The 56,400-nt window shown below is 70.3% G+C and carries 58 protein-coding genes (1 of these 58 only partly in view); 44 read left to right on the plus strand and 14 right to left on the minus strand.

Annotated elements, in window-relative coordinates; all coding sequences use genetic code 11:
• Positions 1–49 precede the first annotated feature (49 nt).
• Genes VKN16_23505 through arfB form a run of 13 tightly spaced genes read left to right on the plus strand, consistent with a single transcriptional unit; the run spans position 50 to position 12,751 of the window.
• Positions 50–2,293, plus strand: coding sequence for an aconitate hydratase (locus tag VKN16_23505; protein ID HME97180.1), 2,244 nt, complete (start codon positions 50–52; stop codon positions 2,291–2,293).
• Positions 2,294–2,316: 23 nt separating this feature from the next.
• Positions 2,317–3,582 (plus strand): NADP-dependent isocitrate dehydrogenase, encoded by a 1,266-nt coding sequence (icd, locus tag VKN16_23510; GenBank protein ID HME97181.1) that lies wholly within the window; start codon positions 2,317–2,319, stop codon positions 3,580–3,582.
• Positions 3,582–4,514, plus strand: coding sequence for a malate dehydrogenase (gene mdh / locus VKN16_23515; GenBank protein ID HME97182.1), 933 nt, complete (start codon positions 3,582–3,584; stop codon positions 4,512–4,514). The genes icd and mdh overlap by 1 nt, the downstream gene beginning before the upstream one ends.
• A 6-nt stretch (positions 4,515–4,520) precedes the next feature.
• A complete protein-coding gene (locus VKN16_23520) occupies positions 4,521–5,363 on the plus strand; it encodes a fumarate hydratase (protein ID HME97183.1) in 843 nt (280 codons plus the stop codon).
• A complete protein-coding gene (locus VKN16_23525; GenBank protein HME97184.1) occupies positions 5,360–5,941 on the plus strand; it encodes a Fe-S-containing hydro-lyase in 582 nt (193 codons plus the stop codon). The genes VKN16_23520 and VKN16_23525 overlap by 4 nt, the downstream gene beginning before the upstream one ends.
• Positions 5,938–6,759, plus strand: coding sequence for a hypothetical protein (locus VKN16_23530; protein HME97185.1), 822 nt, complete (start codon positions 5,938–5,940; stop codon positions 6,757–6,759). Before VKN16_23525 ends, VKN16_23530 begins: the two co-directional genes overlap by 4 nt.
• The gene (locus VKN16_23535) at positions 6,759–8,561 is read left to right on the plus strand and encodes a fumarate reductase/succinate dehydrogenase flavoprotein subunit (GenBank protein ID HME97186.1); all 1,803 of its coding nucleotides are present in this window, start codon (positions 6,759–6,761) and stop codon (positions 8,559–8,561) included. Before VKN16_23530 ends, VKN16_23535 begins: the two co-directional genes overlap by 1 nt.
• Complete coding sequence (locus VKN16_23540; protein HME97187.1) at positions 8,561–9,319, plus strand: succinate dehydrogenase/fumarate reductase iron-sulfur subunit; 759 nt, start codon at positions 8,561–8,563, stop codon at positions 9,317–9,319. The genes VKN16_23535 and VKN16_23540 overlap by 1 nt, the downstream gene beginning before the upstream one ends.
• Positions 9,320–9,323: 4 nt before the next feature.
• The gene (sucC, locus tag VKN16_23545) at positions 9,324–10,493 is read left to right on the plus strand and encodes an ADP-forming succinate--CoA ligase subunit beta (GenBank protein HME97188.1); all 1,170 of its coding nucleotides are present in this window, start codon (positions 9,324–9,326) and stop codon (positions 10,491–10,493) included.
• Positions 10,490–11,368 (plus strand): succinate--CoA ligase subunit alpha, encoded by an 879-nt coding sequence (sucD, locus tag VKN16_23550; protein ID HME97189.1) that lies wholly within the window; start codon positions 10,490–10,492, stop codon positions 11,366–11,368. The genes sucC and sucD overlap by 4 nt, the downstream gene beginning before the upstream one ends.
• A gap of 12 nt (positions 11,369–11,380) precedes the next feature.
• Positions 11,381–11,806 (plus strand): nucleoside-diphosphate kinase, encoded by a 426-nt coding sequence (gene ndk / locus VKN16_23555; GenBank protein HME97190.1) that lies wholly within the window; start codon positions 11,381–11,383, stop codon positions 11,804–11,806.
• 10 nt (positions 11,807–11,816) lie between these two features.
• The gene (locus tag VKN16_23560) at positions 11,817–12,341 is read left to right on the plus strand and encodes a PH domain-containing protein (protein HME97191.1); all 525 of its coding nucleotides are present in this window, start codon (positions 11,817–11,819) and stop codon (positions 12,339–12,341) included.
• A complete protein-coding gene (arfB, locus tag VKN16_23565; protein HME97192.1) occupies positions 12,320–12,751 on the plus strand; it encodes an alternative ribosome rescue aminoacyl-tRNA hydrolase ArfB in 432 nt (143 codons plus the stop codon). Before VKN16_23560 ends, arfB begins: the two co-directional genes overlap by 22 nt.
• Here the strand turns inward: arfB and VKN16_23570 are convergent.
• Together VKN16_23570 and VKN16_23575 are read right to left on the minus strand one after the other, a co-directional pair.
• Positions 12,748–13,152, minus strand: a complete 405-nt coding sequence (locus tag VKN16_23570) for a DUF1634 domain-containing protein (protein HME97193.1) — start codon at positions 13,150–13,152, stop codon at positions 12,748–12,750. The genes arfB and VKN16_23570 overlap by 4 nt on opposite strands.
• Positions 13,149–13,997, minus strand: coding sequence for a sulfite exporter TauE/SafE family protein (locus VKN16_23575; protein HME97194.1), 849 nt, complete (start codon positions 13,995–13,997; stop codon positions 13,149–13,151). The genes VKN16_23570 and VKN16_23575 overlap by 4 nt, the downstream gene beginning before the upstream one ends.
• A gap of 76 nt (positions 13,998–14,073) precedes the next feature.
• Between VKN16_23575 and VKN16_23580 the strand changes: the two genes are divergently transcribed.
• The 17 genes from VKN16_23580 to VKN16_23660 all read left to right on the plus strand — a co-directional run bounded on the left by VKN16_23580 (position 14,074) and on the right by VKN16_23660 (position 30,958).
• Positions 14,074–15,627 (plus strand): benzoate-CoA ligase family protein, encoded by a 1,554-nt coding sequence (locus VKN16_23580; GenBank protein HME97195.1) that lies wholly within the window; start codon positions 14,074–14,076, stop codon positions 15,625–15,627.
• Positions 15,628–16,425: an ABC transporter ATP-binding protein gene (locus VKN16_23585; GenBank protein ID HME97196.1), complete on the plus strand. Its 798-nt coding sequence runs from the start codon at positions 15,628–15,630 to the stop codon at positions 16,423–16,425.
• Entirely contained in the window at positions 16,425–17,222 is a 798-nt protein-coding gene (locus VKN16_23590) for an ABC transporter permease (protein HME97197.1), read from the plus strand. Before VKN16_23585 ends, VKN16_23590 begins: the two co-directional genes overlap by 1 nt.
• A 29-nt stretch (positions 17,223–17,251) precedes the next feature.
• On the plus strand, positions 17,252–18,292 hold the full coding sequence (locus tag VKN16_23595; GenBank protein HME97198.1) for an ABC transporter substrate-binding protein: 1,041 nt from the start codon (positions 17,252–17,254) through the stop codon (positions 18,290–18,292).
• A gap of 57 nt (positions 18,293–18,349) precedes the next feature.
• Positions 18,350–19,861 (plus strand): acetyl-CoA carboxylase biotin carboxylase subunit, encoded by a 1,512-nt coding sequence (gene accC / locus VKN16_23600; protein ID HME97199.1) that lies wholly within the window; start codon positions 18,350–18,352, stop codon positions 19,859–19,861.
• Positions 19,858–20,355, plus strand: coding sequence for a biotin/lipoyl-containing protein (locus tag VKN16_23605; GenBank protein ID HME97200.1), 498 nt, complete (start codon positions 19,858–19,860; stop codon positions 20,353–20,355). Before accC ends, VKN16_23605 begins: the two co-directional genes overlap by 4 nt.
• A 10-nt stretch (positions 20,356–20,365) precedes the next feature.
• Positions 20,366–21,103, plus strand: coding sequence for an amino acid ABC transporter ATP-binding protein (locus tag VKN16_23610; protein ID HME97201.1), 738 nt, complete (start codon positions 20,366–20,368; stop codon positions 21,101–21,103).
• Positions 21,104–21,129: 26 nt separating this feature from the next.
• Positions 21,130–21,993, plus strand: coding sequence for a transporter substrate-binding domain-containing protein (locus VKN16_23615; GenBank protein ID HME97202.1), 864 nt, complete (start codon positions 21,130–21,132; stop codon positions 21,991–21,993).
• Between the two features lie 111 nt (positions 21,994–22,104).
• Complete coding sequence (locus VKN16_23620) at positions 22,105–22,827, plus strand: amino acid ABC transporter permease (GenBank protein HME97203.1); 723 nt, start codon at positions 22,105–22,107, stop codon at positions 22,825–22,827.
• Positions 22,828–22,829: 2 nt separating this feature from the next.
• Positions 22,830–23,507 carry an amino acid ABC transporter permease gene (locus tag VKN16_23625; GenBank protein ID HME97204.1) on the plus strand — a complete coding sequence of 226 codons (678 nt, stop codon included), beginning with the start codon at positions 22,830–22,832 and terminating at the stop codon, positions 23,505–23,507.
• Between the two features lie 67 nt (positions 23,508–23,574).
• The gene (locus tag VKN16_23630) at positions 23,575–24,432 is read left to right on the plus strand and encodes an alpha/beta hydrolase (protein ID HME97205.1); all 858 of its coding nucleotides are present in this window, start codon (positions 23,575–23,577) and stop codon (positions 24,430–24,432) included.
• A gap of 11 nt (positions 24,433–24,443) precedes the next feature.
• Positions 24,444–24,968, plus strand: coding sequence for a DinB family protein (locus VKN16_23635; protein HME97206.1), 525 nt, complete (start codon positions 24,444–24,446; stop codon positions 24,966–24,968).
• Positions 24,968–26,002 (plus strand): LLM class F420-dependent oxidoreductase, encoded by a 1,035-nt coding sequence (locus VKN16_23640; protein HME97207.1) that lies wholly within the window; start codon positions 24,968–24,970, stop codon positions 26,000–26,002. Before VKN16_23635 ends, VKN16_23640 begins: the two co-directional genes overlap by 1 nt.
• A 51-nt stretch (positions 26,003–26,053) precedes the next feature.
• Entirely contained in the window at positions 26,054–27,235 is a 1,182-nt protein-coding gene (locus VKN16_23645) for an acyl-CoA dehydrogenase family protein (protein HME97208.1), read from the plus strand.
• Positions 27,236–27,467: 232 nt separating this feature from the next.
• Entirely contained in the window at positions 27,468–28,613 is a 1,146-nt protein-coding gene (locus VKN16_23650; protein HME97209.1) for an acyl-CoA dehydrogenase, read from the plus strand.
• A gap of 278 nt (positions 28,614–28,891) precedes the next feature.
• Positions 28,892–29,815, plus strand: a complete 924-nt coding sequence (locus tag VKN16_23655; GenBank protein ID HME97210.1) for a YjgN family protein — start codon at positions 28,892–28,894, stop codon at positions 29,813–29,815.
• Between the two features lie 48 nt (positions 29,816–29,863).
• Complete coding sequence (locus tag VKN16_23660) at positions 29,864–30,958, plus strand: M48 family metallopeptidase (GenBank protein ID HME97211.1); 1,095 nt, start codon at positions 29,864–29,866, stop codon at positions 30,956–30,958.
• Positions 30,959–30,964: 6 nt separating this feature from the next.
• Here VKN16_23660 and VKN16_23665 read toward each other — a convergent pair whose 3' ends face one another.
• Both VKN16_23665 and VKN16_23670 read right to left on the minus strand, forming a co-directional pair.
• Positions 30,965–32,596, minus strand: a complete 1,632-nt coding sequence (locus VKN16_23665; GenBank protein HME97212.1) for a long-chain fatty acid--CoA ligase — start codon at positions 32,594–32,596, stop codon at positions 30,965–30,967.
• A gap of 4 nt (positions 32,597–32,600) precedes the next feature.
• Entirely contained in the window at positions 32,601–33,437 is an 837-nt protein-coding gene (locus VKN16_23670; GenBank protein HME97213.1) for an SUMF1/EgtB/PvdO family nonheme iron enzyme, read from the minus strand.
• Between the two features lie 63 nt (positions 33,438–33,500).
• On the opposite strand from VKN16_23670, the gene rhaD reads away from it, so the two are divergent.
• Genes rhaD through VKN16_23700 form a run of 6 tightly spaced genes read left to right on the plus strand, consistent with a single transcriptional unit; the run spans position 33,501 to position 40,338 of the window.
• A complete protein-coding gene (rhaD, locus tag VKN16_23675; GenBank protein ID HME97214.1) occupies positions 33,501–35,561 on the plus strand; it encodes a bifunctional rhamnulose-1-phosphate aldolase/short-chain dehydrogenase in 2,061 nt (686 codons plus the stop codon).
• Positions 35,562–35,563: 2 nt separating this feature from the next.
• Complete coding sequence (locus VKN16_23680; protein HME97215.1) at positions 35,564–36,502, plus strand: LLM class flavin-dependent oxidoreductase; 939 nt, start codon at positions 35,564–35,566, stop codon at positions 36,500–36,502.
• Positions 36,503–36,545: 43 nt separating this feature from the next.
• Positions 36,546–37,247, plus strand: a complete 702-nt coding sequence (locus VKN16_23685) for an FAD-binding oxidoreductase (protein HME97216.1) — start codon at positions 36,546–36,548, stop codon at positions 37,245–37,247.
• Positions 37,244–37,663: a VOC family protein gene (locus tag VKN16_23690; GenBank protein HME97217.1), complete on the plus strand. Its 420-nt coding sequence runs from the start codon at positions 37,244–37,246 to the stop codon at positions 37,661–37,663. Before VKN16_23685 ends, VKN16_23690 begins: the two co-directional genes overlap by 4 nt.
• Positions 37,656–39,308 (plus strand): thiamine pyrophosphate-binding protein, encoded by a 1,653-nt coding sequence (locus tag VKN16_23695; protein HME97218.1) that lies wholly within the window; start codon positions 37,656–37,658, stop codon positions 39,306–39,308. Before VKN16_23690 ends, VKN16_23695 begins: the two co-directional genes overlap by 8 nt.
• A 10-nt stretch (positions 39,309–39,318) precedes the next feature.
• Entirely contained in the window at positions 39,319–40,338 is a 1,020-nt protein-coding gene (locus VKN16_23700; GenBank protein ID HME97219.1) for a glycosyltransferase family 4 protein, read from the plus strand.
• A gap of 14 nt (positions 40,339–40,352) precedes the next feature.
• Here VKN16_23700 and VKN16_23705 read toward each other — a convergent pair whose 3' ends face one another.
• The 8 genes from VKN16_23705 to VKN16_23740 form a co-directional block, all read right to left on the minus strand.
• A complete protein-coding gene (locus tag VKN16_23705; protein HME97220.1) occupies positions 40,353–40,676 on the minus strand; it encodes a hypothetical protein in 324 nt (107 codons plus the stop codon).
• A gap of 450 nt (positions 40,677–41,126) precedes the next feature.
• Positions 41,127–41,915, minus strand: coding sequence for a 5-oxoprolinase subunit PxpA (locus VKN16_23710; protein HME97221.1), 789 nt, complete (start codon positions 41,913–41,915; stop codon positions 41,127–41,129).
• Positions 41,912–42,847, minus strand: coding sequence for a TIGR03619 family F420-dependent LLM class oxidoreductase (locus tag VKN16_23715; protein HME97222.1), 936 nt, complete (start codon positions 42,845–42,847; stop codon positions 41,912–41,914). The genes VKN16_23710 and VKN16_23715 overlap by 4 nt, the downstream gene beginning before the upstream one ends.
• A 295-nt stretch (positions 42,848–43,142) precedes the next feature.
• A complete protein-coding gene (locus tag VKN16_23720; protein HME97223.1) occupies positions 43,143–43,904 on the minus strand; it encodes a CoA-transferase in 762 nt (253 codons plus the stop codon).
• Positions 43,901–44,863 carry a CoA-transferase gene (locus VKN16_23725; protein ID HME97224.1) on the minus strand — a complete coding sequence of 321 codons (963 nt, stop codon included), beginning with the start codon at positions 44,861–44,863 and terminating at the stop codon, positions 43,901–43,903. The genes VKN16_23720 and VKN16_23725 overlap by 4 nt, the downstream gene beginning before the upstream one ends.
• On the minus strand, positions 44,860–45,918 hold the full coding sequence (locus VKN16_23730; GenBank protein ID HME97225.1) for a PLP-dependent cysteine synthase family protein: 1,059 nt from the start codon (positions 45,916–45,918) through the stop codon (positions 44,860–44,862). Before VKN16_23730 ends, VKN16_23725 begins: the two co-directional genes overlap by 4 nt.
• A 5-nt stretch (positions 45,919–45,923) precedes the next feature.
• Complete coding sequence (locus VKN16_23735; GenBank protein ID HME97226.1) at positions 45,924–46,475, minus strand: 2-oxoglutarate and iron-dependent oxygenase domain-containing protein; 552 nt, start codon at positions 46,473–46,475, stop codon at positions 45,924–45,926.
• Positions 46,476–46,485: 10 nt separating this feature from the next.
• Positions 46,486–47,181, minus strand: coding sequence for a GntR family transcriptional regulator (locus VKN16_23740; protein HME97227.1), 696 nt, complete (start codon positions 47,179–47,181; stop codon positions 46,486–46,488).
• 145 nt (positions 47,182–47,326) lie between these two features.
• Here VKN16_23740 and VKN16_23745 point away from each other — a divergent pair, with 145 nt between their 5' ends.
• From VKN16_23745 to VKN16_23780, 8 genes are all read left to right on the plus strand, one after another.
• Positions 47,327–48,499, plus strand: a complete 1,173-nt coding sequence (locus VKN16_23745) for an ABC transporter substrate-binding protein (protein ID HME97228.1) — start codon at positions 47,327–47,329, stop codon at positions 48,497–48,499.
• 22 nt (positions 48,500–48,521) lie between these two features.
• Positions 48,522–49,394, plus strand: a complete 873-nt coding sequence (locus tag VKN16_23750) for a branched-chain amino acid ABC transporter permease (GenBank protein ID HME97229.1) — start codon at positions 48,522–48,524, stop codon at positions 49,392–49,394.
• On the plus strand, positions 49,391–50,344 hold the full coding sequence (locus VKN16_23755) for a branched-chain amino acid ABC transporter permease (protein ID HME97230.1): 954 nt from the start codon (positions 49,391–49,393) through the stop codon (positions 50,342–50,344). Before VKN16_23750 ends, VKN16_23755 begins: the two co-directional genes overlap by 4 nt.
• Entirely contained in the window at positions 50,341–51,114 is a 774-nt protein-coding gene (locus VKN16_23760; protein HME97231.1) for an ABC transporter ATP-binding protein, read from the plus strand. The genes VKN16_23755 and VKN16_23760 overlap by 4 nt, the downstream gene beginning before the upstream one ends.
• Entirely contained in the window at positions 51,101–51,805 is a 705-nt protein-coding gene (locus VKN16_23765; GenBank protein HME97232.1) for an ABC transporter ATP-binding protein, read from the plus strand. Before VKN16_23760 ends, VKN16_23765 begins: the two co-directional genes overlap by 14 nt.
• A gap of 105 nt (positions 51,806–51,910) precedes the next feature.
• Positions 51,911–54,262 (plus strand): xanthine dehydrogenase family protein molybdopterin-binding subunit, encoded by a 2,352-nt coding sequence (locus VKN16_23770; protein HME97233.1) that lies wholly within the window; start codon positions 51,911–51,913, stop codon positions 54,260–54,262.
• Positions 54,259–55,128, plus strand: a complete 870-nt coding sequence (locus VKN16_23775) for an FAD binding domain-containing protein (GenBank protein ID HME97234.1) — start codon at positions 54,259–54,261, stop codon at positions 55,126–55,128. The genes VKN16_23770 and VKN16_23775 overlap by 4 nt, the downstream gene beginning before the upstream one ends.
• Positions 55,125–55,604: a (2Fe-2S)-binding protein gene (locus VKN16_23780; GenBank protein HME97235.1), complete on the plus strand. Its 480-nt coding sequence runs from the start codon at positions 55,125–55,127 to the stop codon at positions 55,602–55,604. The genes VKN16_23775 and VKN16_23780 overlap by 4 nt, the downstream gene beginning before the upstream one ends.
• Before the next feature lie 24 nt (positions 55,605–55,628).
• On the opposite strand, the gene VKN16_23785 is transcribed toward VKN16_23780, so the two are convergent.
• On the minus strand, positions 55,629–56,240 hold the full coding sequence (locus VKN16_23785) for an HAD family phosphatase (GenBank protein HME97236.1): 612 nt from the start codon (positions 56,238–56,240) through the stop codon (positions 55,629–55,631).
• Positions 56,241–56,296: 56 nt separating this feature from the next.
• On the minus strand, positions 56,297–56,400 hold the 3' end of the coding sequence (locus VKN16_23790) for a hypothetical protein (protein HME97237.1). Its footprint extends 352 nt past the window's final position; 104 of the gene's 456 nt are visible here — the last part of the coding sequence; its start codon lies beyond the right edge, outside the window — the gene reads right to left on this strand; its stop codon occupies positions 56,297–56,299.

The following is a 56,400-nucleotide window of genomic DNA, read 5'->3' on the forward strand; positions in this document are numbered from 1 at the left end:
GGGTCGTAAGGTTGTCATTCCGGATACTTGGCGGTCAGGGAGGCCCACCATGGCGGTTGACCAGATCAAGCGGCTGTACGAATCCATGCCCGGCAAGCTGGAGGAGGCCCGCCGGCGCTTCGGCCGCCCGCTCACCCTGGCCGAGAAGATCCTGGTCGCCCACGCCGACGATTTCGCCAGGCAGGAGTGGAGCCGGGGCCGAGCCCAGCTGCGGCTGCGCGTGGACCGTGTCGCCCTGCAGGACGCGACCGGCCAGATGGCGCTGCTGCAGTTCATGCAGGCGGGCAAGAAGCAGGTGGCGGTGCCGAGCACGGTGCACTGCGACCATTTGATCCGCGCGGAGAGCGGCGCCGCCGCGGACATGCAGCGCGCGATCGACGAGAACCGCGAGGTCTACGACTTCCTCCACTCGACCTCGAGGAAGTACGGCATCGGCTTCTGGAAGCCCGGCGCCGGCATCATCCATCAGGTCGTGCTCGAGAACTACGCCTTCCCGGGCGGGCTCATGATCGGCGCGGATTCCCACACCCCGAACGCGGGCGGCCTCGGCATGGCCGCCATCGGCGTCGGCGGCGCCGACTGCGGCGAGGCGATGGCCGGGCTCGCCTGGGAGGTGCTCGATCCGAAGCTGATCGGCGTGCACCTCACCGGCAAGCTCTCGGGCTGGAGCTCGCCCAAGGACGTCATCACCTATCTGTGCGGGCTGCTGACCGTGAAGGGTGGCACCAACAAGATCATCGAGTACTTCGGACCGGGCGCCGAATCGATCAGCGCCACCGGCAAGGGCACCATCTGCAACATGGGCGCGGAGCTGGGGGCCACCACCTCGCTCTTCCACTTCGACGACCGCATGGCCGCCTACCTGCGCGCCACCGATCGGGCCGACATCGCGCGGCTGGCCGAGCAGCACCGCCAGCACCTGGTGGCCGATCCCGAGGCGATCCGCGATCCGCGGAAGTTCTACGACGAGGTAGTGGAGATCGATCTCTCCGAGCTCGAGCCCCACATCGTCGGTCCGCACTCGCCGGACCGGGCGCGGCCCGTCTCCAAGCTGGCCGCGGAAGTAAAGAAGGAAGGCTGGCCGGCCACCATCAAGCAGGCCCTGATCGGCTCGTGCACCAACTCCTCCTACGAGGACATGCGGCGGGCCGCCCACATCGCCATGCAGGCGTTGAAGGCGGGCATCAAGGCCAAGACCCCGTTCCTGGTCACGCCGGGCTCCGAGCGCATCTATCAGACGATCAAGCGCGACGGCATCATGGAGACCTTCCAGCGGATCGGGGGCACCGTGCTCGCCAACGCGTGCGGGCCCTGCATCGGCCAGTGGAAGCGGAGCGATGTGGGCAAGGAGGAGACCAACACCATCGTCTCCTCGTTCAACCGCAACTTCCCGGGGCGCAACGACGGCAGCGCGTCGACGCTGTCGTTCCTGACCAGCCCCGAGATCGTCACCGCGCTGGCCTTCGGGGGCACGCTCGAGTTCGATCCGGTGCACGGGACGATTCCCGGTCCCGACGGCAAGCCGTTCCGCTTCACCGCGCCGGAGGGCGAGGAGCTGCCCGCGCAGGGCTTCGTGAAGGGCGAGGAGGGCTTCGAGGCGCCCGCCACCGACGGCGACAAGATCCAGGTGGCCATCTCGCCGACGAGCGAGCGCCTGCAGCTCCTGCAGCCGTTCCCGCGCTGGGATCGCCGGGATTTCGGTGAACTTCCCATCTTAGTGAAGACTAAGGGCAAGACCACCACCGACCACATCTCGCCCGCCGGCGCCTGGCTCCGCTTCCGCGGCCACCTCGACCGGATCAGCGACAACATGTTCCTGGGCGCGGTCAACGCCTTCACCGGGGAAGCCGGCAAGGGCGCCAATCCGGTCACCGGCCAGGTGGCCACCTTCACCGCCAACGCGCGGGACCTGAAAGCGCGCGGCGTCAGCTGGGTCGTGATCGGCGACGAGAACTACGGCGAAGGATCGAGCCGCGAGCACGCCGCCATGTCCCCGCGCTACCTCGGGTGCAAGGTGGTGATCGTGCGGAGCTTCGCGCGCATTCACGAGACGAATCTCAAGAAGCAGGGCATCCTGCCGCTGACGTTCGCCAAGGCCGGCGACTACGACCTCTTCGAGCAGGCCGACCGCGTGTCCGTGCGCGGCCTCGCCACGCTGACGCCGGGCACGCCGGTGGAGGTGGTCATTCACAAGCCGGACGGCAAGACGGTCAGCATCCAGTGCCTGCACACGATGACCGACGAGCAGATCGGGTGGTTCAAGGCGGGCTCAGCCCTGAACGCCCTCACATAACTCAGAGCAAGGGAGACGGTCCAATGGCGGCAGCGAGAGTCAAGATCCCGGCGGGCGAGAAGATCACCATCGGCCACGGCAAGCTGCAGGTTCCCGACCATCCGATCGTCGCCTTCATCGAGGGCGACGGCACCGGCCCGGACATCTGGGCCGCGTCGGTGCGCGTGCTGGACGCCGCGGTGGCCCAGGCCTACAAGGGCAAGCGCAAGATCGCGTGGGCCGAAGTCTACGCGGGCGAGAAGGCGGCGACGGTGTACGGAACGGACTGCCCGCCGAACCTGCTACCCCCCGAGACCCTCGACGTGATCCGTCAGTACCTGGTGGCGATCAAGGGCCCGCTCACCACTCCGGTGGGTGAGGGCTTCCGCTCGCTCAACGTGACCCTGCGCCAGGAGCTGGACCTCTACGTGTGCCTGCGGCCGGTGCGCTGGTTCAAGGGCGTGCCCTCCCCGGTGAAGCACCCCGAGAAGATCGACATGGTGATCTTCCGGGAGAACACCGAGGACATCTATGCGGGCATCGAGTGGGAGCAGGGAACGCCGGAGGCGAAGAAGGTGATCGACTTCCTCCAGAAGGAGATGGGGGTCAAGAAGATCCGCTTCCCCAACACCTCCTCGATCGGCGTCAAGCCGGTCTCCAAGGAGGGATCCGAGCGGCTGATCCGGGCCGCGATGCGCTACGCGGTGGAGAACGGGCGCCGCAACGTGACCCTCGTGCACAAGGGCAACATCCAGAAGTACACCGAGGGGATGTTCATGAAGTGGGGCTACGCGCTGGCCAAGCGTGAGTTCTCCGACCGGCTGGTGGGCTGGGACGACTGCGGCGGCAAGCCGCCGGCGGGGAAGATGCTGGTCAAGGACGCCATCACCGACGCGTTCCTGCAGCAGATCCTCACCCGGCCCGACGAGTTCGACGTGATCCCGTGCTGCAACCTGACCGGGGACCTGATCTCGGACGCCCTCGCCGCGCAGGTGGGCGGCATCGGCATCGCTCCCGGCGCCAACATCAACTACGACACGGGTCACGCGCTGTTCGAGGCCACCCACGGGACCGCGCCAAAGTACGCGGGCCAGGACAAGGTCAATCCGGGCTCGGTCATCCTCTCCGGCGAGATGATGCTGCGCTACATGGGCTGGACCGAAGCGGCGGACCGGGTGGTCGCCGGCCTGGAGAAGACCATCGGCCAGAAGGTCGTGACCTACGACTTCGCCCGCCTGATGGACGGCGCCAAGGAAGTGAAGTGCTCGGAGTTCGGCACCGCGATCGTCCGGAACATGGAGTCGATGTGATGGCAGCGCGGCCCAAGATCTCGGTCATCGGCGCCGGCAACGTCGGCGCCTCCGTGGCCCAGTACGCGGTGGAGCGCGAGCTGGGCGACGTGGTGCTGGTCGACGTGGTCGAGGGCATCCCGCAGGGGAAGGCGCTGGACCTGGCCCAGGCCGGGCCGGTGCACGGCTACGACTCGAGCCTGGTCGGTAGCAACGGTTACGACGAGACCGCGGACTCCGATATCGTGGTGATCACCGCCGGCCTGGCCCGCAAGCCGGGCATGACCCGCGACGACCTCCTGTTCAAGAATGCGGAGATCGTGGGCTCGGTGGTGGAGCAGGTGGTGAAGCGCTCGAAGCAGGCGATCCTGATCCTGGTCACCAACCCGCTCGACGCGATGGTGCAGCTGGCCTGGAAGAAATCGGGCTTTCCGGCCGAGCGGGTCATCGGCATGGCGGGTGTGCTCGACTCCGCGCGCTTCCGCACCTTCATCGCGCGCGAGCTGGACGTGTCGGTGGAGAACGTGACCGCCTTCGTGCTGGGCGGCCACGGCGACTCCATGGTGCCGCTGCCGCGCTACTCCACGGTGGCGGGCATCCCGATCACTGATCTCTTGCCCGCCGACCGGATCCAGGCCCTGGTGACCCGGACCGCCAACGGCGGGGCGGAGATCGTGGCGTTCCTCAAGTCGGGCAGCGCCTACTACGCGCCCGCGGCCTCCGCGGTGGAGATGGTGGAGGCCATCCTCAAGGACAAGAAGAAGATCCTGCCCTGCGCGGCCTATCTCGACGGGCAGTACGGCACCAGGGGTCTCTACGTGGGGGTCCCGGTGAAGCTGGGCCGCAAGGGGGTCGAGCAGATCATCGAGATCAAGCTGCAGAAGGACGAGCAGGCCGCCTTCGACAAGTCGGCCGCGGCGGTGCGCGAGCTGGTCGAGAAGCTGAAGCTCTAGTCCGCCATGCGCGAGATCCACGTCTCCTCCATCGTCGACGCGGTCAAGAAACTCTGCATGGAGGCGAACTATTCGCTGGAGCCCGACATGCTGCGGGCCTTCGCGGGCGCGCTCGAGAAGGAGCGCTCCCCGGCGGGCCGGCAGGTGCTGCAGATCCTCCAGCAGAACGCGGAGCTGGCGCGGACGAAGAAGATCCCGTACTGCCAGGACACCGGCTTCGTGGTCTGCTTCGTCGAGCTGGGGCAGGACGTGCACGTGACCGGTGGCGGCCTCTACGAGGCGATCAACGATGGGGTGCGGCAGGGGTACCAGGAAGGATACCTGCGCGCGTCGATCGTCCGCTCGCCCTTCGACCGGGTGAACACCGGCGACAACACGCCCGCGGTGATCCACCTGGACGTGGTGGCCGGGTCGGAGCTCAAGATCTCGATCATGGCCAAGGGGGGCGGCTGCGAGAACCGCTCGAAGTACAAGATGCTCACTCCCGCCGAGGGCGTGGAGGGCGTCAAGGAGTGGATCCTCGAGTGCATCCGCACCGCCGGTCCCGACGCCTGCCCGCCGCTCATCGCGGGGGTCGGCGTCGGCGGCACCTTCGAGCAGGCGGCACGGCTCAGCAAGAAGGCGCTCTTCCGCGAGCTGGGCGCGTCCCACCCGGATCCGGCGGTGGCCGCGATCGAACGCGAGGTCCTGGACCGCGCCAACCGACTCGGCATCGGCCCGCAGGGCTACGGCGGCGACACCACCGCGTTCGGCATCCACATCCTCACGTACCCGTGTCACATCACCAGCCTCCCGGTCGCGGTGACCATCGAGTGCCACGCGCACCGGCACAAGGAGGCGGTGCTGTGATCACGACCGGGACCGACGGGATCAAGGAGGTGACGCCGCCGCTCAGCGACGAGGACGTCGCCTCGCTGAAGGCGGGCGACCGCGTGCGGATCACCGGCGTGATGTACACCGCCCGCGACGCGGCCCACGCGCGCTTGCTGCCGCTGATGGAGGCGGGGACGCCGCTGCCCATCGACGTGCGCGGCCAGATCATCTACTACACGGGCCCCTCGCCGGCGCGCCCGGGCCACGTGGTCGGCTCCATCGGCCCGACCACCGGCGGGCGCATGGACAAATTCACCCCGAAGCTGCTGAGCCTGGGCCTCAAGGGCACCTTGGGCAAGGGCGCCCGCTCGCAGCCGGTGAAGGACGCGCTTCGCCAGCACAAGGCGGTCTACTTCGGGGCGATCGGGGGCGCGGGCGCGGTGCTCTCCGCCTTCGTGAAGAAGCTCGAGGTGGTGGCCTACGAGGACCTCGGCACCGAGGCGATCCGCCGGCTCGAGGTCGCGGGATTTCCCGCCATCGTGGTCAACGACTGCCACGGCGGCGATCTCTACCAGGATGGCATGAAGGCTTACGCGAGGGAGGAGCGGTCATGAACGGGGCAACCGCGCAGAGGCAGGGCGGACGCATCCTCGGGGAGGCGCGCGCGCCGATCGCGGCCGCGACGCTGCGCCGGGATTCGTGGTGGGCGCTGCCGGTGACGGTGGTGGTGGTGCTGCTGGCCTTCATCATCTACTCGACGTGGGCCGCGTTCCAGAACGCGCACTACTTCGCGGACCCGTACCTGTCGCCCTTCTATTCCCCGTGCATCACCAAGGCCTGCCTGCATCACAGCTTCGGCTCGTGGACCGTGCCGGACGTGTCGCTGCCGATCGTCGGCGTGCTGTCGCCCGCGTTCCTGATCCTGGCCGGCCCGGGCCTCTTCCGGCTGAGCTGCTACTACTACCGCAAGGCCTACTACCGCTCGTTCTGGCTGGCTCCGCCCGCGTGCGCGGTGCGGGACACCAAGGCCGGCTACACCGGGGAGACCCGCTTCCCCCTGTTCCTGCAGAACTTCCACCGCTACATCTGGTACGTCGCGGTGCTCTTCATCGGGATGCTCACCTGGGACGCGATCCTCGCCTTCCGCTTCCCGGACGGCTTCGGCATCGGGGTCGGCACCATCGTCATGTGGATCAACGTGCTGTTCCTGGCCGGGTACACCTTCTCCTGCCACTCCTGCCGCCACGTGTGCGGCGGCCACGTGGACGTCTTCTCCAAGGCCCCCGCGCGGTACGGAGTCTGGAAGTTCTTCACCCGGCTCAACGAGCGGCACCCGATGTTCGCCTGGCTCTCGCTGTTCAGCGTGGGCCTGACGGATCTCTACATCCGGCTGGTCTCGATGGGGATCATCCGCGACTGGAGGATCATCTGATGGCGACCGTCGAATACGAGACCCACGAGCACGACGTCCTGGTCATCGGCGCGGGCGGCGCCGGGCTGCGGGCGGCCATCGAGGCGGCGGCCCAGGGCGTGTCGGTCGGGCTGGTCTGCAAGTCGCTCCTCGGCAAGGCCCACACCGTCATGGCCGAGGGCGGGATCGCCGCCGCGATGGGCAACGTGTGGCCGGAGGACAACTGGCAGGTCCACTTCCGCGACACCATGCGCGGCGGCAAGATGCTGAACAACTGGCGCATGGCCCAGCTTCACGCCCAGGAGAGCCCGGAGCGCGTGCTGGAGCTCGAGCGCTACGGCGCGCTCTTCGACCGGACCAAGGACGGGCTCATCTCGCAGCGCGACTTCGGCGGCCACCGCTACGCGCGGCTGGCCCACGTGGGCGACCGCACCGGGCTCGAGATGATCCGCACGCTCCAGTACCACGCGATCCACCAGGCCATCGAGGTGTACATGGAGTGCAAGATCGAGCGCCTGCTCAAGGACGGCGACCGGGTGTGCGGGGCCTTCGGCTACTGGCGCAACACCGGCAAGTTCGTCCTCTTCAAGGCCAAGGCCATCGTGCTGGCCACCGGCGGCATCGGCAAGGCGTGGAAGTACACCTCGAACTCCTGGGAGTACAGCGGCGACGGCCACTCGCTCGCCTTCTGGGCGGGCGCGGACCTCATCGACATGGAGTTCGTGCAGTTCCACCCGACCGGGATGGTGTGGCCCCCCTCGGTGCGCGGCATCCTGGTGACCGAGGGCGTGCGCGGCGACGGCGGGACGCTGAAGAACACCGCGGGCGAGCGGTTCATGTTCAACTACATCCCCGAGTTCTTCAAGGCCGAGACCGCGGACAGCCAGGAGGAGGCCGACCGCTGGTACCAGGACAAGAAGAACAACCGGCGGACCCCGGATCTCCTGCCGCGCGACGAGGTGGCCCGCGCCATCAATTCCGAGGTGAAGGCGGGCCGCGGGACCGTGCACGGCGGGGTGTTCCTCGACATCTGCACGCGGCGCGACGCCGATTACATCCGCAAGCGCCTGCCCTCGATGTACCACCAGTTCAAGGAGCTGGCCGGCGTCGACATCACCAAGGAGCCGATGGAGGTGGGGCCCACCATGCACTACGTCATGGGCGGGGTGCGGGTGGACGCCGACTCCACCGCGGCCACCGTGCCCGGCCTCTTCGCGGCCGGCGAGGTGGCGGGCGGGCTCCACGGCAGCAACCGCCTCGGCGGCAACTCCCTCGGCGACCTGCTCGTGTTCGGGCGCCGGGCCGGGCTGCACGCCGCGCTCTACTGCAAGAACCTGGGCGGTCGGCTCACGGTGGACGGCGGTCAGGTGGAGTCCATCGCGCGCACCCTGCTCGAGCCCTTCACCCGCTCGGGCAGCGAGAATCCGTACACCATCCAGGCCGACCTGCAGGACACCATGCACAACCTGGTCGGCATCATCCGGGTCGAGGCCGAGCTCCAACAGGCGCTCGAGAAGCTCGCGGTGCTCAAGCAGCGCGCGGCCCGGGTGCACGTCGACGGCGGCCGCGTCTACAACCCGGGCTGGCACGTGGCGCTGGACCTGGCCTCGCTCCTGACCGTGTCGGAATGCTGCGCGCTCGCCGCGCTGGAGCGCAAGGAGAGCCGGGGCGGCCACACCCGCGAGGACCACCCGTACACCGACGACACCTGGGGGGCGGTCAATCTGGTCTCCCGGCAGCAGGGCGACCGGATCGATCTGCGGCGCGAGCCGCTGCCCCAGATGCCTCCCGAGCTGAAGGCCCTCGTCCAGGAGAGGCAGTGATGGCAAAGACCTTCACGATGCGGGTGTTCCGCGGCGACGCCGCCGGCGGCGACTTCAAGGAGTACACCGTCGAGGGTGGCGAGGGGATGGTGGTGCTGGACGTGGTCCACCGGATCCAGGCCACCCACGCCCCCGACCTGGCGTGCCGGTGGAACTGCAAGGCGGGCAAGTGCGGCTCGTGCAGCGCGGAGATCAACGGCAAGCCGCGGCTGATGTGCATGACCCGCATGGACATCTTCGAGGAGAACGAGGTCGTGTCGGTCGCGCCGATGCGGACGTTCCCGATCATCCGCGACCTGGTGACCGACGTCTCCTACAACTACGAGAAGGCCAAGCAGGTGCCGCCGCTGCGCCTGAAGCCCGCGGATCCGGACGGCCGCTACCGGATGATGCAGGAGGACGTGGAGCGCGGCCAGGAATTCCACAAGTGCATCGAGTGCTTCCTGTGCCAGAACGTCTGCCACGTTATCCGCGACCACGAAGGCCTCAAGAAGTCCTTCTCGGGCCCGCGTTTCTTCATCAAGATCGCCGGGCTCGAGATGCATCCGATGGACACCCGCGACCGGACCGACTTCGTGCGCGAGCAGGCCGGGGTCGGGTTCTGCAACATCACCAAGTGCTGCACCGAGGTCTGCCCGGAGCACATCCACATCACCGACAACGGCATCATCCCGATGAAGGAGCGGATGGCCGACAACTTCGACCCGGTGGTGTGGGTGCTGCGGAAGATCAGGGGCTCCAAGAAAGCCGCGCCCTGACCGCATGAAGATCCACGAGTACCAGGGCAAGGCCATCCTCAAGGCCTACGGCGTCGCCGTGCCCGCCGGCGACGTGGCGGACACCCCCGCGCAGGCGCGCGCCATCGCGCAGCGGCTCAATGGCCGAGTCGTCGTCAAGGCGCAGGTGCACGCGGGCGGCCGCGGCAAGGCGGGCGGCGTGAAGCTGGCCGACGATCCGGCGGGCGCCGAGGCGGCGGCCGGGCAGATCCTCGGCATGATGCTGAAGACGCCGCAGACCCCGCCCGAGGGCATCAAGGTGCTGAAAGTCCTCGTCGAGGAGGCCTCCCCGATCGCCAGCGAGCTCTATCTCTCGATGACGCTCGACCGAGGCAAGGGCACCCACGTGGTGATGGCCTCGCGGGCCGGCGGCATGGACATCGAGGAGGTCGCGGCCACCCATCCGGAGAAGATCCTCCGCGAGTGGACCGACCCGGCGCTGGGCCTGCAGGCCTTCCAGGCGCGCAGCCTCGCCTTCGGGCTCGGCCTCTCCGGCGACCCCCACAAGCAGGGCGTGGCCTTGATCGCCAACCTCTTCCGCGCCTACCTCGACAAGGATTGCTCGCTGGCGGAGATCAATCCCCTCGTGGTCACCCGCGACGGCCGGGTGATGGCGCTCGACGCCAAGCTCAACTTCGACGACAACGCGCTCTACCGCCACAAGGACGTGGTGGCCATGCGCGACGTCAACGAGGAGACGCCGCTGGACGTCGAGGCCTCGAAGTACAGCCTCAACTACATCAAGCTGGACGGCAACGTCGGCTGCATGGTGAACGGGGCGGGGCTGGCCATGGCCACGATGGACATCATCAAGCTGGCCGGCGGTGAGCCCGCGAACTTCCTCGACGTGGGCGGCGGCGCCTCCCCCGAGCAGATCGAGAACGCCTTCCGTATCCTGTCGTCGGACCCGAGCGTGAAGGCGGTCTTCATCAACGTCTTCGGAGGCATTCTTCGAGTGGACCGGCTCGCCGAGGGGATCATCGCCGCGGTGAAGACGCTCGGCCTCAAGCTGCCGGTGGTCCTGCGCGCCGAGGGCACCAACGTCGAGCAGGGCAAGAAGATGCTCGCCGAGTCCGGCCTCGCGCTGGTCATGGCCAACGACATGGGCGAGGGCGCGAAGAAAGTCGTCGAGCTGGCCCGGAGCTCGCGCCCGTGAGCATTCTGGTCAGTCGCGCGACGCGCGTCCTGGTGCAGGGAATCACCGGCAAGGAGGGCGCCTTCCACGCGGCCCGCTGCAAGGAGTACGGCACGCAGGTGGTGGGCGGGGTGACGCCGGGCAAGGGCGGCACCATCCACGAGGGCTTCCCGGTCTGGAACACGGTGGAGGAGGCGGTGCAGGCGACCGGCGCCGATTGCGCGCTGATCTTCGTGCCCCCGCCGGCAGCCGCAGACGCCATCATGGAAGCGGCGGACGCGGGGATCCCGTTGGTCGTCTGCATCACCGAGGGGGTGCCGGTGGCGGACATGGTGCGGGTGAAGGCCTTCCTCGCGCGCACCGCGAGCCGGCTCATCGGCCCGAACTGCCCGGGCCTGATCACGCCGGGCCAGGCCAAGATCGGCATCATGCCCGGCCACATCCACAAGGTGGGCCACGTGGGGGTGGTCTCGCGCAGCGGCACGCTCACCTACGAGGTGGTCCATCAGCTCACCCAGCGCGGGCTCGGGCAGTCGTCGTGCGTGGGCATCGGCGGCGATCCGGTCACCGGCACCACCTTCATCGACGTGCTGCGGCTCTTCCAGGCCGATCCCGAGACGACCTCGATCATGATGATCGGGGAGATCGGCGGCACCGCCGAGGAGGAGGCCGCCGCCTTCGTCAAGGCCCACGTCACCAAGCCGGTGGTCGGGTTCATCTGCGGCCAGACCGCGCCCCCCGGGCGCCGCATGGGCCACGCCGGCGCCATCATCGCCGGGGGCAAGGGCACCGCGGCCGAGAAGATGGCCGCGATGGAAGCCGCCGGCATCACCACCGTCAAGAGCCCCGCCGACATGGGCGCCACCGTCGCCCGCGTGGTGGGCAAGAAAGGGTAGGGACTCTCCGCGATGGCCGTCCAGCGCACCCTCACCATCATCAAGCCGGACGCCGTCGCCAAGGGCGTCGCGGGGCAGATCATCGCCCGGTTCGAGAAGGCGGGCCTCCGAGTGCTCGCGGCCAAGCTGATCCAGCTCACCGCCGCGCAGGCGGGCGGCTTCTACATCGTGCACAAGGAGCGCCCGTTCTACGGCAGCCTCTGCGCGTTCATGACCCAGGGTCCGTGCATGCCGATCGTCCTCGAGGGCGACCACGCCATCGCGCGGCTGCGCGAGCTGATGGGTGCCACCGATCCGGCCAAGGCCGACGCGGGGACGATTCGCAAAGACTTCGCGTCGTCCATCGAGGCCAACGCGGTGCACGGCTCCGACTCGCCCGAGTCGGCCGCCTTCGAGATTCCCTACTTCTTCTCCGCGCTCGAGATCTTCTCGAGGTAGCCGCGAGGCGGTGCACTTTCCGGCGTCGCTCGGCCGGAGACAGCGGCTGGTCGCCGGGGTGATCGGCATCGGCCTCGGCTTCGGGCTGCCGTTCCTCCTCTCGGTCGCGATGGTCGCGGCCTCCGGCGAGCTGAGCCTGCTCATCGTGCCGCTGCCCTTCCTGGGCGCGCTCTGGGTCATCCAGGGCCTGGCGCCGATCGGTTACACCCTCGAGGCGGAGGGCATCCGCATCGAGCGGCGCTGGGTCCGACGGCTCATCCCCTACGATGGCATCCTCGGCGGCGACCGGCGGCGGCGTCCGATCGGCGGTCTGCTGGCGACCGGCGCCAACAACCTCTTCGGCTCGCACGGGACGCGCTGGAATCCGCGCGTCGGCTGGCACTACCTCGCCATCACCGACACCGAGCACCTGGTGTTCCTCGAGACGCGCGGCGGCCTGGTGGTGCTGTCGCCCAACGACCCGGACGAGTTCCTGAGCGCGCTGCGCGCGCGGCTCCCCGCCGGCGCTCCCGCATGGCCGACCCGATCGTCGTGACCGACGCGGTGCGGGTCCCGGCCTCCGCGTTGACCGCGCGCGCGGTGCGCGCCTCGGGCCCGGGCGGACAGAACGTCAACAAGGTCGCGACGCGGATCGACCTCCGCGTGGATCTGGAGGCCATCGAGGGGCTCTCCGACGCGGCGCGGGCGCGCCTGCGCGCGCTGGCGCGCCGTCGCACCGACGCGGAGGGCCGTCTCGTCGTCACGAGCCAGGCCACGCGCACCCAGGCCCGCAACCTGGAGGATGCGCGCGCCCGGGTGGCCCACCTGATCCGCGCGGCCCTCGTCGCCCCCCGTGCGCGCGTGAAGACCGGCCCGTCCGCGGGCGCGCGACGCCGGCGGCTGGCCGGCAAGAAGCAGCGTGCAGAGGTGAAGCGCTGGCGGCGGCGTCCGGCCGCCGACGACTAGTGCACGCTGCCCGCGAGCGTCGCGCTCAGCGCGAGCATCGCGAGTACCACGAGGGCGATCAGCGCGTATCGGCGATCGCCGGTGCACCAGAAGGCGGGCAGGGCGGCGGCCACCGCGACCGCGGGCGTGACCATCAGGATCACGAGACCGAGCGCGCTCAGCGCGAGCGGATCGATCGGCCGGCTCGCGAGGCCGCCCGTCACTTGCCGGACCGAGACGAAGACGCCGGGGGGATGGCCGGCGGGCCGCCGGGTGAGGTCCAGCACGTGGTGGCGGAAGCCACCGTGCGCCGCGTAGAGCACGAGCCCAAGCAGCACCACCCCGATCCCGAGGAGCCCGCCGAACAGGAGGATCCGCGAGACCAGGTGCTCGACCGAGAACGTCGCGCGGAGTCGGCTCACGGGAGGTGGAGGCCGAGCCCGCGGACGATCATCGAGAGCGCCAGGTAGACCACGACGGGCAGGAACAGCTTGCGCACGGTGGTGTTGCGCAGCCGGGCCATCACGGTGGTGCCCAGGTAGGCGCCGGCGAGCACGCCGATCGCGACCGGCGCCGCGATGAGGGTATGGATGTCCCCGCGGCTCCAGTAGATGCTGGCGCTGGCCGCCGCGGTGAGCCCGATCATGAAGTTGCTGGTCGCGGTCGAGACCTTCATGGGCAGCCGCATCAGGTAATCCATCGCGAGCACCTTGAAGGCGCCGCTGCCGATGCCCAGCATGCCGGACAGCAGTCCAGCCCCGAACATCGCGCAGAAGCCCTGCACGACCCGCTGCGCGCGATAGACCACCTCGCGCTCGAGACGCAGGTCGTGGTACGTGCCCTCGAGGTCGAAGCGCAGGGCCAGCGGATCGTCGGGCGGGCTCTCGGGCAGCTCGTCGCGCAGCTGCTTCACCGTGGTGTAGGCGGAATAGGACAGGGCGAGGCCCAGGATCAGCTCGAGGGCCCGCGTCGGCACCACGCCGGCCAGCAGCGCGCCCACGAGCGCCCCGCTGATGGTGGCCATGACCAGGAACAGCCCGATGCGGAGATTGCTCAGGCCGGTGCGCAGGTAGGAGGCGGCGGCGCCGCTCGACGTCGCGATGACCGAGATGATGCTGGCGCCCATCGCGTAGTGCAGGTCGACGCCGTAGAACACGGTGAGGATCGGAATCAGGAGAATGCCGCCGCCGAGCCCGAGGATGGCGCCCACCGCGCCGGCGCCGATCGACGTGAAGAGCACGGCGAGCGAGAAGACGGTCAGACTCATGACCAAACCATGGTAGACCGCGTTGACGCGCGGCGCTATCGAATGGTCGCCCGTGCTTTCCTGCTAGAATCGCCGCATGACCGCGGCCATCGAGGTGCCCGAGCGCTTCAACGCGGCCGCGCACTTCCTCGATCGCCACGTCGCCGAAGGCCGCGGCGGCCGTACCGCCTTCCGGTTCGACGGCCGCGCGGTCACCTACGGAGCGATCGCGCTGCGGGCCAACCGCCTGGGCAACGCGCTCCGGTCGCGCGGAGTCCAGATGGAGCAGCGCGTGCTGCTGGCGTTGCCGGATCGGCCCGAGTTCGCCGAGGCGTTCTGGGGCGCGATGAAGATCGGGGCGGTGCCGGTGCCGGTGAGCGAGTCGCTGCCCGCCGAGGAGCTGGCGTTCCTGCTCGCGGACAGCCGGGCCCGCGCGGTGGTCGCCTCGGAGACGGCGGTCGCCGCGATCCTCCCCGTGCGCTCCCGCTGTCCCGCCCTCGAGGCGGTGATCGCGGTGGGCGGCCGGCGGCGCGCGGCCCTCGAGTACGAGCGGCTGCTGGAGCGCGCCTCGCCGGAGCTCGAGCCGGCCGAGACCAGCCGGGACGACGTGGCCCTGTGGGGCTACACCTCGGGCTCCACCGGCCGCCCCAAGGCCGCGGTGCACCTGCATCACGATCTCGTGCACTCGGCCGAGCTGGTGGGCCGCGGCATCTTCGGCATCGGGCCCGACGATCTGATCTTCTCGGCGTCCAAGCTGCACTTCGCCTTCGGCCTGGGCAACTCGCTCTACTTCCCGGCGCTGGTGGGCGCGGCCTCGCTGCTGGTGCCCGAGCGGCTCGAGGCGGAGCGGATCTTCGAGCTGATCGAGGCCGAGCGGCCCACCGTGCTCTTCGCGGTGGCCACCGTCTACCGACGGCTGCTCCAGGTGGCGGAGGCGGAGCGGCGCTTCGACTGCTCGTCGCTGCGGCTCTGCGTCTCGTCGGGCGAGGCGCTGCCGCCCGCCCTCTTCCACGGCTGGAAGTCGCGCTTCGGCCACGAGCTGCTGGACGTGCTCGGCTCCACCGAGGCCCTGCACGACTACATCGCCAACCGGCCGGGCGAGGCGCGGCCCGGCTCGAGCGGCCGGATCGTCCCGGGCTACGAGGCGCGGCTGGTGGACGACGCCGGTCGTCCGGTGGCGCCGGGCATGGTGGGCCAGCTGCTCATCAAGGGCGATTCCACCGCGCCGTGCTACTGGAACCGTCACGAGCGCACCAAGGCCACGATGCTGGGTGAGTGGCTGCGCACCGGCGACATGTTCTACGCGGACACCGACGGCTACTACTACTTCTGCGGCCGCGCCGACGACATGCTGAAGGTCGGCGGCATGTGGGTCTCGCCCACCGAGGTCGAGGCCTGCCTGGGCGAGCACGCGGCGATCGCGGAGGTGGCGGTCATCGGTCGGGGCGACGCCGACGGGCTCACCAAGCCGCATGCCTACTGCGTGCTGCGGGAGGGCGTCGCCGACACCGACGCGCTCGCGGCCGAGCTGCGGGAGTCGGTGCGCGCGCGGCTGGGCGGCTACAAGTCGCCGCGCTGGATCGACTTCGTGGCGGAGCTGCCCAGGACCGCCACCGGCAAGATCCAGCGGTTCGCGCTGCGCCAGCGGTAGATGCGCGTCGTGGTCGAGCGGCTGTCCAAGATCTACGCAGATCGCCGCGGACGCGAAGTGGCCGCCCTGCGCGGCGTCGATCTAAAGGTGGACTCGCAGGAGTTCGTCGCGCTGCTCGGACCCTCCGGCTGCGGCAAGTCCACGCTGCTCGGCATCATCGCGGGGCTCCTGCCCGCCACGTCCGGGCAGGTCTACTTCGAGGGCGAGGCGCGGCCCGGCCGGCCCACGTCGGCGACCGTGTTCCAGGAGTTCGCGCTCTTCCCCTGGCGCACCGTGCAGGCCAACGTCGAGTTCGGGCTCGAGGAGCTGGGCGTCGCCGGAGCCGAGCGTGCCGAGCGGACGCGGCGCTACCTGGCCATGACCGGCCTCGCCGGCTTCGAGGGCAAGTACCCGCACCAGCTCTCGGGGGGCATGCGCCAGCGGGTGGGCATCGCGCGGGCCCTCGCGGTCGAGCCGGCAGTGCTGCTCATGGACGAGCCGTTCTCGGCCCTGGACGCGCAGACCCGCACCCTGATGATGGAGGAATTGCTGGCGATCTGGGCGCGGACGCGCCAGAGCATCCTCTATGTCACCCACAACATCCAGGAGGCCGTGTTCATGGCCGACCGGGTGATCGTGCTGTCGCGGCGTCCCGGCGAGGTGCTCGACGTGGTGCCGATCGGGCTCGCGCGCCCGCGCCGCGAGAGCCAGCAGACGGACGCCGCCTTCGCCCAGGCGGCCGCGCGCATCTGGGCCCTGATCAAGTCGCAGGCCCAGGCCGCCCTGCTCGAGAGCGCGCCGGCGGAGCGCGCCGGGTGATGGCGGTGGAGCGGCTGGTCGTGGTCGATCGCGCCGCGTTCCTCCGCCGGCCCGAGCACCGGACCGTGCGCGTGCTCGCGCTGGCCGGCCTCGTGCTGCTGTGGGAGGCGGTCACCCGCACCGGGTGGGTGTCGTCGCTGTTCCTGCCCGCCCCGTCCGCGGTGCTGGCCGAGGGCTACGACATGGCGCGCTCCGGCCAGCTGTTCGTGCACCTCGGGACGAGCCTGGCGCGGCTGGCCTGGGGCTTCGGCATCGGCGCGGCCGCCGGCATCGGGGTCGGGGTGGCGGTGGGATTCTTCTCGCTCGCCGACGCGGTGGTGCAGCCGATCATCGCGGCCACGTTCCCGATCCCCAAGATCGCGCTGCTGCCGCTGCTGATCCTCTGGCTCGGCATCGGCGAGGCGTCCAAGGTCGCGGTGGTGGCGCTCGGCGTCTTCTTCCCGATGGCCATCAATACCTACGCGGGCGTCCGCCAGGCCGATCCGCTCCTCATCCGCGCGGCGGTCTCGTTCGGCGCGGGACGCTGGAGCGTCATCAGGAAAGTCGTGCTGCCGTCGGCGCTGCCCATGGTGTTCGCCGGCCTCAAGCTGGGCGCCGGCATCGCGCTGCTGCTGCTGGTGGCCGCCGAGCAGATCGCGGCCGACGCGGGCATCGGCTTCCTGATCTTGCAGTCCGGCAACCTGATGGAGACGACCCGGCTCATGGTCGGCATCGTGGTGCTCTCGCTGCTGGGCGTGTGTTCGCACTGGGCGCTGGGCGGCCTCGAGCGCGCGGTGATCCGGTGGCGCCACTCGTGAACTCGCGACTCGATCGGAGGACGCTTCGCATGCGCGTGATTCGACTGCTCGCCCGGCCGCTCTTCCTCCTCGCCCTCGCCGCCGGCGTCCTCGCCGGGCCGCTCGCCCAGGCTCAGCCCAAGCCGGCGCCGGTGAAAATCGGCGTCCTCAAGCTCACCTCCTCCGCGCCCGTCTTCGTGGGGGCGGAGAAGGGCTTCTTCCGCGAAGAAGGAATCGAGCCCGAGCTGGTGTACTTCCAGGCCGCCGCGCCCATCGCCATCGCGCTGGCCGCGGGCCAGCTGGACGTCGGCGCCACCGGGCTCACCGCCGCCCTCTACAACATCGTGCTGGGCGGCGAGAAGCTGTGGATCGTCGCCGACAAGGGCCGCGAATGGCCCGGCTATCCGCTCGTGGCGATCGTCGTACAGAAGGACCTCTGGGAGAGCGGGCTGCGCTCCATCCGGGACTTGAAGGGCCGGCGGATCGGCGTGACGCAGCTGGGCTCGACGTTCCACTACCACATCGGCAACATCCTGGAAAAGGACGGGCTCTCGCTGGCCGACGTGAAGATCGTGCCGCTGCAGGCCATGGCCGCCACCATGGAGGCGCTGAAGGGCAAGCAGGTGGACGCCATCCTGGTGCCGCAGCCGTTCCCGGGCGCCGCCGAGGCGCAGGGCTTCGGCCGGATCGTGGCGTGGGCGGGCGATCTCTACCCGTGGCAGATCGCCACGATCTTCTACTCGGGCAAGTTCGCGGGCGACCGGGCGCGCGCGGTGGCGTTCATGAGGGGCTACGTGAAGGCCTCGCGCTATTACTTCGACGCGGCGCTGATCCAGAAGGACGGCCGCACCGTGCCGGGCGTCCACTACGACGAGGTCGTCGACATCACCGCGCGGTACACCGGCGCGCGGCCCGAGATCATCAAGCTCGGCTTTCCCTACCAGGACCGCAACGGCCGGCTGCTCGTGCCCGACATCCAGCGGCAGATGGCCTGGTGGGCCGCCAACGGGTTCATGAAGAAGCCGCTGCCGTTGGCCGGGATCGTCGACACCTCGTTCGTGGAGGAGGCCGTGAGGGCGCTCGATCGCTGAATCGGCGCGGGTTTGCGTTGCGCCGTCCCGGTGGATGCTGCTATCATTTCCCCCGACGTGAGTGCCCCGTTCGGGAAGGTCCTCATCGCGAATCGCGGCGAGATCGCCGTGCGGATCATCCGGGCCTGCCGCGAGCTGCACATCAAGACCGTCGCCGTCTTCTCCGACGTCGATCGTGAGTCGCTCCACGTCCTGCTGGCCGACGAGGCCGTCGGCATCGGCCCGGCGCCCGCGGTGGAGAGCTATCTCGTCATCGACCGGCTCATCGCGGCGGCCCGGAGCACGGGTGCCGACGCCGTGCATCCCGGCTATGGATTCCTCGCCGAGAACGCGGCGTTCGCGCAGGCCTGTCAGGACGCCGGGCTCACGTTCATCGGCCCGCCGCCCGCGGCCATCCGCGCGATGGGCGACAAGATGGCGGCGCGCCGGCTGGCCATCACGATGGGCGTGCCGGTGGTGCCGGGCACCGAGCAGCCGATCGCCGACGACGCGGAGGCCGCGCGGGTGGCGGGACGGGTGGGCTACCCGGTCATGCTCAAGGCCGCGATGGGCGGCGGCGGCAAGGGCATGCGGCTCGTGCGGGCCCCCGGCGAGCTGGCCGGCGCGCTGCGCGCCGCGCGCGCCGAGGCGGGTGCTGCGTTCGGCGATGCCGCCGTGTACATCGAGCGCTTCGTGGAGGAGCCGCGCCACATCGAGATCCAGGTCCTGGCCGACGCCCACGGCGGCATCGTGTACCTGGGCGAGCGCGAATGCTCGATCCAGCGTCGGCACCAGAAGCTGGTGGAGGAGAGCCCGTCGTCGTTCGTGACCCCGGAGATGCGGCGGCGCATGGGCGAGGCGGCCTGCCGGGTGGCCGCGGCGGCCGGCTACGTCAACGCCGGGACCGTGGAGTTCCTGGTCGATCGCGAGCGCAACTTCTACTTCCTCGAGATGAACACCCGGCTGCAGGTCGAGCACCCGGTGACCGAGCTGGTGACCGGGCGCGACCTGGTGAAGGACCAGCTGCGAATCGCCGCTGGTGAGAAGCTGGGCTTCGGCCAGGACGACGTCGCGCTCTCGGGCTGGGCGATCGAGTGCCGGATCAACGCCGAGAATCCCTACGCCTCGTTCATCCCGTCGCCCGGGCACGTGGCCGGGCTGCGGGTGCCCGGCGGCCCGTGGGTGCGCGACGACACCGGGGTCTACGCCGGCTGCACGATCCCGCGCTTCTACGACACCCTGATGGCCAAGCTGATCGTCTGGGGGCCCGACCGCGAGGCGGCGACCGCGCGCATGGCGCGGGCGCTCGAGGAGTACAAGGTCGTCGGCGTGCAGACCACGATCCCGATCCTTCAGCGGATCATCGCGCATCCGGACTTCTCGGCCGGACGTCTGTCCACCGGGTTCATGGAGCGCCTGCTCGCGGCGGACCGGCCGGAGGCCGCCGGCCGCCACCGCCGGATCGCGCTGATCGCGGCGGCGCTCACCGCCTACGAGCGGGCCGGCCGTCCGGGCCCGGCGAGCGCCGCGTCTGCCCCCTCGTCGAGCGCGTGGCGGCAAGCGCTGCGCCCGGGCTGGAGTGAGCGGTGAAGTTCGTGGCCCAGGCCGGCGGGGCGATCACCCCGATCGAGGTGACCGGGGAGGCGGGGCGCTACACCATCGTCCTCGACGGCGCGACCCTCACGGTGGACGCGCGCCGCGGCGGCGAGGGCATCTGGTCCATCCTGCTCGACGGCGCCTCCCACGTGGCGGAGGTGACGGATCAGGACGGCACCTGCGCGGTGGACGTCGGCGGCGAGCGCTACGCGATCCGGGTCGAGGAGGAGTCGCGCTACATCATCCGCACCCGCGGGGCCGGCGGGGCCGAGCCCGGGCAGGTGCTGAAGGCGCCGATGCCGGGCAAGGTGACGGTCATCCAGGTCTCGGTGGGGCAGTCGGTGGCTGCCGGCGACGGGCTCATCGTGCTGGAGGCCATGAAGATGGAGAACGAGTTCAAGGCGCAGGTGGCGGGCACGGTGAAGGAGATCCGGGTGGCGGCCGGCCAGCCCGTGAACCCCGGCGACGTGCTGATGGTCATCGAGTAGCCGAGACGCCGTGGCCCCCGCGATCGAGTTCCGAGGCGTCAACAAGTGGTTCGGCGACCACCACGTGCTCACCGACGTGGACCTGAGCGTGGACGCCGGCGAGGTCATCGTGGTCTGCGGGCCCTCCGGCTCGGGCAAGAGCACCTTGATCCGCTGCGTGAACCGGCTCGAGCCGATCCAGAAGGGCGAGATCCGGGTGCACGGCCAGGCCATCTCGGGACAGGGCGTCAACCTGGTCAAGCTGCGCGCCGAGGTGGGGATGGTCTTCCAGTCCTTCAACCTCTTCCCCCACATGACGGTGCTGCAGAACATCATGCTGGCCCCCCGCAAGGTGAAGGGCCTGGACGCGGCGGCGGCCGAGAAGATCGCGCGCGGCCTGCTGGAGCGTGTGCGCATCCCGGACCGCGCGGACTACTATCCGGCGAACCTCTCGGGCGGCCAGCAGCAGCGGGTGGCGATCGCCCGCGCGCTCGCGATGCAGCCGCGGATCATGCTGTTCGACGAGCCCACCTCGGCGCTCGATCCCGAGATGATCAACGAGGTGCTGGACGTCATGACCGACCTGGCCCGCGAGGGCATGACCATGATGGTGGTCACCCACGAGATGGGCTTTGCCCGCCGGGTGGCCAGCCGCGTGGTGTTCATGGACTACGGGCGCGTGGTGGAGGTGCAGGAGCCGGAATCCTTCTTCGCCGCCCCCCAGTCGGACCGGGCGAAGGACTTCCTGTCCAAGATCCTGTCGCACTGAACCAACCCAATCCAAGGAGGACGTGAATGCAACGACTGATGGGACTCGTGATGGCGCTGGCGCTGCTCGTGGCCGGGATGTCCCCGGCGCTGGCCCAGCAGAAGAGCACGCTGGACAAGATCGGGGAGACGGGCACGCTCACCATCGGCACCCGCACCGGCTCGCCGCCCTTCGGCTACGTGAACTCGAAGAACGAGTGGGTGGGCTTCTCGATCGACCTGGTGGAGGAATTGATCAAGCCCGCGCTGGAGAAGAAGCTCGGCAAGCCGATCAAGGTGGAGAAGAAGGAGAGCACCCCGCCCACCCGCATTCCGCTGATCTCCTCGGGCGCGGTGGACCTCATCGCCGAGACCATGACCGACACCCGGACCCGCCGCGACAGCGTGGACTTCTCGCTCACGTTCTTCGTGACCGGCGCGCAATTCCTGGTCAAGAAGGGGAGCCCGATCAAGGGCATCAAGAACATCGACGGCAAGCGCATCGCGGCCCAGCAGGGCTCGACCAACGCGCGCATCATCCGGGAGAAGGCGTCCAAGGCGGTGCTGCGCGAGTTCCCGGACCAGCCCGCCGCCTTCCAGGCGCTGGTGCAGGGGCAGGTGGACGCCTACACCAACGACGGCATCCAGCTCGCAGGGCTCAAGGCCAAGTCGCCGAACCCGGCGCAGTGGGAGATCGTCGGCGACATGTTCTCCTACGAGCCCTACGGGATGGCGCTGCGCAAGGGTGACTCCGACTTCCGCAACGTCGTCAATGCCGGGCTGATGGAGGGCATCGAGTCGGGCAAGTTCTTCGAGATCTACGAGAAGTGGTTCGGGCCCAACGGCGAGCTGCCGTACCCGATGTCTCCGCAGGTGCGCTCGTTCATGCTGCTGCAGGTCGTCCCCAAGTAGTCTCGTTCCCTCTCCCCGGAGGGGAGAGGGCAGGGTGAGGGGCTGGCGCCGGCGTGAGTCCGCCCACCCTCACCCCGGCCCTCTCCCGGGAAGGGAGAGGGAGGTGGGCGCGTGAACTACAAGTTCAACTGGTCGGTGCTGTGGACCGGCGAGTCCGGTCAGTGGCTGCTGAGCGGGCTCATCACCACGCTCGAGCTGTCGGTGGCCGCCTGGCTGCTCGCGGTGACCCTCGGTGTCGTCTCCGGCGCGCTGCGCACGGTGCGGATGTGGCCGCTCCGCGCCGCCGCGACCCTCTACGTCGAATTCTTCCGGAACGTTCCGCTGCTGGTCTGGATGTTCTTCTGGTACTTCGCGGTGCCGCCGTTGCTGCCTCAGGCGGGGCAGGACTTCCTGTTCGCGCACGGGCTCGAGTTCTGGGCCGCGGTCTGCGCGCTGGGCGTGTACAGCGGCGCCCGCTTCTCCGAGGTGCTGCGCTCGGGCATCCAGGCGATCCCCAGGACGCAGCTCGAGGCCTCGGTGGCCTCGGGCCTGACCACGTTCCAGGCCTATCGGTACGTGATCCTGCCGGTGGCGCTGCGGCTCATCATCCCGCCCGGCACCAACGAGTCGCTGAACCTGCTCAAGAACTCCTCGGTGGCCCTGACCATCAGCGTGGCCGAGCTGACCTTCCAGACGCGCCAGATCGAGACCTACACCGCCAGGGCCATCGAGGCCCTGACCGCGGGCACCCTGATCTACCTGGTCCTGTGCGTCTCGATCGCCATTTTCATGTCGTGGGTGGAGCGGCGCACCGCGATCCCGGGCCTCATCGTGGGCGGGCGGCCGCGGCGCTAGCCATGCTCGACCTCGACGTCATCTGGCGCAACCTGCCGTTCCTGATGCTCCAGGGTTTCCTGGGCATCGGCAACTTCGTGGGCGGCACCCTGCGCCTGGCCATCCCGTCGATCGTGCTCGGCTTCATCCTGGGCATCTTCATCGGCATCGCGCGCCTGGCCCCGCAGTGGTGGATCCGGCTGCCCGCCACGCTGTACGTGGAGTTCTTCCGCGGCGTCCCGCTCGTCATGGTGATCTTCTGGATGTGGTTCATCATGCCGATCGTGTTGAAGACGGCGATCCCCGAGTTCGGGGTGGCCCTCACCGCGTTCGTGGTCTTCGAGGCCGCCTATCTCGGAGAGATCGTGCGCGCGGGCATCCAGTCGGTGCCCCGCGGGCAGGTGGAGGCGGCCACCGCGGTCGGATTGACCTCCGCCCAGGGGATGCGCTTCGTGATCCTGCCCCAGGCGCTCAAGAACATGATTCCCTCACTGGTGACCCAGTTCATCGTGCTGTTCAAGGACACCTCGCTGGCCTCGATCATCGGCTTCATGGACCTGACCAAGGCCGCGCAGGTGGTGAACAACCGCGAGATCCGGCCATTCCCGATCTATCTCTTCATCGCGGTCGTGTACTGGGTCTGCACGTACTCCATGTCCCGCTACGCGCGCTACCTGGAGAAGAGGATCGGCCCTGCCTGAAGTCGTCCTGCCGTCCGGCGTCCGCCTGCACTGGCGCGAGGCTTCGGCCGATGGGGCGCCCGCCGACGTGCCCGCACCGGCGCGACCGGTGGTGGTGTGGATCCACGGCGGCTCGGTGGAGGACTCGTCGGTGATGGTGGCCGATCTCGAGCCGTTCGTCGGGCGCGTGCGCGCGCTCTTCCCGGATACGCGCGGCCACGGGCTCTCCTCGCGCTTCGAGCGCGTCGAGGACTACACCTACGCGCGCAAGGCCGAGGACCTGCTGGCGTGGCTGGACGTCCTCGGCGTGCGCGAGGCGGTCTGGGGCGGCGCCTCCATGGGCGGCGCGCTTTCGCTGTGGATCGCCGCGCACGCGCCGGAGCGCGCGCGGGCGGTGGTCTCGATCAGCGGACCACCCTACGAGCCCAGCGCCGAGGACAAGACGTGGTGGGCGCGCCACCGGCCGCTCGTCGAGGCCGGCCGCTTCGAGGACTACTTCGACGCCAACGTGCGCCTGCGCATGGGCGAGGCCGCGCTGGCCCGGCTCAAGGCGCGGCCGGATCGCTACGCCGAGCTGGCCGCCTCGCTGCGCCGCCACTCGGTGGCCTCGCTGCTGGCCCTGCTCGACGAGACGTACAGCCGCCAGGAGTGGCTCGCGGACTGCCGGCGCATTCGCTGCCCGGTGCAGGTGATCGCCGGCTCGGAGGACAGCTATCCGACCGTGGCCATGTCCCGCCGCGTCGCCGAGGCGATCCCCGGCGCGCGCTTCCACGTGGTCGAGGGCGGCCCCCACTTCCCCAACCGCACCCACCGTGCCGAAGTCCAGTCCGTCATCGCCACCTTCCTCGACACGCTGGGGTCAGGTCTTGCATTACGACATTTTCTGGGACCTGGTGCGGCCGCCCTTCCCTCGAAATGTCGTAATGCAAGACCTGACCCCGGGTAGAATCGGCCGCGATGAACGAAGAGCAGCGGCGGATCCGGAGTTATCTCGTGACCCAGGCGGCCAAGCTGACGCCGGCCGCGATCGTGGAGAAGGTCCAGGCCGCGATGGCCGATCTGCGGGCCGCCGCAGTCGCGGTGCCGCCCGCGCGGTTCGCGGAGCGGCCGGAGCCCGCGGAGTGGAGCGGCAACGAGGTGATGGCCCACGTCGTCGCCGCCGACGGTTACTTCGGCGGCGGGATCGGCCGGCTGCTGCGCGGTCAGCCGTCGGTGGGTCGACCGGAGGGCCGCGGCATCGAGGGCGCGCCGCTCCGTGCCGCCGAGGCCTGGTACGACCTGCTCGCCAGGCAGCGAGAAGACCTGTTCGCCGCGGTCCGGGCCGCCGATCCCGCCGCGGCGCCGGACCAGCGTATCGAGCATCCGATGTTCGGCCCGCTCACCTGGCGCGAGACGCTACTGTTCACCCGGCTGCACGACCTCGATCACGCCGGCCAGCTGCAGAAGATCGGCGCCGCCTTCGCGGCTCCGCGTCCGGTCTGATGCGCGTCGCCATCTCGCTGCGGCTGGCCCAGACCGACTGGGCCGAGGCCAGCGACTACGTCACCGAGGCCGAGCGGCTGGGCGTCGACTTCGTCTGGTCCGCGGAGGCCTGGGGCCACGACGGCGTCACCCCGCTGGCCTTCGTGGCCGCGCGCACCTCGCGCATCCGACTCGGCACTGGGATTCTTCAAGCGGGCACGCGCACCCCCGCGCTCCTCGCCATGACCGCGATGAGCCTCAACGCCATGTCGGGTGGCCGCTTCGTGCTGGGCCTGGGCGTCAGCGGGCCGCAGGTCATCGAGGGCTGGCACGGCATCCGGTTCGACCGTCCGGTGCTACGCATGCGGGAGACGGTCGAGATCGTCCGGCGCGCGATCCGCGGCGAGCGTCTTGAGTACAAGGGGCGCATCTACGAGCTGCCGCTGCCGGGCGGCGAGGGCAAGGCCATTCGCTCGGCGGCGCCGCCGCAGCCCGGCGTCCCGATCTATCTCGCGACGCTCTCGCCGCGAAGCCTCGAGATGACCGGTGAGATCGCCGACGGCTGGCTCGGCACCTCGTTCATGCCCGAGCACGCGCGCGTCTTCACCGACCACCTGGCCGCCGGCGCGGCGCGGGTCGGCCGCTCGCTGGCCGCGCTCGATCTGCAGGCCGGCGGCTTCGTGGCCTTCGGCGACGACGCGGCCCGGCTGATCCGCGCGCGCAAGCCCGGCCTCGCCTTCACCCTCGGGGCCATGGGCTCGCGCCAGCACAACTTCTACAACGACGCCTTCCGTCGCGCCGGCTACGAGGAGGTGGCCCGCGAGGTTCAGCGCCTGTGGCTGGACGGGCGACGCGAGGAGGCGGCCACGCGCGTGCCCGACGAGCTGGTGCTGGAGACCAACCTGCTCGGCACCGACGCGATGGTGCGCGCGCGCTTGCTCGCCTACCGCGACGCCGGGATCACGACCCTGCGCGTGGAGCCGGCGGGCGAAGGGCTCGCGGCGCGGCTCGCGACGCTCGGCCGGCTGCTGGACCTGGTCCGCGCGGTGGGATAGCATGGCCCCCGGCTCTGCCCGAATGCATCCGCGACCCGAGAGGAGTGCCCCATGGATCTGAACTACTCGCCGGACGAGCTGGCGTTCCGTGATGAGGTGCGCGGCTGGCTGCGCGCCAATCTCCCCGACGATCTTCGCCAGAAGATGGAGAGCTACCAGGAGCTGTCGAGGGAGGAGCTGCTGCGCTGGCACAAGATCCTGGCCAGGAAGGGCTGGGTTGCCCCCGACTGGCCGCCGGAGTGGGGCGGCACCGACTGGAACGTGGTGCAGCGCTACATCTTCGAGGAGGAGTGCGGCTACGCGGCGACGCCGATGATCGTGCCCTTCGGGGTCCGGATGTGCGCGCCGGTGCTGCTGCAGTTCGGCACCGAGGCCCAGAAGAAGCGGTTCCTGCCGCGCATCTACCACGGCGAGGACTTCTGGTGCCAGGGCTACTCGGAGCCCGGCTCGGGCTCCGACCTCGCCTCGCTCAAGACGCGCGCGGTGCGGGACGGGGACCGCTACGTGGTGACGGGCCAGAAGATCTGGACCACGCTGGCCCATCACGCGGACTGGATCTTCTGCCTCGTGCGCACCGATCCCAACACCGGCAAGCGCCAGGACGGCATCTCGTTCCTCCTGATCGACATGAAGACGCCCGGCATCACGGTGCGGCCGATCGTGTTGATGGACGGCAGCAAGGAAGTCAACGAGGTCTTCTTCGACGACGTGGCCGTACCGGCGGAGAACCTCGTCCACGAGGAGGGGAAGGGCTGGACGGTGGCCAAGTACCTGCTGGGCTACGAGCGGATGGGCACCGGCCGCATCGGCGCCTCCAAGCGCGAGCTGGCCCGGCTCAAGGAGCTGGCCGGCGAGCAGATGAAGGACGGCCGCCCCCTCATCGAGGACGCGCGCTTCCGCGACCGGCTGACCCGGGTGGAGATCGAGCTGATGGCGCTGGAGATCACCAACCTGCGCTTCCTGGATCAGATGCGGCGCAGCGGCCGGCCCCCCGGTGCCGACGTGTCGATGCTCAAGATCAAGGGCACCGAGATCCAGCAGTCCATCACCGAGCTGATGATGCAGGCCGCGGGGCCGCTCGCCCAGGCCTTCCGCCCCGTCGACGCGATGGACTTCGACCACTTCACCGCCCGCCTGGCGCCGCGGTACTGCAACCTGCGCAAGGCCACGATCTACGCGGGCTCCAACGAGATCCAGCGCAACATCATCGCGAAGGCCACCCTCGGCCTGTAGAAGGCGACGCGGCGGGCGGGGGGGCGATGTCCGGCGGGATCGGGGGGTGGTCGTGGGGGGTCCTCTGACCACGTCCCGCGAGTCCGCGGCGACCGGAATTGGAGTTCCCAAGCTGGGCGCTGGAAGGGCGGTCTTCACCGGGCAGGAACGGGTCAGCCGGACCCCCCACGACCACCCCCCGACCCCGCCCAGCGTCGCGGCACGCATGAACCGTCCTCGTCAGGAGTGAGCGATGAATTTCGATCTGAGTGAGGAGCAGCAACTGCTGGCGGACAGCCTCAAGCGGTACCTGGCCAACGAGTACACGATGGACGCGCGGAGCAAGATCGTGGACTCGCCCACCGGCTGGAGCGAGAAGGTGTGGGCGGCGTTCGCGGAGATGGGGTTGCTCGGCGTGCCTTTCGCCGAGGAGCACGGCGGCTTCGGGGGCAGCGCGGTGGACGTGATGCTGGTCATGGAGGCGCTGGGCGAGGGGCTCGTGGTCGAGCCCTACTGGGTCAACGTGGGGCTGGGCGGCCGGTTGATCGCGCGAGCCGGCTCGGAGGCGCAGCAGAAGCGCATCCTGCCCCCGCTGATCCAGGGCAAGCACCGGCTCGCCTTCGCCCATACCGAGCGCGGCGCGCGCTACGACCTCGGTCACGTGCAGGCGCGGGCCAAGAAGAGCGGCGCCGGCTACACGCTCGAGGGCGAGAAGCGCGCGGTGCTGGCAGGCGCCTCGGCCGACACGCTGATCGTCTCCGCCCGCACGAGCGGCGGCGCCACCGATCCGGCCGGCCTCAGCCTCTTCCTGGTCGAGCGCTCCGCGCCCGGCGTGACGGTCAAGGAGTACCGGACCATCGACGAGCTGCGCGCCGCCGACGTGTGGCTATCGGACGTCTCGGTGCCGGCCGCGGCGCGGCTCGGCGACGAAGGTCGCGCGCTGCCCCTCATCGAGGACGCGGCCGACTACGCCACCGCGCTGCTCTGCGCCGAGGCGGTGGGTGCCATCCGATTCGCCAACGAGGCGACGCTCGAGTACCTCAAGACCCGGCGGCAGTTCGGGGTGCCGATCGGCAGCTTCCAGGCGCTCCAGCACCGGATGGTGGACATGGTGATCAGCTACGAGCAGGCGCGATCGATGGCGTGCCTGGCCTGCGTGAAGGTCGACACCGCGCCCCCCGCCGAGCGGCGCCATGCGGTGTCGGCGGCCAAGGTCAAGGTGGCCGACGCCTGCCGCCACGTGAGCCAGGAGGCGGTGCAGCTGCACGGCGGCATGGGCATGACCGAGGAGCTGAAGATCAGCCATACCTTCCGCCGGCTCACCATGATCGGGCAGACCTTCGGCGACGCCGAGCACCATCTCGAGCGCTTCGCACGGAGCGAGGTGGCGGGCGGCTGACGACGTCAAAAGTTGACTCGTCGCCGGGCTTCCACCCATAGTCGTCCGATATGGACGGGCAGGAACCGACCGGGCCGCCCTCGTTCTTCCGCAAGCCCGCGCCTCCGGGCGGTCCCGCGTCCCGATCGATAGAGCCCTCCGCCGCGCCACCACCCCCGCCGCCACCGCCGCCCTCGCTCCCGCCGGCGCCCCCGCTCCCGCCGGCGCCCCCGCTCGGCGGCGAGCCACCCCGGTTCGGGCCGGCGCCCCCCTCCGACTTCGATGGCATTCGCCACCCGGTGTTCCACGGCACCGGAGGCACACTGTTCGGCATCCACGTCGTCAATACGCTGCTCATCCTCGTCACGCTCGGGATCTACTACTTCTGGGCGAAGACGCGGGTGCGCCGCTACCTGGCCGGGCAGACGGAGATGGAGCTGGATCGCTTCGCCTACCACGGCACCGCGAAGGAGCTCCTGCTGGGCACCTTGAAGGCGGTGGTCGTGTTCGGTCTTCCCGTGCTGCTGCTCAATTTCATCCGCGACGTCCTGGAGGTGCCCGCCACCCTGAAGGTCATCGCCGGGGTCATCTCCGGCAGCCTCATCTTCGTGTTCTTCCCGGTGGCGGTGGTAGGGGCCCGCCGGTATCGCCTGAGCCGCATGTCCTGGCGAGGGATCCGCTTCTCGTTCCGCGGCCGGGTCTGGGACATGGTGAAGATCTTCATCCTCGGCACGTTCCTGACCGGCGTGACCCTCGGGCTGTACTACCCGTTCTTCCTCGTCGATCGCCAGCGCTTCCTCGTCTCGCACTCCTATTTCGGCAGCGAGCGGTTCGGCTTCACCGGCCGCGGACGGGAGCTGTTCGGGCCGTTCGTGGTCGCGATCCTGCTGACGCTGCCCACGCTCGGGTTGATCTGGGTATGGTACGTGGCGCGCAAGCGCCGCTTCTTCTGGGATCACACCAGCCTGGGCCCGGCGCGCTTCTCCTGTCACGTGACCGGCGGCGCGCTGCTGGGACTCTGGATGGTCAACGCGATCCTGCTCGTGGGCACGCTGGGGATCGCGTGGCCGTGGGTGCGCGTGCGCAACATCGACTTCACCTTCCGCTACCTGGCCCTGGTCGGGCCGCTCGATCTCGCCCGCATCGAGCAGCAGGCGCAGCAGGCGGGAAGCACCGGCGAGGGCCTGTCCGGCTTCTTCGACTCCGGCTTCGACCTGGCCTGAGCCGCGGCCTCCGATGGGCCGGCCGTCGCTCCCGCTGCCCGCCCCCTGATGCGCACCGATTGGGAGGGTGTCTACCTCGACGGCCGCACCGCGGCCCGGCAGCCCGCCACCATCCGGCTCATGCGCGAGGCCATCGAGATCACGCCGGCGGGCGGGGCGACGCGGCTCTGGCCCTACCGCGAGCTTCGCCAGACGCAGGGTTTCTACGCGGGCGAGCAGGTACGCCTGGAGCGAGGCGGCGATCTGCCCGAGACGCTGCTGGTGTCCGACCGCGCGTTCCTCGAGAGCCTCCACGAGGCGGCGCCGCACGTGGGCCCGCGCTTCCACGACCCGGGCCGGCGTCGCGCGCGACTGCGCTGGACCATCGCGGCCGGGGCCGGGGTGATCGCGGCCGCGGTCGCGATCTACGTGTGGGGGATTCCCGCGCTGGCCGCGCTGGTGGCGCCGCGGGTGCCGGTCACGTGGGAGGAGAGCGTTGGCCGCGCGGCCATCGCGCACCTGGCGCCGCCGGGCCGGCGCTGTGGCGATGCCGACCTGGCGCGCGTGATGGACGAGATGGTGCGGCGGCTGACCGCGCCCGGTCCGCCGTCACCGTACACGTTCCGGGTGTCGGTGGTGAATCGCCCGGTGGTGAACGCGCTGGCCGTCCCGGGCGGCTACGTGGTGGTGTTCCGCGGGCTGCTCGAGCGGACCGTCACGCCCGAGGAGATGGCCGGCGTCATGGCTCACGAGCTACAGCACGTGCTGCATCGCCACGCGACCCGGGCCGTCATCCAGGACGCCTCCACCGGCCTCCTGCTCATGGCCCTCACCGGCGACGTGACCGGCCCGCTCGCCTACGGCCTGCAGACCGCGCGCACCCTCGGCGACCTGCGATACTCGCGGCGCGCCGAGGAGGAAGCGGATACCGATGGCATGAAGATGATGCTGGCGGCGCGCCTGGATCCCGCGGGCATGATCACCTTCTTCGAGCGGATCCAGAAGGAGGAAGGCGGTGCCCCGCGCGCGCTGACCTATCTCTCCACGCATCCGCTCGCCGCCGACCGCCTCCAGCGCCTGAAGGCGATGGCCGCGGCCTGGACCGGCGCGCCCGAGCCCCTCGTGCCCGGTGACCGATGGGCCGACGTGGCGAAGCGCTGCTGACCCGCCTCAGGTCTTCGGCGTCCAGGCTTTGAAGCGCTCTCGCAGCACCTTCTTGTCGAACTTGCCCACGCTCGTCTTGGGCACCGCCTCGATGAAGACCACCTCGTCGGGCAGCCACCACTTGGCCACCCGCGGCTTGAGGTATTCGTAGATCTCGTCGGTGGTGAGCCGGCCTCGATGCTCGGGCTTGGGCACGACGCAGGCCAGCGGCCGCTCCACCCAGCGCTCGTGCGGCACCGCGATGACCGCGGCCTCCAGGACTTTGGGGTGGCCCATGATGGTGGTCTCCATGTCCACGCTCGAGATCCACTCGCCGCCCGACTTGATCAGGTCCTTGGTGCGGTCGGTGATCTGGATGTAGCCGTCGGGATCGAGGGTGGCCACGTCCCCGGTGCGGAACCAGCCGTCCTCGGTGAACTGGGCCGCACCCTCGGGGTTGTTGTAGTAGCCGCTCGTGATCCACGGCCCGCGCACCTGGATCTCGCCCGCGCTCTTGCCGTCCCACGGCAGGACGGTGCCGCGGTCGTCGACGATTCGCATGTCCACGCCCGCGACGGGAGCCCCCTGCTTGGCCCGCACCGCGTAGCGCTCGTCCTCGGTGAGCGCGTCCATGTAGGAGCGCGGACGGCACACGCTGCCGAGCGGGGTCATCTCGGTCATGCCCCAGGCGTGCAGCATGTAGGCGCCGTACTTCTTGTCGAACAGCTCGATGAGCGAGCGGGGCGCCGCCGACCCGCCGATCGGGATGCAGCGGATCGAGGAGATGTCCCACTGCGGCTCTTTGTCGAGAATCGCCTGGATGGCGATCCAGACCGTGGGCACCGCCCCCACCACCGTGACCTTCTCGTGGTGGACGATCTCGATGATGTCGCGCGGCTGCGGATTCGGCCCGCCGAAGATCTGGGTCGCCCCGTTCATGACGCCCGCGAAGGGCACGCACCACGCGTTGGCGTGGAACATCGGCACGATGTGCAGGATCACGTCGCGCTCGCAGATGCCGAGCACGTCCACCGAGGACGAGGCGAAGCAGTGCAGGTAGATCGCGCGGTGCGTGTAGACGACCCCCTTCGGATGCCCGGTGGTGCCGGAGGTATAGCAGATGCCGGCCGCGTCGGTCTCCTCGATGCGCGGCCACGCGGTCACCGGCGGAGTGCCCGTCACGAGCTGCTCGTAGTCCAGGGCGCCCGCGGGGATCACCGCGTCCGGGGTGTCCTTCATCACGATGATGTGCTTGACGGTCGTGAGGTCGCGCCGGATGGGCTCGAGAAGGTGCCAGAGGCTGGCGTCGACGATCAGCACCTCGTCGCCCGCGTGGTTGACGATGTAGGTGATGTCCTGGGCGGAGAGGCGGATGTTGACGGTGTGGAGCACCAGGCCCATGAGCGGGGCCGCGAAGTAGACCTCCATGTGCCGGTGCGAGTTCCACGCGAACGTCCCGACCCGCGCCCCTTTCTGGAGGCCCAATCCCCGCAGCGCGCCGGCGAGGCGGCAGACACGGTCGGCGTAGTCGCCGTACGTGTAGCGCTGCAGGCCCACCCCCGGCACGCGCGTGGCCATGGTCTTCCGGTGGAAGAGCCGGCGCGTGCGTTCGAAGAACTGCGTGAGGGTGAGGGGGTAGTCCATCATCAGGCCTCTCATGACGTCATCGTCCTCCCAGGTCCTCCGAGGTGGCGCAGCGAAAGCCCGTGTGGTGATGACCTCGGGCCAGGCCGCGGTGGTCCCCATCATACGAGTAGAAACGGCGGATCGTCACGCGCAGCGCCTCGGCCGGATCGTCGTGGCTGGCCCCCCGGACCACCCGCGTCGCGCGGAGGGACGACGCCTCTCGGCCGTCGTCGGGCCGGTACGGGTACGGCCGGTACTCGGAGGCCGTCCATTCGCGGAGGTTGCCGAGCAGGTCCTGGACGCCGCTCGGCCCCTCGCCGCCCGGCCGGCGGTCGCCGCGGTCGGTGGCGTGGTAGTCCCGGCCGTACACCGCGAGATCGGGGGCGGGCGGCGCGTCGCCCCAGGGGTAGCGCCGCCGGTCCTCGCCGCGCGCGGCCTTCTCCCACTCGGCCTCGGTGGGCAGGCGCCGGCCCCGCCAGAGGCAATAGTCGCGCGCGCCGTACCAGGTCACCTCCACCGCCGGGTGATCCTCGAAGCCGGGGTCGGCGACGAAGCGCCCGTCGCGCCGGTGGATGCGGGCGTCGGGGTCGTCGTGGTCGAAGTAGTCCAGGCCCTCCGAGCTGCGGAGACCGCGGGCATTCAGGAACCTCGCGAGCTCGCGGTTGGTGACCTTGTGCCGCTCGAGCCAGAAGTCGCGGACGTACACGCGATGCTGCGGCCTCTCGTCCGGCGCGTCGGTGTCGCTGCCCATCCAGAACGCGCCGGCCTGGATGAGCATGATCCCGTCGGCGCGCGCGGCGCGGTCGGTCGATCCCACGAGGAGGAGACCGAGCGCCATCGCCAGCGCGAGAGTCCGGCGCGTCCACGCGGTCACGCGCCTACGATAGCGTCCCGCAACCTTTACCGCCATGGCGGATTCGGGTATGGTGAGGGCGCCATGAACTCCCGATGGAGCGACGCCGACGCGCAGGACAAGAACGATCTCGATCTCCTCGTCTACGCCTCGCGCCTGATCGGCGCCGAGACCACGCTGGTGGTCTGGGGCGGGGGCAACACGTCGGTGAAGCGCGATGAGCACGATCACCGCGGCCGGCCGACACGCGTGCTGCGGGTGAAGGGCAGCGGCTCCGATCTCAAGAGCATCCAGAAGAAGGACTTCCCGGGCGTGCGGTTGGACGATGTGACCGCGCTGCTCGAGCGCGCGGACATGGGCGATCAGGAGATGGTGGACTATCTCGCCCACGCCCTGCAGGAGCCGTCGAGCCCGCGCCCGTCGATCGAGACGCTGCTCCACGGGTTCCTGCCCGCCACCGCGGTCATCCATACCCACGCGGACGCGGTGGTCTCGCTCACCAACAACGACCGCAGCCGCGACGTGCTTCGCGAGGTGTACGGCGACGAGGTCATCGCGCTGCCGTACCGGCGCCCCGGCTTCCTGATCTCGCGCGAGGTCGCCGAGGTGTTCGCCGCCCATCCGCGCGCGCGGGCCATCCTGCTGGAGAAGCACGGCACGATCTGCTGGGGCGCCTCGGTGAAGGAAGCGTACCTGGCCACCATCGAGCTGATCAGCCGCGCCGAGGAGGCGATCGCCCATCGCGCCCGCGGCCGCACGCGCTTCGGCGGAGCCTCATTGACCGGTCCGCCCGTCGAGACACGACGGCGCGTGGCGTTGACCGTCGCGCCGCACCTGCGCGGCCTCGTCGGGCGGAGCCGGCGTCAGGTGCTGTTCTTCGACGACTCGCCCGAGGTGCTGGAGTTCGCGGCCTCGCGCGAGGCCGACGCGCTCTGCCGCATCGGGCCGGCCACGCCGGATCATACGATCTTCACCAAGCGGCTGCCGTGCTTCGCGCCGGTGGACGATCCCGCCGATCCGGACTCGGTGCGGACGGGCGTGACCGCGGCGGTCGAGCGCTTCGTGGCCGACTACACCCGGTACTTCGAGTCGCACAACGACCAGGGCGCGACCCTGGCGGATCCGTTTCCGCGCGTGATCGTGGTGGGCGGTCTCGGGCTCTTCGCGGCCGGCAAGGACCGCCGCACCGCGGGGATCGTGGACGACATCTACCACCACACCATCTCGGTCCTGGGGGCGGCCACCTCGTTCGGCCACTACGTGTCGCTCTCCGCGCGCGAGGCCTTCGACGTCGAGTACTGGCCGCTCGAGCTGTACAAGCTCTCGCTGGCACCGCCCGAGAAGGAGCTGGCGCGGCGCATCGCCCTGGTCACCGGCGGAGCCAGCGGCATCGGCCGCGCGGTGGCCCAGCGGCTGGCCGCCGAGGGCGGGCACGTGGTGGTGGCCGATCTCGACGCGGCGGGCGCGCGCAAGGTGGCCGAGGAGATCGTGAGCGCCAACGGTGCCGGCCGCGCCCTCGGTCTCGGCATGGACGTGACGGGCGAGGCGTCGGTGCGCGCCGCCTTCGAGGAGGCGGTGCTGGCCTACGGTGGCGTGGATATCGTGGTCTCCAACGCGGGGACCGCGCATTCCGCGCCGGTCGACCGCATGGAGCTGGCCGACTGGGAGCGTTCGTTCGCGGTGAACGCCACCGGCCACTTCCTGGTCGCGCGGGAGGGCATGCGCATTCTGAAAACGCAGGGCCTCGGGGGCGCGTTCGTGTTCGTGGCCACCAAGAACGTGATGTCGCCGGGCAAGGATTTCTCCGCGTACTCGGCGTCGAAGGCGGCCGAGGCGCAGCTGGCCAAGGTGCTCTCCCTGGAGGGCGGGCCACACGGCATCCGCTCGAACATCGTCAACCCCGACGCGGTCTTTCGCGACTCCAAGCTGTGGTCGGACGACGTGCGGCGGGAGCGGGCGCGCGCGCAGGGCATCACCGTCGACGAGCTCGAGGACTTCTATCGCAAGCGCAATATCCTCGCCCGGCCGATCCTGCCCGAGGACGTCGCGGAGGCGGTGCTGTTCCTGGCCTCCGATCGCTCGGCCAAGACCACCGGCTGCACGATCACGGTGGACGGCGGCGTGAAGGACGCCTTCCCGCGATAGCCATGGGCTCGGCCGGTCCGCTCGGGTTCGGCGCGTTCCTGTCGATGCACCCGCCCGAGGAGCAGTTCGCCCTGGCCCAGCGCTGCGAGGCCCTCGGCCTGGACTCGCTCTGGACGGGCGATCACGTGTCCTTCCACAACCCGCTCTACGAATCGCTCACGCTGCTCGCCGCCTACGCCGGCATCACCACGCGCATCCGGCTGGGGAGCGGCGTCTACCTGCTCGCGCTTCGCCAGCCGACCGTAGTGGCCAAGATCACCTCCACGCTCGACACGCTGTGCGGTGGTCGGCTGATCTTCGGGGTCGGGGTCGGCGGCGAGAACCCGAAGGAGTTCGAGGCGTGCGGTGTCCCGCACAACGAGCGGGGGGCGCGGGTCAGCGAGGGCATCGACGTGGTGCGGACGCTGTGGCGCGACACTCCCGCCTCGTTCCGCGGACGCTTCACCCGGTTCGAGAACGTCAGCATCGACCCGAAGCCTCTGCAGAAGCCGGGCCCGCCCATCTGGATCGGCGGGCGGTCCGACGCGGCCCTGGCCCGCGCGGGGCGCCAGGGGGACGGCTGGATCTCGTACGTGGTCCAGCCGGAGCGCTACGCCCAGAGCCTGGGGAAGATCCGTCGGGCCGCCGAGGCGGCGGGCCGTGGGCTCGATGGCTTCGTCACCGCCCATCTCACCTTCGTGACCGTCGGGCGCGACTACGAGACGGCGGAGCGCAGCTGGGTACGCACGCTCTCGAGCCGCTACGCGCAGGACTTCGGGCCGCTGGCCCGCAAGTACGGAGTGATCGGCACGCCCGATCAGTGTGCCGAGCAGATCGGCCGCTTCGCGCAGGCCGGTTGCCACTACTTCGTGATGAACCCCATCGGGGATCCCGCCGACGAGCGCGCCCAGCTGGAGATGATCGCGGGCGAGGTCATCCCGCGCGTCCAGAAGGGCGCATGAGCGGAGCGCAGCACCCGGCTCTCCGTGCCGGGCGGAGGCCCGGATGAAGCCGCGCGAATGCCGGTCCGAGGTCACCGCGGTGCGCGCGCTCACGCCCGAGATCATCGAGGTGGACCTCGAGATCATCGAGCCCGCCGACTTCACGTTCGAGGCCGGGCAGTGGATCTCGGTGCCCTTCGGGCCCAAGATCGTTCGCGCCTGGAGCATGGTGTCGTCGCCCACCCGCAAGGGCGCCCTGACGCTCGCGATCGACGTGGCCCCCGGCGGCATCGGCTCGCAGTGGGTGCGGGCGCTCGAGCCCGGCGCGGCGGTCTCGTTCAAGGGGCCGACCGGCGGCTTCGTGTTCAATCGCGCCGATCCCCGGCGCGTCGTGTTCGTGGCCGAGGAGATCGGCATCGTGCCGATCCGCTCCATGCTCACGCACCTGTACGAGACCGGCCACGGCCGCCCCACCGCGCTCATCTACTGGGCCCGAAACCCGGGCTGGCTCGTCTACGACGCCGACTTCCGGTCGCTCGCGCGACGCTACCCGGCGTTCTCCTATCTGCCGGTGCTGCGCGAGCCGCCCGCCACCTGGCGGGGCGAGAAGGGCGAGCCGGCCGAGGCGGTCGAGCGGCTCGTGTTCGGCGTGGATCACCTGGTCGTCTACGCCTGCGGCGGCGGCGAGACCATCAACCGCGTGCGCGACGTGCTCGTGAAGAAGGGGATGGACCGGAAGAGCGTGAAGTGGGAGAAGTTCTGGTGAAGGCGCAGGTCTACCACCTGCTGATCAACGTGCGCGATCCGAAGGTCTCGCTGCCGTTCTACCGCGATCTGCTCGGGTACCTCGAATACCGCCCGGTCTACCAGACCGACACGGTGGCCGGCTTCTCGGCCGGGAGCGGCGCCGACATCTGGGTGATGGGAGCCGATCCCGCGCACGTCGGCCACGGGTTCCACCGGAAGCGCGCCGGACTCAACCATCTGGCCCTCCGCGTCCCGCAGCGAGAGGACGTGGACCGGTTCCGCGACGAGTTCATGGCGCCGCACCGGCTGCCCTCGCTCTATCAGACCCCGCGCGAGTTTCCGGAGTATCGCCCCGGCTACTACGCGGTGTTCTTCGAGGATCCGGATCGGCTGAAGCTGGAGGTCGTGCACATCCCGGCCGCCGCGCATGGCTGAGCTCAACGGCGGGCACCTGGTCGCGCGTACCCTGCGCCAGGCCGGCGTCGGTCACGTCTTCACGCTCTGCGGCGGCCACATCCTGCCGATCTACGACGGCTGCCTCACCGAGGGCGTGCAGATCGTGGACATGCGGCACGAGCAGGCCTGCACCCACGCCGCGGACGCCTACGCCCGGCTCACTCGCAATATCGGGGTGGCGCTGGTGACCGCGGGCCCCGGCGTCACCGACGCGGTCACCGGCATCGCCAACGCGCAGTCGGCGCGGAGCCCGGTCCTGCTCATCGGTGGCGCCGCGCCACTCGGGCTGCGCGGGCTGGGCTCGTTGCAGGAAGTCGAGCAGGTGGACCTGCTGCGGCCGATCACCAAGGGGTCGTGGACGGTATCCGAGACGCGCCAGATCCCGGAGGTGCTCACCACCGCCATCCGCCACGCGCTCACCGGTCGACCGGGCCCCGTGTTCGTCGAGATCCCCGTCGACCTCCTCATGACCGTGGTCGAGGACCGCCTCGCTCCGATCCCGACCGCCTACGCCCATCGTCGGCCGAGCGCGCCCGACCCCGAGTCGGTGCAGCAGCTGGCGAGCCTGCTCGGCCGCGCGGAGCGGCCGGTGGTGATGGCCGGCGGCGGCGTCTACTGGGACGACGCGGCCAAGGAGCTGCAGGCGCTGGCCGAGGAGGCCGGGGTGCCCGTGTTCATGAACGGCGCGGGCCGGGGCTGCCTGCCGCACGATCACCCGCTCGCCTTCGCGCAGGCGCGCGGCTTCGCGCTGGGCCAGGCCGACGTCGTGCTGGTACTCGGCACTCCGCTCGACTTCCGGCTCGGCTACGGGCGGCCCCCGTCCTTCGCGGAGACGGCGCAGGTGGCGATGGTGGATTGCGATCCCGCGGAGCTGGGCCGCAACCGGCCGCTCGCCGTGGGGCTCACGAGCCACATCGGGCTCACGGTGCGCGCGCTCGCCGACGCCCTGCCGCGCGACCTCGCCACCCGGCTCGAGCCGTGGCGGCAGGCGGTGCGGACGAAGGAGGCCGACGCGCAGGCGCGGCTGATGGTCGAGCGGCAGTCCGACGACGTGCCGATCAGCCACTACCGCCTGGCTCACGAGATCGCGGCGATGGTGGACGCGCGCACCGCCGTCGTCGGGGACGGCGGTGACGTGGTCGGCTGCGCCGCCAAGATCGTGTCGCTCTCTCGACCCGGCCAATGGCTCGATCCCGGCCCCTTCGGCTGCCTGGGGGTCGGCCCGTCCTTCGCGATCGCGGCGAAGCTGCTGCGTCCGGAGCAGCGCGTGCTGCTGATCGCGGGCGACGGCGCCTTCGGGCTCAACGGTATGGAGATCGAGACCGCGGTGCGGTTCGGCCTGCCGATGACAGTGGTGATCGGCAACGATGGCGGGTGGGGGCAGATCCGCAACCCGCAGCTGTCGTTCTTCGGCGCCGAGCGCGCGGTGGCGACCTCGCTGCCCTTCACGCGCTACGATCGGATGGTCGAGGCGCTCGGCGGCAAGGGCATTCACGTGACCGAGCCGCGCCAGCTGAGGCCCGCGCTCGAGCGCGCCCTCGATTCGGACGAGGTGTACGTCATCGACGTGGTGCTGGACCCCGCCGCCTACCGTCGCACCGGTCAGGTGTCCATGGCGATATGACCCGGCCGAGATGAAGGTCACGTTCCTGTGCCCGCACCTGCGCGTCGCGGGCGGCGTCCGGGCGATCCTCATCCACGCCGATCGTCTGGCGCAGCGGGGCCACGAGGTCACGCTGGTCGTGCCGGCGGGGGGTACGCTCACCGCGGGGTGGCGCAATCGCCGCCCGCGGGGGCCCGACTGGATGCCGGACCTGCGGGCCCGGGTGCGATGGGTGCCCGAGTGGAGTCCCGCGCGCATCCCCGACGGCGACGCGGTCGTGGCCACCGCGTGGCAGTCGGTCGACGCGGTGGCGGCCGCGTCCGATTCGGCGGGCCGCAAGTTCTACTTCATCCAGCACCTCGAGAGTCTCTATCACGGTGACGCAGAACGGGTGGATGCGACCTATCGGAGCCCGTTGCGGAAGCTCGTGATCTCAACCTGGCTGGCCGATGCGATGGCCGAGCGCTTCGACTCGCCGGCGGCGGTGATCGTGACCCCGGTGGACCCGACGCTCTTCCACCCGGTCCCGGTGGACGACGATCGCGCGCTGCGAGTGCTGATGCTGTTCCACGAGTATCCGTGGAAGGGAGTGGCGGAGGGCATCGAGGCCTTTGCGCGGGTGCGCACGCGCCACCCGCGCGCGATGCTCGTGGGCTTCGGCGTCAAGCGCCCGAAGTCGCCGCTGCCCTTCGCGGAGTTCCACGAGAACCTGCCGCAGGACCGCCTGGCCTGGCTCTACAGCCGATGCCCGATCTATCTCTGTCCGTCGTGGGACGAGGGGCTGGGCATGCCCTCCATGGAGGCGATGGCGTGCGGGGCGGCCCTCTGCACCTACGACAACGGCGGCTCCCGCGACTACGCCATCGACGGCCGGACCGCGCTGGTGGCGCCCCGGCGGGATCTGGACGCCCTGACCCGGGGGCTGAGCCGGCTGCTGGAGGATGCGGAGCTACGACGGCGAGTGGCGCGGGAGGGGCAGGACTTCGTGAGGACTCAGTTCGACTGGGAGCGCGCTACCGCGCGGCTGGAGTCGATCCTGGCCGCGCGGTAGCGGGGAGAATCAGGCTAGGCGGAGACTCCGACCTGCTCGACGGCGACGTGGGCCATGCCGGCGCGCCGCGGACGCAGCGTGCGGTTGGTCCACCGCGCGACCACGTGGCCCAGCGTCTGCTCCTCGATCAGGCCTTCCGACTTCAGCTGCTTGAAGACCTGGGTCCAGCCGGAGCTCTGCTGCGCCAGGAAAAGAATCTCGTCGAGGCTCTTCCGCGCCGGCACGGCGGGCGTGCTCTGCGCGTCGTACAGGGCGTGCGCGATCTGCGAATCCGAGGGCATCGCGCTCGGCTCGCGTCGATACCCGGAGCCGACCAGCAACCGGAGCGTCGTCGTCATGGCTCGTTCCTCCCCTGTGGCGATTCCGGCGGAACCCGTCTGGCTCATCGGCCGTGGCCGCGTTGGTGATGCGGGAGGCGATGGGCTCGGGCGAGCTGACCGGGGTACTCGTGCGGGGACTCCAGGGTATGACGCTCCCGGAGCCCTCCTCGGGCACCGTGAAGTCCCGCGATGCGGTGCCGGTGGTGACCTGCGCCCGACTTCATCTCGCCGGGCCGGCTTCCACCGGGCCTCGCGCCCTTCACGCTGCTGCCGTCCGCAAAGTCCGCCATGGCTAATGCCGGTCCTTGCTAGGGCAAACTCGGTGCCAGGCGAAGAACGGTTGGAAACGTCTGCGGCTACCGTGACTTACGAAGCAGCACGTTCCGGGTCGCCCGGAGGCAGGTGACGAGGAACGCCAGACAGTGTACCGATTTAGGACGCCTCCGGGCTCGCCCGCAGGAACTGCGGCTAGCGGGGCAGCCAGTCCCGCAACGGCTTGACGATCGCGCCGGCCTTGACCAGGCCCTCCCGCACCGCCGCGACGATCTTGTCCGAGCCGGGGCTGTCGCCGTGGATGCAGATCGTCGCGACGTTCGCGTCGATCACCTTGCCGGTGATGGTGCGGACCTTGCCCTCCATGGCCATGCGCACGGCCTGGTCGGCTGCCTTGGCCGGATCGGTGATCAGCGCGTCCTTGCCGAGCTTGCGGGTGACCAGCTGGCCGTCGTCGGCATAGACGCGGTCGGCGAAGCCCTCGGCGGCGATGCGCACGCCCGTCACCTTCCGCGCCTCCGCGTCGTACTTGGTCATGGCCATCGTCATCAGGATGATCTCGGGGTCCAGCTCGAGCACCTGCTCGGCGCTCGCCCGTCCCAATGGCAGATTTTCTTCGAACATGTGGTACTGGATGCCGTGCGGCTTCACGTGCTGGATGCGGGTGCCCGCGGCCTGCGCGAAGGCGGCGAGGGCGCCGACCTGGTAGCGGTGGATGTCCTTCAGCTCGGCGGGGGACACGTCCATGCGGCGCCGTCCGAAGCCCATCAGATCGGGCAACCCCGGGTGCGCCCCCACCGCGACGCCGTGCTGGATGGCCAGCTCCACGGTCCGGCGCATGACGTGCGGGTCACCGCCGTGGAAGCCGCAGGCGATGTTGGCCGAGGTGATGTTGGGCATCACCTCCTCGTCGTGACCGAGGGTCCAGCGGCCGTAGCTCTCTCCCATGTCGCAGTTGATGTCGATGTGGACGGGCTGGCTCATAGCTTGGGCAAGACCTCCTTGGCGATTCGCTCGACCTGCTCCGGCTGATACCGGTACGGGATCAGGATAATCCGATGCACGCCGGTCCGCACGTGGGCGCGCAGCTGCTCGATGCAGTCCGCCACCGAGCCGTGGATCGCGTGATCGATGGTGGATTCGCTCCAGGCCGCGGTGTCCCACTCCGTGGAGAGCCACTTCCGCATGTCGGCGGTGGTGTCTTCTCGAGATCGGCCCACGTAGATCGCGAGCTGGTTGGTGGCGGTCAGCCGGGCCGGATCCCGTCCGGCCTCGCGCGCGAAGCCCTTCACCTTCTCCCACGACGTGGCGAAGCTCTCCGGGGTGTAGAAGTAGGTGAGCCAGCCGTCACCCACGGTGCCGGCCCGCCGTAGCACCGCGTCCACGTAGCCGCCGACCAGCACGGGCGGGCGAGGGCGCTGCGCGGTGCGCGGCACCATGACCGCCTCGCGCAGGTTGAACTCGTCCACCTTCAGGGTCACGCGATCCTGGGTCCAGAGCCGCGTCAGGATGTCGAGGTTGCGCTCGAACTGCCGCCCGCGCTGCTTGAAGGGCACGCCGACCGCGTCGAATTCGCGCGCGTACCAGCCCGCGGCCACCCCGAGGATCAGCCGGCCCCCCGAGATCACGTCGAGGCTGCCCAGGGCCTTGGCCGCCACTACCGGGTTCCGCAGCGGCAGCACCAGCACGCCGGTGCCGAGCTTGATCTTCCGGGTACGGGCGGCGACGGCGCCCAGCATCGTGATCGAGTCCACGATGGGAAACGAGGGCTCCACGCCGAGCAGCACGTGGTCCCAGGCCCAGAGCGACTCGAAGCCGAGCGCTTCGGCGCGCTCCGAGTAGGCGTAGAGGGCCTGGATATCGGGCACCTCGCCGGGTCCCACGAAGTTGCGAATCGCCAGACCGAAGTCGGTCATCGGGTGCGGTCCTTTCAGGGCGTTCCTGGCGGTCGACCGTTTGGTTGTTCAGGCTCTTCAGCTGCGGGGGCCCCGAAATGGCCCCCGCACTCCCCCCGTCGGCGGACAATCGTTCTTGCGCCCATAGGCCCACTTGGCCGTCCGCACTCCTCCCGTCGGCGGACAATCGTTCTTGCGCCCATAGGCCCACCGGGCCGTCCGCACTCCTCCCGTCGGCGGACAATCGTTCTTGCGCCCATAGGCCCACCTGGCCGTCCGCACTCCCCCCGTCGGCGGACAATCGTGGGGGGTGAGTTCATCCGATGAATTGGCGGTTGGGGTCGAGCATGCGGAGGATGGAGAGCTCCTGGTCGGTGGGGGGCTTGGTGGTGGTGAGGTCGGGGCTCACGAGGACGTCGAATCCGGTGTTGTCGCGCACCTGCTCCAGACTGACGCCCGGGTGCAGGGCAAGCAACTGCACGCGGCGGCTCTTCGCCTCGAAGCCGAAGATCCCGAGGGTGGTGATCAGCCGCGAGACGCCGCCGAACAGGAGGCCGTGGCGGGCGCGGGCATCGCCGCCGTCCAGGTAGCCCGGGCTCGTGACGAAGTCCACCCGCTCGGTGAACCGGCGCTTCTCGTGCACGGTGAGGATCATCACTTCGCGACAGAGCGAGATGATGTCGTTGGCGCCGCCGCTCCCGGGCAGCCGCACCTTGGGGCGCGCGTAGCCGCCGATCGCGCTGGTGTTGAGGTTGCCGTGCCGATCGATCTGAGCGCCGCCGATGAAGCCCACGTCGAAGAAGCCGCGCTGGGCGAGCAGGAACGCGTCGCTGATGCCGGGCAGCATCTGGGCGCGGTAGGCCGCGCGCATCTCGTTGGTCGAGATCGGCAGCTCGCCCGGCTTCCACATCGGCCCGATCACGCCGCCCTCCACCATCATGGTGAGGCCGGGGGCGTGGGTGCGCTGGGCCAGCACGGAGGCCATCATCGGCGCGCCGACTCCGGTGAACACGGTGGAGTTGTCGCGCAGCTCGCGGGCCCCCATCACGGCGAGCAGCTCGTTGGCGGTGACGCTCATGTGGTGAGCATCCGGGCGCGCGCGGCCGCGTCGGCCATGCGGACCTCGCCGAAAAGGGCCAGATAGTCGGCGTGACCGCGGGGCGCATACACGTAGCGCTCCAGGTAGTCGGCCACGCCGGCGGCGCCGCGCTGCTGGATGCTCTCGACGTAGGAGGTGAAGTGGTCGGGCTCGGCGTCGTAGGCGCCGTAGCACTCGTGCGGGTAGGAGCCGTAGGGCACGTGGGCGAGCGCGTCCACCATGAAGCCCGGGATCACGGTGCGATCCGGATGCAGGCGGATCTCGTCCTCCGAGACGATCTCCTCGGCGGTCACCAGGACGGTCGACGCGGCGCGGGCGATGTCGGCGTCCATGTGCGGGTAGCCGTCGATCTGGCAGTTCCCGAGCCGGTCGGCGCGCTGCACATGCAGCAGGGCGACGTCAGGGAACAGGGCGGGCACCGCGTGCAGCGTGCGGCCGGTGTACGGGCATTCCACCGTTTTCGAGCCGCCCACCCCCATCAGATCCGAGCCCAGCATGGTGAGCGACGGCAGGAACGGCACGCCCATGGCGGCGGCTCGATAGCGGAGACCCAGGCCCAGGTGGCTCCATTCCTCGAACGCGATGCGCCCGGACTCCACATACTCGCGCTGGATGCGCGAGAGGCCCCACGGGAGCCCGATGCCCATCCAAGAGGTGACCAGCTTGTCCACCGCGCCCGCGACCACGCCCCACTCGCCCTCGTAGCACATGAGGTTGCGGGAGAAGGCGAGCCGCCGGGGCCGGCGGCGCAGCAGGGCCCACACCAGCGCCAGCGGGGTGCGTGAGTAGAGGCAGCCGCCGATGGCGAGATGGTCGCCGTCCTTGACCAGCGCCACCGCGTCCTCGAGGGGGCCGAGCTTCGGGCCGGCCGACTTGGCCTTGTCCTCGATCCGTCGCCGCGCGGCGTAGAAATCGTACTCGCGGGGGGCGATGGTCACGCGAGGATCTCCCACGTCTTCTGATAGCGGTCCAGCTGCTGGACGGTGTGGGCGTCCAGGGGATGCTCGCGCTCGGGGATCTCGACGTGCTTGGTCTCGCCGCACAGCGGAGTGGTGAAGTACCGCTGGCCAGTGTCGTTGATGACGGTCAGCACCGAGGGCAGGCCGGGATGACGGCGCGCCAGCTTCAACGCGGCGGCCACGTTGCAGCCGCTCGAGATGCCGCAGAAGATGCCTTCCTCGCGGGCCAGCCGTCGCGCGATGTCCACGCTCTCGTCCGTGGTGGTGGTGATGATCCCGGTCAGCAAGGACACGTCGAGGTTGCGCGGCACGAACCCGTCCCCGATGCCCTCGATGCCGTGATGACCCCACGCGCGCCGGGAGAGCAATGCGCACTCCGCGGGTTCCACCGCGTAGAGCTTGACCTCGGGGTCGCGGCTGCGCAGATAGCGGCCGACGCCGGTCAGGAGGCCGCCCGAGCCCTGCGAGTCCACGAAGGCGCCGATGCGGCCCCCCGACTGCTCCCAGATCTCGGGGCCGGTGCTGAGGATGTGGGCCTCGACGTTGTCCGGGTTGTCGAACTGCCCGGGCACCCAGTACCGGCCGGGCTCGGAGTCGCGAATCTGCCGCAGACGCTCCAGTGAGAGATCCACGTCGCTCTCGCCGCCCGGCGTGAAGACGAGCTCGGCGCCGTAGGCGCGCATGATCTTCTTGCGCTCGTCGCTCATGCCCTCCGGCATCACGATCGTGCACGGATAGCCCTTGACCGCCGAGACCCAGGAGCAGGCGATGCCCGCGTTGCCGGTCGAGCACTCCAGCACGCGCACGCCCGGCTTCAGATCGCCGCGGGCCTCCGCCCGCTCGAACATGTGCAGATAGATCCGGTCCTTGAGGCTGCCCGTCGCGCCGTACCACTCGACCTTCACGTAGATCGCCGGCGCGACGTCGCGGGTGACGCGGTTGAGCCGCACCAGCGGCGTGCGTCCCACCGCGGCGGCGATGGAGGGCAGGGCCTCGCGGTAACGGTTCCACTGCGTGCCGGTCTTCGGATCCATGGTCGCTAGCCTCGCGCGGTCGGTGTCGCCACCCCGACGCCCCGCAGGAACTTGGTGAGTCGGTGCCGGCCGGAGGTGAGCGGCTCGTAGCGCGGCGGGTTGTCGGGACCGCAGCAGCCGGGCAGACACTCGATCACCGCGTCGTAGTTCGGCTGGAAAAAGGAGGGGATCGAGAGGCGCCGGTTGCCTCGTGCCGTCTCGCGGGGAGGGTTCACCACGCGGTGCATGGTCGAGATCCAGCGGTCGTTGGTGAGATCGGCGGCGGTGGCGTCACCGCGGCTGTAGGAGAGGTTCTCGTCGCCCAGCGCGATGTAGCCGCGGCTCTGCTCGGGCGCCGGGCGCGCCACCGCCTGCTTGGGCGGGACGGGCAGGTCGAAGAAGGCGCGCGATGTCTCGAGCATGCGGGCCACGAGGCGGTCCGGCACGCGGTGGCCGACGATCGTGAAGAAGCCGATGTCGGTGCAGGCGGTGTCGATCGCGCGCGCCACCGCCGCGCGCTTTTCCGGCGCACCCTCCCCGAACGCGGTCAGGTCGATCACCGGCACGGTGGTGAGCATCGAGAGCCGGCTACCGCTCGGCGCGCCGGGTGAACTCGAGCGCGTCTTGCAGCACGTGATCGGCGTGAGCGCGGGCCAGCCGCTCGCCGCCCTCGGCGTCACCCGACCGCACCGCCTCGAAGAGGGCGTGGTGCTCGGCCACGCTCGACTCGACCCGCTCGGGCAGGTAGAGCGACCGGAGACGGAGCACCAGGATCTGCGCGTAGACGTTCTCGAGGAGCCGGGTGAGGGCCTGATTGCGGGCGGCGCGCAGGACGCAGTCGTGGAAGTCGATGGCGGCGCGCGAGTAGCCCTCCATCTCGCCGGCGGCCGCCGCGCGCTCCATCTCGGCCATCGCGGCCTCGAGGGCGGCGCGCGAGTCGCCGTCCAGATGGCGGGCGGCCTGGCGCACCGCGAGCGCTTCCAGCGCCCCGCGCACCATGAACAGATCGCGGATCTGGTCCGCGCCGTAGTTGAGGACGAAGACGCCGTGGCGCGGCACCGTGTTCACCAGGCCCTCGCTCTCGAGGCGACGCATGGTGTCCCAGACGGGGGTGCGGCTCACGCCCAGGTCGCGGCAGATCTGCTCGACGTTCAGCTTGGAGCCGGGCGGGAAGACCTGACTCAGGATGAGTTCGCGCACGGTGCGGTAGACCCGCTCGCCGAGGCTCTCGTGCCGCAACCGCGCGATCGACGCGCGCGGGGCGCTCGCTCTCACCGGGGTCATGGAGCCGTATTCTTGGCGCGCCGGTGAGCGATGTCAACCGGGTTTTCATTTGACACGTGACATGAAATGTAGGATAAGGGCGCGGAAATCACCGCGGCACGGCGGTGGTGAACTCAGACCGGTGCCCGTCATAGGAGGTCCAGACATGAAGCGAGCAATCCGAGCCCTTTCCCTCGCGCTGGCGTCCGCGCTGGCGATGTGGACGCCGTCCGCGCACGCGCAGGACGCGGTGAAGATCGGCGTGATCGAGCCGCTGTCCGGCCCGGTGGCCGCCTCCGGCAACTACGTGCGCATGGGCGCCGAGATCGCGCGGGACTGGATCAACGCCAAGGGCGGCGTGCTCGGGCGCAAGATCGACCTCCTGATCGAGGACAACAAGTCCGACCCGAAGGAAGCGGCCACCGCGGCCGAGAAGCTGATCGTGCGCGACAAGGTGCCGGTCATCATGGGCGCGTGGGGCAGCTCGATGACGCTGGCCGCGATGCCGAAGCTCGAGGAGTACGGCGTGCCGATGGTGGTGGAGACCTCGAGCGCCGCGACCATCACCAAGCGCGGCAACCCGTGGATCTTCCGCATCAGCCCGCCCAGCGAGATGGAGGCGCTCGGCCTCGAGAAGTATCTCAAGGACTTCGGCATCAAGCAGGCCGACTTCCTCGCGGTCAACACCGACTGGGGCCGCGGCTCGGTCGGCGCGTTCGGCGATCTCCTGAAGCGGTCGGGCGCCTCGGTGGGCGCGGTCGAGTACATGGACCAGGCCGCGACGGACATGAACGCGCAGATCACCAAGGTGAAGGCGGGCTCGGCCGACACGCTGTTCCTCACCACCAGCGTCGAGCAGATCACGCTCGTGCTGAAGCAGGCGCAGGAGCAGCGGCTGACCCGCAAGGTCATCACCACCGGCGGCAGCTCCTCCCCGAGCCAGCTGATCAAGCAGGCGGGCGCCGCCGCGGAGGGCAGCTACCACATCCTCTTCTTCCTGCCCTGGTTCCCGGAGGCGATGCCGGACGGCAAGCTCGCCAAGGCGTTCGTCGACGAGTGGGCCAAGCGCGGCCATCCCTTCGAGGGCTTGACCGAGGGCTTCCGCGGCCACGACGGCGTGCTCACCGCGGTGGAGGGCATCCGGATCGCGGGCAAGGCGGAGCCGAAGGCGGTGCAGGCCGCGCTCTGGAACGTCAACGTGATGGGGCTCAACGGGCCCATCAAGTTCGAGAAGGACGGGCCGGCGGGCAAGGAGAGCGGCCAGAGCAAGCCGAGCATCTTCATCGTCCAGGTGAAGGACGGCAAGATCGCGCTGCCCGCGTTCGCGGCGAAGAAGTAGCGAGACCGGCGACCGCGGGCGCTTGGACCAGCTTCTCCAGCACCTGCTGAACGGGCTGCTGCTGGGCGCCACCTACAGCCTGCTCGGGATCGGGCTCACCCTGGTCTTCGGGTTGATGAACGTGGTGAACTTCGCCCACGGTGAGTTCTACACGCTGGGAGCGTACGCCGCATTCGCGGCCCTCACCCTGAGCTCGGTGAATTTCTTCCTGGCCATTCCCGTCGCGATCGTGGTGGGCGCGCTCGCCGGGGCGATCTGCGAGCGGTGCTTGCTGCGGCCGATGCGCGGGCAGTCCATCGACACGGTGATGCTGGTGATGATCGCGGTGTGGATCGCCATGCAGAACGCCGAGCTGCTGGGCTGGGGCGGGGTGGCCAAGAGCGTCCCGACCCCGTTTTCCACGCAGCCGCTGGTGCTGGGCGCGGTGTCGGTGGCCCCGCTGCGCGTCTTCGTGTTCGTGATCTCGGGTCTGCTCATCCTGGGCGCGCACCTGCTGCTGGCGCGCACCAAGCTCGGCCGCGCCATGCGGGCCACCTTCCAGGACCACGAGACCGCCGCGCTGATGGGGGTGAGCATCGAGCGCATCCACACCATCACCTTCGCCTTCGGCGCCGGACTGGCCGCGGCCGCGGGCGCGCTGCTCGGGCCGGTGTTCCTGCTCTATCCCTCGATGGGCGATCTGGCTTCGCTCAAGGCCTTCTCGGTGGTGATCCTGGGCGGCCTCGGTAATTTCGCGGGCGCCGCGCTCGGCGGGCTCGTGCTCGGGGTGGCCGAGGAGCTGGGGGCCGGCTACGTGTCCTCCGGCTACCGCGACGCGGTCGGCTTCCTCATGATCGTGGCGGTGCTGCTGCTGCGCCCCTCCGGCCTGTTCGCCCGCGCGGAGCGCGTGGGATGACCCGGGTCGGCCTGCTGCTCGGGCTGGCCGTGATCGCGACGGCGCCGCTCTGGGTGTGGAATCCGTACCAGCTGCACACGCTGATCATGGCCGGCATCTTCGCGGTGCTCGCCCTGAGCCTGAACCTGCTCCTGGGCTACACCGGGCAACTCTCCCTCGGCCACGCCGCCTTCTTCGGCATCGGAGCCTACGCGACCGGCCTGCTCACCGTGAAGCTCGAATGGTCGCCGTGGATCGGGCTCCTCGCCTCCGCGGTGCTGCCGGCGATCGCCGGCTACGTGATCGGCCGCCTCGCGCTGAAGCTGCGCGGCGCGTACTTCGTGCTGCTCACGATCTCGTTCGCCGGCTGCGTCTCGCTGGTCAGCGTCAACTGGATGGATCTGACCAACGGTCCGCTCGGCATCCCGGGCGTGCCGCCGGTGGAGATCGCGCTGCCCGGCTTGCCCGCGCTCTCGCTGCGGACGAAAGCCGCCTACTACTACCTCGTGCTCGCCGGGGTGGCCCTCGCCTACCTGGTGTGTCTGGCCCTCATCCGGTCGCGCGTCGGCCGGGCGCTGGTGGCCCTGCGAGAGAACGAGACGCTGGCCGCCTCGGTGGGCATCGACGCCACCCACTATCTGGTGCTCGCCGCGCTCATCAGCGCGGGGATGGCCGGCTTCGCGGGCGGCCTCTACGCCCACTACACGCGCTTCGTGAGCCCCGAGGTGTTCCTGTTCACCTATACGGTGACCATGGTCATCATGGTGGTCGCCGGGGGAAAGGGGACGCTGGCCGGGCCGGTGGTCGGCGCGGTCCTCTTCACGGTGCTGCCGGAGGCGCTCCGGGCCGCCACCTCGTGGCAGTGGCAGATGCTGCTCTACGGTGTGCTGCTGCTCGTGGTGCTCTTCTGCATGCCGGCGGGCATCGTGCCGACGCTGCGGGGGGCCCGGCTCCGCGGGAGGACCTCGTGACCACCCTCGAGGCCCGGGATCTCACCGTGCGCTTCGGCGGCGTGGCCGCGCTCGCCGGGGTGAGCTTCACGGTGGCCGCGGGCACCGTCACGAGCCTCATCGGCCCCAATGGCGCCGGCAAGACCACCGCGTTCAACGTCATCACCGGCTTCCAGCGTCCGACCCAGGGCGTGGTGAGCCACGACGGCCAGCCGATCACCGGGTGGCGCCCGCATCGCATCGCCGCCCGCGGGCTCGTGCGCACGTTCCAGAAGACGAGCCTGTTCCCGGCCCTCACGGTGCGCGAGAACGTGCTGATCGGCCTGCACCTGCAAGGACGCGTGGGCGTGGTCGCCGCGCTCACCACCCGCAGGCGGGTGCGCGACGAGGAGCGCCGGCTCGGCGAGGAGGCCGACCGGGTGATCGACTTCGTGGGTCTCGGGGCGCGCCGCCACGAGACGGCGCCGGCCCTGTCCTACGGCGATCAGCGTCGCTTGGAGCTCGCGGTCGCGCTGGCGGCCCGGCCGCGGCTCCTCCTGCTGGACGAGCCGGCCTCGGGCATGACCGCGTCCGAGAAGCAGTCGGTGGCCGCGCTCATCGCGAAGATCCGGGAGCAGGGGATCACGGTGTTCCTGGTCGAGCACGACATGCGGCTGGTCATGGGCATCTCGGATCGCGTGCTCGTGCTGAACTACGGACGGCTCATCGCGGATGGCGGCCCGGCGGCGGTCCAGCGCGACCCGGAGGTCATCCGCGCGTACCTCGGATCGGGGGCCCATGCTCACGCTTGAGGATGTCGGCGTACGCTACGGACGCACCCGCGCGCTGGACGGCGTCAGCCTCACCGTGAGCGCCGCCGAGTTCGTGTGCCTCATCGGGGCCAACGGGGCGGGGAAGACGACCACGCTCAAGGCCATCTCCGGCCTGGTGCGGGCCGCGGCCGGGCGCATCGTGTTCGATGGGCGCGAGATCCAGCGCCTGGCGCCGCAGGAGATCCTGCGCCGGGGCATCGCGCATTGCCCGGAGGGCCGCCGGGTCTTTCCGTACATGACGGTGGACGAGAACCTCCAGATGGGCGCCTACGTGCGCACCGATGCCGCGGACGTCGCCCGCGATCGGGAGCGGGTGTTCGCGCACTTTCCGATCCTGGCCGAGCGGCGCCGGCAGCCGGCCGGGACGCTGTCCGGCGGCGAGCAGCAGATGCTGGCGATCGGCCGCTGCCTCATGGCGCGCCCGCGCCTCATCCTGTTCGACGAGCCGTCGCTGGGACTGGCGCCGACCGTCACCGAGTCCGTGTTCCAGATCATTTCGGGCATCCAGCGGGAGGGGACGACCGTGCTGATGGTGGAGCAGAATGCCTACATGGCCCTGCAGCTGGCCGGCCGCGCCTACGTCATGGAGACCGGCCGCATCACCCTGGAGGGCCCGGCCCGCGACCTCATGCACAACGACCGCGTCAAGCACGCCTACCTCGGCGGCTGACGACACGAACGAACGAACCCGCATGAACCACGAACGAATGTCCGCCGATTGGGGGAGTGCGGGGGCCATGTCTGGGCCCCCGCAGCTGAACAGGGGTCACGGTTGATGGGCGCAAAGTATTTTGGTGCATCGGTCAAGCGCAAGGAAGACCCGCGCTACCTGCGCGGCGAAGGCCGCTACGTGGACGACATCAAGCTGCCCGGCATGCTCCACGCCGCCTTCGTGCGCAGCCCGTACGCGCACGCCCGCATCACCGCGATCCGCCCCGAGGCGGCCCGACGGCTGCCCGGCGTCGCCCACGTGTTCACGTTCGCGGACCTGGAGCGCTGGATGAAGCCGCTGCCGCTCTTCGGCGCGATCCCCCCGGGCCTGGCCGCGCGCGTGCAGGTGACGATGAGACAGGTCGGTCAGCTCGCCATGTGCCGGGACGAGGTGCGGCACGTGGGCGAGATCGTGGCCATGGTGCTGGCGTCGAGCCGCGCGGTCGCCGAGGACGGCTGCGAGCGGGTGGAGGTGGACTACGAGCCGCTCCCGGTGCTGGCCGACGTGATCACGGCCGGCGAGCCCGGGGCGCCCGTGCTCTATCCCGAGTGGGGCGACAACGTGGCGCTCTCATTCAAGACCGGCTTCGGCGACGTCGAGGCGGCGCTGCGCCAGGCCGATGCCCGGGTGCGGGAGCGCTTCGTCATCCCGCGCTACGTGGGCATGCCCATCGAGACGCGCGGGGTGGTCGCGCAATGGGATCAGCGCGACGGCAGCCTCACCACCTGGAACGGCACCCAGGTCGTGCACTTCGTCCAGCAGGGTCTGGTGGCCGCGCTCGGGCTGCCGCCGAGCCGCGTTCGCGTCATCGCCCCCGACGTCGGGGGCGGCTTCGGCACCAAGGCCAACGGCTATCCGGAGGACCTGCTCATCCCCGCCGCGGCGATCGCGTCACGCCGGCCGGTGAAGTGGACCGAGGATCGGCGCGAGCACATGATGGGCTCGGCGCACGCGCGCGCGCAGGTGCACGACATCGAGATCGCGGCCCGCCGTGACGGCACCATGCTGGCGGTGCGCGACCGCATCTGGGTCGATCTGGGGGCCTACAACTCCTGGGGCATCGTGCTGCCGTACAACACGGTCGCCCATCTGCTCGGCCCGCATCGCGTCCCCAATCTGGACGTGGAGTGCCGCGGGATCGTGACCACCAAGACGCCCAACGCGCCGTATCGGGGCGCGGGCCGTCCCGAGACCGTCTTCGCGATGGACCGCATCGTGGACTGCCTGGCCCGCGAGCTGCGCCTGGACCCGGCCGAGCTGCGCCGGCGCAACTACCTTGCCCAGGCCGACATGCCCTACGAGCTGAACATCCCGTACCGCGACGGCAATCCGCTCGTGTACGACAGCGGCGACTGCAAGGCCTCGCTCGAGGACGCGCTTCGTGCGGTCGGCTACGAGGCCCTGCGTGCCGAGCAGGCCCGGCTCCGCGAGCGGGGCATCTACCGCGGCATCGGTCTCTCCGGCTACGTGGAGGGCACCGCGATCGGGCCCTACGAGGGCGCGACCGTGAAGCTCGACGCCTCGGGTCATGCCACCGTGGCCACCGGCGCGTGCAGCCAGGGCCAGGGCCACGAGACCTCGTTCGCGCAGATCGCGGCGGACGCGCTGGGCATCCCGCTCGAGTGGGTGACCGTGGTGGGCGGCGACACCGCGGCCATTCCGTTCGGGGTGGGCACGTTTGCCTCGCGCAGCGCGGTGAACGCGGGCAGCTCGATCCACGAGGCGTCGGGCCGCGTGCGCGAGAAGATCGTCACCGCGGCGGCCGCCCTGCTCGAGGCCGCGCCCGCCGACATCGAGGTCGCCGACGGTGTGGTCTCGGTGCGCGGGGCGCCGGGATCGGCCACGCCACTGGCCGGGGTGATCCGGGCCGCGATCCCGACCTTCGCGAAGCCCGGTGTGGCCTCGCCCGATTTCGAGGCGACGGTCTATCACCATCAGCCCACCGTGACCTACACGAACGCGGTCCACGTGGCGGTGGTGGACGTGGATCCGGGCACCGGCGCGGTGAAGCTCCTCCGTTACCTGGTCGCCCACGACTGCGGCAAGCTCATCAATCCGGTGATCGTCGAGGGCCAGATCCACGGGGGCGTCGCCCAGGGCATCGGCGGCGGGCTGCTCGAGGAGATGGTCTACGACGAGCAGGCCCAGCTCCTCACCGGCACGTTCATGGACTACCTGGTGCCGACCGCGATGGAAGTGCCCGCCATCGAGACGGTCCACCTCGAGTACCCGTCGCCCCGCAATCCGCTCGGCATCAAGGGCATCGGCGAGGGCGGCGCCATCTCGCCGCCGGCCGCCATCGCCAACGCGGTGGAGGACGCGCTGTCGCCCTGGGGCGTGCGGGTGACGCGCACGCCGCTGGGCCCGTCGGTCGTGCTCGGGCTGCTGGAGCGCGCCGGGGCGAAGCCGGCATGAAGGCCGCACCATTCGAGTACGTGGCGCCGGTCACCCTGGACGACGCGGTGGGCGCGCTGGCCGGCGAGGGCGGGGACGCCAAGGTCCTCGCCGGAGGACAGAGCCTGATCCCGATGCTCGCGCTCCGGCTGGCGCGGCCGACGCTGCTCGTCGACATCAACCACATCGCGGGCCTCGACGGCCTGCGCGAGTCGTCGGGCACGCTCGAGATCGGCGCGCTCGTGCGGCAGCGCCGTCTCGAGCGCTGGGCCGCGTCGCGCTCCGATCTCTTCGCCGAGGTGCTGCGCCACGTCGCCCATCCGCCGATCCGCAATCGCGGCACCGTGGTCGGCAACGTGGTCCATGCCGATCCCGCGTCGGAGCTGCCCGCGCTGCTGCTCTGCCTGGAGGGCGTCGTGGTCGCGCGCGGGCCCCGGGGCGAGCGCACCCTCGCGGCCGATCGGCTCTACCGGGCTCCGTTGACCACCTCACTGGGCGCCGACGAGGTGGCCACCGCGGTGCGCTTCGCCTTGCCGCCGGCGGGGGCGGGCTGGGGGTTCGCGGAAGTGTCGCGGCGGCACGGCGACTTCGCGCTGGTCGGCGCCGTCGCGGTTCTGGCCCGCGCGGCCGGCGGGCCGGTCACGCGCGCGCGCCTGGCCTTCTTCGGGGCCGGTGGCACCCCGATGCGGGGCGTGGCCGCCGAGCGGATCCTGGAAGGCCACGAGCCCACGCCGACCCGGCTCGGTGAGGCCGCGCGGGCGGCGGCGGCCGCGCTGTCGCCGGACGACGACATCCATGCCACCGCGGCCTACCGGCGGCGGGTGGCCGCGACGCTGGCCGAGCGCACCCTCGCGGCCGCCCTGGCGCGGTGCGGGAGCGGCGCATGAGCCGGACGATCCGGTTGACCGTGAACGGCCAGGAGCACGAGCGCGCCGTCGAGCCGCGCACCACCCTGGCCGACTTCCTGAGAGAGGACCTCGAGCTGACCGGCACTCACGTCGGCTGCGAGCACGGCGTGTGCGGGGCCTGCACGGTGCTGCTCGACGACGAGCCGGTGCGCTCGTGCCTCATGCTCGCGGTGCAGGCCGACTCGCGGCGCATCACGACCATCGAGGGCGTGGCGCCCGCCGAGGGCCTCCATCCCATCCAGGAGGCGTTCTGGGCCAAGCACGGACTGCAGTGCGGCTACTGCACGCCCGGCATCGTCATGAGCGCCTGCGCGTTTCTCCGCGAGCGCCCCGACCCCTCGCCGGAGGAGATCCGCGAGATGCTGGCCGGGCACCTGTGCCGCTGCACCGGCTATCACTTCATCGTCGAGGCGATCGAGGCGGCGGCCCGCGCGCTCAGGGCGGCGGACAAGTAGGACGCCATCGGTCGGCCGCGCGGTTTACCCGACCAGCGACCGCAGGCGCGCCAGGGCGTCGGGGCCGTCGAACTGCAGCGTGCGGAGGCCGATGCGGGCAGCGCCCTCGATGTTGTCGGCGCGGTCGTCGACGAAGAGCGCCTGGGGCGGCTCGAGGCCGAGGCGCGCGAGGCAGTGGCGATAGATCCGCGGGTCCGGCTTGGACAGGCCGACCTCGCAGGAGATGACCACTGCGTCGAAGAGGCGATCGATCGGTCGCTCGCTCCGCAGCTTTGCCATGACCTCGGGCCCGCTGTTGGACAGGAATGCGGTGCGGCCGCCCCGGGCTCGGAACCCGGCGGCGAGCGCCCACACCTCGTCGTCGTGGACGAGCCAAGACGCGACATCCTGCTCGATCAGCCAGGCCAGGTCAAGCGCGTCGACGGCGCGGGCGGAGCCGACTGTGGCGAGCACCCGCTGCCAGTACTCGCGCGCGGGCAGCCCGGCGTCGTACGTCTGGCGATGCTGCCAGTAGGCGGAACGGAGGGTGTCCGCCGTCGTGCCGATGCGGGCCGCCGCCGGATCGAACCAGCGCTGGTCCTGCGGGCGGCTCAGGACGTTGCCGTAGTCGAGGATCAAGCCGGCCGGACGCGTCATCGAACTTCCTTGGGGCCCGATGCTACGCGAAGACGCGCCCGGCCGTTCGCTTCGGTTTACCGGACCATGATGCCCCCGAAGGAGCCGTAGCCGTCCTGCCCGTAGCCGGTGCTGAAGCCGCCGGCGCAGGAGCCCACGACCTTCCAGCTGCCGGGCGACG

The organism is Candidatus Methylomirabilota bacterium (genome assembly GCA_035315345.1).
Classification (GTDB): Bacteria; Methylomirabilota; Methylomirabilia; order Rokubacteriales; family CSP1-6; genus CAMLFJ01.

Coding starts and splice junctions, on each gene's coding strand:
- VKN16_23625 (HME97204.1), top strand. CDS start 22,830: ATGCTCGACCTCGACGTCATCTGGCGCAACCTGCCGTTCCTGATGCTC.
- icd (HME97181.1), top strand. CDS start 2,317: ATGGCGGCAGCGAGAGTCAAGATCCCGGCGGGCGAGAAGATCACCATC.
- VKN16_23660 (HME97211.1), top strand. CDS start 29,864: ATGCGCACCGATTGGGAGGGTGTCTACCTCGACGGCCGCACCGCGGCC.
- VKN16_23710 (HME97221.1), bottom strand. CDS start 41,915: ATGAGCCAGCCCGTCCACATCGACATCAACTGCGACATGGGAGAGAGC.
- VKN16_23720 (HME97223.1), bottom strand. CDS start 43,904: ATGAGCGTCACCGCCAACGAGCTGCTCGCCGTGATGGGGGCCCGCGAG.
- VKN16_23530 (HME97185.1), top strand. CDS start 5,938: ATGAACGGGGCAACCGCGCAGAGGCAGGGCGGACGCATCCTCGGGGAG.
- VKN16_23745 (HME97228.1), top strand. CDS start 47,327: ATGAAGCGAGCAATCCGAGCCCTTTCCCTCGCGCTGGCGTCCGCGCTG.
- VKN16_23685 (HME97216.1), top strand. CDS start 36,546: ATGAAGCCGCGCGAATGCCGGTCCGAGGTCACCGCGGTGCGCGCGCTC.
- VKN16_23700 (HME97219.1), top strand. CDS start 39,319: ATGAAGGTCACGTTCCTGTGCCCGCACCTGCGCGTCGCGGGCGGCGTC.
- VKN16_23730 (HME97225.1), bottom strand. CDS start 45,918: ATGGATCCGAAGACCGGCACGCAGTGGAACCGTTACCGCGAGGCCCTG.
- VKN16_23540 (HME97187.1), top strand. CDS start 8,561: ATGGCAAAGACCTTCACGATGCGGGTGTTCCGCGGCGACGCCGCCGGC.
- VKN16_23765 (HME97232.1), top strand. CDS start 51,101: ATGCTCACGCTTGAGGATGTCGGCGTACGCTACGGACGCACCCGCGCG.
- mdh (HME97182.1), top strand. CDS start 3,582: ATGGCAGCGCGGCCCAAGATCTCGGTCATCGGCGCCGGCAACGTCGGC.
- VKN16_23535 (HME97186.1), top strand. CDS start 6,759: ATGGCGACCGTCGAATACGAGACCCACGAGCACGACGTCCTGGTCATC.
- VKN16_23770 (HME97233.1), top strand. CDS start 51,911: ATGGGCGCAAAGTATTTTGGTGCATCGGTCAAGCGCAAGGAAGACCCG.
- VKN16_23735 (HME97226.1), bottom strand. CDS start 46,475: ATGCTCACCACCGTGCCGGTGATCGACCTGACCGCGTTCGGGGAGGGT.
- VKN16_23665 (HME97212.1), bottom strand. CDS start 32,596: ATGAGAGGCCTGATGATGGACTACCCCCTCACCCTCACGCAGTTCTTC.
- sucC (HME97188.1), top strand. CDS start 9,324: ATGAAGATCCACGAGTACCAGGGCAAGGCCATCCTCAAGGCCTACGGC.
- VKN16_23645 (HME97208.1), top strand. CDS start 26,054: ATGGATCTGAACTACTCGCCGGACGAGCTGGCGTTCCGTGATGAGGTG.
- VKN16_23520 (HME97183.1), top strand. CDS start 4,521: ATGCGCGAGATCCACGTCTCCTCCATCGTCGACGCGGTCAAGAAACTC.
- VKN16_23590 (HME97197.1), top strand. CDS start 16,425: ATGGCGGTGGAGCGGCTGGTCGTGGTCGATCGCGCCGCGTTCCTCCGC.
- VKN16_23635 (HME97206.1), top strand. CDS start 24,444: ATGAACGAAGAGCAGCGGCGGATCCGGAGTTATCTCGTGACCCAGGCG.
- VKN16_23775 (HME97234.1), top strand. CDS start 54,259: ATGAAGGCCGCACCATTCGAGTACGTGGCGCCGGTCACCCTGGACGAC.
- VKN16_23740 (HME97227.1), bottom strand. CDS start 47,181: ATGACCCCGGTGAGAGCGAGCGCCCCGCGCGCGTCGATCGCGCGGTTG.
- VKN16_23585 (HME97196.1), top strand. CDS start 15,628: ATGCGCGTCGTGGTCGAGCGGCTGTCCAAGATCTACGCAGATCGCCGC.
- rhaD (HME97214.1), top strand. CDS start 33,501: ATGAACTCCCGATGGAGCGACGCCGACGCGCAGGACAAGAACGATCTC.
- VKN16_23680 (HME97215.1), top strand. CDS start 35,564: ATGGGCTCGGCCGGTCCGCTCGGGTTCGGCGCGTTCCTGTCGATGCAC.
- arfB (HME97192.1), top strand. CDS start 12,320: ATGGCCGACCCGATCGTCGTGACCGACGCGGTGCGGGTCCCGGCCTCC.
- VKN16_23575 (HME97194.1), bottom strand. CDS start 13,997: ATGAGTCTGACCGTCTTCTCGCTCGCCGTGCTCTTCACGTCGATCGGC.
- VKN16_23755 (HME97230.1), top strand. CDS start 49,391: ATGACCCGGGTCGGCCTGCTGCTCGGGCTGGCCGTGATCGCGACGGCG.
- VKN16_23785 (HME97236.1), bottom strand. CDS start 56,240: ATGACGCGTCCGGCCGGCTTGATCCTCGACTACGGCAACGTCCTGAGC.
- VKN16_23595 (HME97198.1), top strand. CDS start 17,252: ATGCGCGTGATTCGACTGCTCGCCCGGCCGCTCTTCCTCCTCGCCCTC.
- ndk (HME97190.1), top strand. CDS start 11,381: ATGGCCGTCCAGCGCACCCTCACCATCATCAAGCCGGACGCCGTCGCC.
- VKN16_23640 (HME97207.1), top strand. CDS start 24,968: ATGCGCGTCGCCATCTCGCTGCGGCTGGCCCAGACCGACTGGGCCGAG.
- VKN16_23580 (HME97195.1), top strand. CDS start 14,074: ATGACCGCGGCCATCGAGGTGCCCGAGCGCTTCAACGCGGCCGCGCAC.
- VKN16_23705 (HME97220.1), bottom strand. CDS start 40,676: ATGACGACGACGCTCCGGTTGCTGGTCGGCTCCGGGTATCGACGCGAG.
- VKN16_23615 (HME97202.1), top strand. CDS start 21,130: ATGCAACGACTGATGGGACTCGTGATGGCGCTGGCGCTGCTCGTGGCC.
- VKN16_23715 (HME97222.1), bottom strand. CDS start 42,847: ATGACCGACTTCGGTCTGGCGATTCGCAACTTCGTGGGACCCGGCGAG.
- VKN16_23780 (HME97235.1), top strand. CDS start 55,125: ATGAGCCGGACGATCCGGTTGACCGTGAACGGCCAGGAGCACGAGCGC.
- VKN16_23505 (HME97180.1), top strand. CDS start 50: ATGGCGGTTGACCAGATCAAGCGGCTGTACGAATCCATGCCCGGCAAG.
- VKN16_23650 (HME97209.1), top strand. CDS start 27,468: ATGAATTTCGATCTGAGTGAGGAGCAGCAACTGCTGGCGGACAGCCTC.
- VKN16_23695 (HME97218.1), top strand. CDS start 37,656: ATGGCTGAGCTCAACGGCGGGCACCTGGTCGCGCGTACCCTGCGCCAG.